This is a genomic window from Pantoea sp. PvP021, assembly GCF_054056055.1.
On the sequence record NZ_JBSRXX010000010.1, the window covers coordinates 115,344 to 173,014 of the forward strand.

Here is a 57,671-nt window from a genome sequence, read left to right on the forward strand (position 1 = left end):
GAACTGATACAGCTCAAAGATCTTGGGATCGGCCTGCAGCGTTACCGTGTCCTTCTTGATGCTGTATTTCGCAGACTGCACCAGGTGCGTCGTGTAGTTCTCTCCGCCCTTGCTGGTAAAAGTCAGGGTGTTAGAGGCAATACGCGTCAGCGAAGCATCCAGACGGCTCCTGAGCTTCGAGGAGAGACGCACTGAGGGTATGCCGCATAGTTTGGCAAATTCAACGAAAGAGAGCGTTACCGTGTCTCCCAGACACTCATGCGTAGCGAATGCACGAATGATCCCGACCCAGGTTTTGAAATCATTATCCATATCCAGGCGGGCACCCAGAATCTTAATGTTGTCATAGCCTTCTGACCTGACCAGGGATAACTGTTTAAGATCCTGGGTCACATCCATGGCGTTCATCTGGTTTTTCTGACTGCGCGCTGTGGATTTTAACGTCGGAACAAATAAACCGAGTCGCATCAATGCTACCGGCTGGACGGTGTTGTTACTGTTGGGGGTAAGAGTAACAACTTCACCTGTACGTTTATCTGTTTCGCTAAACGCATCAGCTATGTTCAGGATATCTGGTTCTTTTCTTGGCATTAGGAAGATCCGTGATGTGAACAGGCGAGAGCCGCTGTTACTCGATACAGTGGATACTATCACTCACTACAGCGGTTAATCTACTTACCATAGTGGTTATTTCTCTCGATATAGTGGTTGTTTTACTCGTTATAGTGGTTATCAACCCGGCTTTAACGTAGTCATACCGTGGCCTGAGGCGGTGCTGGGATCTTTAAGGAACTTAATAAGGATCTTAAATTGATCTGTTATTGGATCTATTCAGTGGATAACCTGAGAAAACTAACTGAAAAAGAGTCGAGCCACCGCCCTCCCCCTTTACTGGATCTCCCTCTTTCATCGCAAGCACTCTGGAAAAAGCCGTCATCTACACATAATCAGGGTTATGCACACCGATTCAGACCACTTACTCGCTATAGTGGTTGTTGAGTACTCGCCAGCGCGGTTGCTTTTCTCGCTATAGTGGTTGTTATACTCGTTATAGTGGTTATTCTTCTCGCTACAGTGGTTACTGACCCCCTTCCAGGCCTTGTGTCACAAGGCTTCAGACGCTGCAGGGATCTGTTAAGGATCTCAATTTGATCTATTGAGGATCGACCAATTGGATCTGGCCTGTGGATAACGGGAATAAAACACACAAAACAAAGAATTAGCTGAGAGTCCCAGTCAGAAGTGATTTTCACCTTCAGTTCTGAATGTGCGGTTTATCAGAAGCACGACTGAGAAGGTCTTTTACTGCTAAAACGATCTAACGCTGAGCATAGGTAAGACTGGAATGTTGCATACACCTATAACCATTAAATCTTTAGGGTTATAAGTTTAAATCAGGCCTCAGAAAATCGGTCAGTGAAAATACAGAAAACTCACCATGATGTTAATCGCCTATCTATTTGATAAATAATGGATTATTTTTTATTTTCATGATGAAAACACCATAAGATTCTTACTTAACGTAATATCTTTGTTTTGTCAGTACTCAGAATCTGTCAGACATACTAAAAAGGCACTTAAAATAACTTTCCCGGAAGAAGTTAATAAGGCACCAGTGAAGGAACAACAGGAAGAACAGGAAGAACAGGAAGAACGACAGTAAGAAAAATGCGTTCGGCATAATAACTTAAACTAATAAATAGGCTTAGCGTGAATGAAGTAATTTCAGGAATGTAAGAATGATATGAAGATGAAAAGATTGTATCGGGAGCTGAATCAAGCACAGTAGAGCGTTAATTCTGACTGTCCGGCATAGCTACATTATGGTGACTTGCCACAATTAATATTGTTCTAAGCCTTGCCGCATTAAGCCTGTTCTCTACTCCTATTCCTACTCCTACTCATGCTCTTAAATCGGCAGTCTTAACTCTTCGATGATTTTGATTCGTGACATCACATAATGATGAAGGGAATTAAATCCCTCTCTTTTCTGGATTAAGCCTTGCAATAAAAAAACCCTATGCGGAAAACGCCTGACATTATGTTGACAGGCAGCAACACAGATTATGAACGATACATAATGACAAGGCATAAAAGGTATAGATTTGGAAGCAGTGATCTTAAGTTAGCAATGATAACGGTAACGATTACTTGCGCACTTTACCGTTATGCCTACTCCTTCAGGTTCAAAAGCACTGTAATAGCTTCTGAGTAAAACTCTACGTCAGCAGTAAATGTTGAGTGAAAGTGCATTAATCCTGGAAATTTTTCACCAGGCTATTTCACGCTTAATTAAATGATTTATAATAACTTTTATTGAATTTTCATGCTGAAAACACCATTAAAAAAACACGAAAACAATTTAACGAGCAAGCTGCAGACTGGCAGATGATTTATCAGAATCGGAATGCACCGCTCCGAATCATTAGTCCTTAAAATATTCGTTTAATGTCGCCATTTTAAGTTATCTGTCTCAACCAGCCTGTAAGACAAAAAAGCAGAGCGATTCACTTTCCAGTGATTCACAAAAGTAATGCTGCTTGCATCTTACCATCGCGGAGAAAAAATCCAGGTTTTTGGCATTTTTCTAAAAAATTGGCAGATATGTGCTTTTTGTGTAGTATGCAAAAAACATTAACGCAGAGGGGCTTATGAAGCGTGATTATGGTGGAGTGCTGGAAATGGCCACACGTGCCAATTCCATGTTACATGGACTGAGTAACCATATTGAGCAGCAGCGTCAGGAATTTAACCAGACCGGTTTTTACCAGACCTTCTCCCGGAATGCTGTCGCCAACATGCCATTGCTGAGTAAGCATGCTGTTGTCGCCGCAATTGGTGATATGGAAGCAGCAGGTTATCAGTTTGGGAAAAAACAGACCGGCAGCACCTCACAATATGCCCTGAATATCCAGAATGTGGTCGACATCTATCAGCATCGTAAAGTACCGAAATATCGTGATCGGCACGATGGCCCCTTTGTCGTATTCGTTGTCAGCCTTAAAGGTGGTGTCTCAAAAACAGTGAGCACAGTCACGCTGGCCCACGGTATGCGTGCACATCCTTCTATGTTACATAATGACCTGCGTATTCTGGTTATCGACCTGGATCCACAGGCATCAAGCACGATGTTCCTGAGCCATACCAACAGTGTCGGTTCAGTTCTGGAGACGGCAGCGCAGGCGATGCTGAACGATCTGGATGCTGACCAGCTTCGTAAGCAATTCATTAAACCTACTGTCATGCCCGGCGTTGATGTGATCCCAGCCTCTATCGACGATGGTTTTGTTGCAAGCGACTGGGAAGAGCTGGTTGCTGAGCATCTGCCAGGCGTTGCGCCTTCGGAAGTACTACGCCGCAACGTGATTGATCGTCTGGCGGGCGACTACGATTTTATCTTCCTTGATACCGGACCTCACCTTGATTCATTCATGCTGAATGCAATTGCGGCCAGTGATGTATTGCTGACGCCGACGCCTCCTGCACAGGTCGATTTCCACTCCACCATGAAGTATCTGACGCGTCTGCCTGAAATGCTGGAGCGTATTGAGTCCGAAGGCATTGAGCCACGGCTTAAAGCCAATATCGGCTTTATGTCCAAAATGACTTCTAAACACGATCACCTGACTTCGCAAAGCTATGCCAGGGAAGTGTTTACTAAATCGATGCTCGACTGCAGCCTGCCGCGACTGGATGGATTTGAACGCTGCGGCGAATCCTTTGATACGGTGATCAGTGCCAATCCCTCCTCTTATCCGGGCAGTGCGGACGCTCTGCGCAAAGCTAAATATGAAGCCGAGCAGTTCTCAAGGGCTGTGTTTGACCGCATTGAATATATCAGGAGTACCCTGTGAGCAAACCTATACAGCGCATCGGGCGCAAGTTTGGTGATTCTGCTATCGCAAACATGATCGACAGCAGCAGCCAGTCGCGCACATTTACGCTGAAGTCGGGCGCGAAGGCCACCTTTGTGCGCCAGCTAATCCTGCATGATGATATTGAGACCAGAACTAGCGTTGACCCAAAAATCAACGGACGTGACCAGAGCACGCTGACGCCGGAATCGCTTCAGGAGATCACCCGTACTATTACGCTGCAGCAATTTTTTCCGGCTATTGGTCGTGTCAACGGTGACCGGATTGAAATCATGGATGGTTCGCGCCGCCGCGCCGCATGCATTCTTTCCGGTGCCAGTCTGGAAGTACTGGTCACCGCTGATGAACTGAGCCTTAGTGATGCGCGTCAGCTGGCTGCGGACATTCAGACAGCAAAAGAGCATAACCTGCGTGAATTAGGCCTGCGCTTTATGCTGATGAACGAAAATGGCATGAGTAAAACAGAGATTGCTAAAGCCGAAGGCATCTCAAACGCAAAGGTCTCACGAGCGTTCCAGGCCGCAGCCGTACCCGCTGAATTTATTGAACTCTTTCCGGTCGTATCAGAGCTGACACTTCAGGATTACCAGCTACTGCTCGATGTCTGGGAAGAGGCGAAAGCGGAAGCGGTTGATGTCACCGCGCTGGTCAGCGATATTAAGCAAACGCTGAAAGCTGATGATTCCCTGCTAAGCGCCAATGCGGATGAGAAGAAGAGCGCGATTCTTAACGGCTTTAAAAGCGCCCGTCGTCAGTTAAAAAAACCTGCACCCGTCAGCAAGACGGTGACGGAAAAGCTGGCTACCTTTACCACAGCTAATACCTATGCGCGTCGTAAAACTAATGATGAGAAGCGCACTGTGCAGTATGAATTCAGCCGTTTGCCAAAAGAGATTGCTGAACAGATTGACGCGTCAATCAGACAGATACTCTCCACATTAAAATAATCCTCTTTACGTTTTTGATACCAGAACCGGCCCCTGTGCCGGTTTTTTAATTCTTTCCTCCACCTGCCTCCCGATTGTGCAATGCGTACCTTATCGCTTCGCCTGATCACGACTTCTGTTAATTACGCATCATTTCCGCAGGGTAATGCTTGAACTCAGCACGGTTTATCGCTATAGCTAAAACGGTTTAGCTATCAGGTTTAATCAGAGGAGTTTTTTATGTCTGTACGCGTATGGTGCCTCGGGGATGCCGTGGTGGATTTGCTTCCCGAAATGCCGGGTCGCCTGATGCAGTGTCCGGGTGGGGCGCCCGCCAATGTCGCCGTTGGAATTGCCCGTCTGCAGGGAAACAGCGCTTTTATCGGACGGGTAGGAGATGATCCCTTTGGTGAGTTTATGCGGCAGACGCTCATTGAAGAGAAGGTTGATACCCGCTACATGATCGCTGATACGCAGCACCGCACTTCAACCGTGGTGGTCGGATTGGATGACCATGGCGAACGTTCCTTTACCTTTATGGTGAGGCCGAGTGCTGACCTGTTTCTTGAGGTGCAAGACCTGCCCGTATTCCGGCACGGGGAGTGGCTGCACTGCTGTTCGATTGCCTTATCAGCTGAACCTTCACGCACGGCGACCCTGACTGCCATGGAGCAGATCCGGGCAGCAGGCGGGCATGTCAGTTTCGATTTAAATCTGCGTCATGACCTCTGGCCCGATCCGGAACTGCTGCATGCGGTGGTGAACGAGGCGCTGAGCCATGCGGACGTGGTTAAACTGTCCGACGAGGAACTCAATTTTCTCTGTCCGGATCAGGAACCGGCTATCACCATGCCGCAGCTGGCAGTGCGATTCAGCATAAAATTATTGCTGGTCACGCGGGGCAGGGAAGGTGTGATCGCCTGCTATCAGGGCCAGCTATACCACTATGCTACTTCGCCAGTGGCCAGCATCGACACCACGGGCGCAGGTGATGCCTTCGTGGCCGGATTACTCTGGGGGCTGGCTAAGTCGGGTCTTCCTGCCGATGAATCGCAGCTGGCCATCTGCCTTACCAGTGCACAACGCTGCGGTGCACTGGCAACCACGGCTAAAGGGGCCATGACAGCACTTCCGCGGCTCCACCAGCTGGACGACCTGCCAGGCTGATTATCTTATTGCCCCTGTTTTGGGAGCTATCTCACAATCACTAAACCGGTTTAGCTATTTTCATTGCGCAGGGAAATTACCCGTGGCTATGATTTGCGCCTAAACCGGTTTAGCAAAAAATCCGGTGATGATAGCCTCTCTTCAGGGACATAAAAAAATGAAAAAAAGCACGTTAGCAGTGAGTCTCTCAACGATATTACTTTCCACATCAGTCTGGGCCGACTCCAGTATGAGCAGCATTGAAGCACGCCTTGCGGCCATGGAGCAGCGACTGCAGGCAGCCGAGCAGCGAGCGAATGCAGCGGAAACCCGCGCACAGGTCGCGGAGAAACAGGCACAGATGGCTGAGAAGCAGGCACAGCAGCTGGCTGCCGTGCAACAACAGACCCAAAACTCCACCGCTGAGGTCGCGCAGCGCACCGCGAAACTGGAACAAAAATCAGCCGATGAAGGTGGCTTCGAGTTCCACGGTTATGCCCGTTCAGGATTGCTGATGAACAGCTCGGCCGCCAAAACTCAGGGTGGCCCGACCGTTACCCCTGCCGGGGAAACCGGCGGTCACGTTGGTCGCCTTGGTAATGAACCGGATACCTACGTTGAGCTCAACCTTGAACATAAACAGACGCTGGACAACGGCGCGACCACCCGTTTCAAAGCGATGCTGGCCGATGGACAGCGCACCTACAACGACTGGACAGCCGCCAGCAGCGATCTCAACCTGCGTCAGGCGTTTGTCGAGCTCGGGCAGCTTCCCACCTTCAGCGGCGCATTCGATAACGCCACGGTCTGGGCCGGTAAGCGTTTTGATCGCGATAACTTTGATATTCACTGGATCGACTCCGATGTGGTGTTCCTTGCCGGTACCGGTGCCGGTATTTACGACATGAAATGGAGCGATCAGGCGCGCAGTAACATTTCCCTTTATGGTCGTACCTTTGGCGACATTGAAAACAATGAAAACACTGCGCAGAACTACATCCTGTCGCTGAATAACTTTGTCGGGCCGGTACAGCTGATGGTCAGCGGTATGCGGGCAAAGGATAACGACGATCGCCGTGACATCGACGGCCTCAGAGTCAAAAGCGATGCGGCAGAAACCGGCGTACATGCGCTGCTTGGCCTGCATAACGACAGCTTTTATGGGCTGAGAGAAGGCACGTCGAAAACTGCACTGCTCTATGGTCATGGACTGGGCGCAGAGGTGAAGTCGATTGGTTCTGATGGCGCACTGTTGCCGGAAGCGGACACCTGGCGTCTGGCGAGTTACGGTATTACCCCGCTGGGCGGTGGCTGGCACATTGCACCTGCTTTACTGGCTCAGCGTAGTGAGGATCGTTACGTCAAAGGTGACAGCTATGACTGGGCGACAGTCAACCTGCGGCTGATTCAGGAAATCACCCAGAACTTTGAGATGCAGTATGAAGGCTCTTATCAGTACATGGATCTGCGTCCTGAAGGCTACAACAACCGTAATGCGGTCAGCGGCAGCTTTACCAAACTCACCGTTGCGCCAACCCTGAAAGCCGGTGATGTCGGTGACTTCCTCAAACGTCCGGAAATTCGTCTCTTTGCAACCTGGATGAACTGGGATCACCGGCTGGATAACTATGCCAGTGACGACGCTTTCGGCAGTAAAGGATTCGATGCCGGTGGCGAATGGAACTTCGGCGTACAGATGGAAACCTGGTTCTGACCGGGCGGCCCCGGATGCCGGGGCCAGAGATCAGGATGGATAAAAACATAACAAGATTGAGGTGTGTATGGACTATGTAAAAATATCGCGGGCATTGCTGCCCCTGCTGGGTGGTAAAGAGAACATCGCCAGCGCTGCTCACTGTGCCACCCGGCTGCGGCTGGTGCTGGCGGATGATGAAAAAGCGGATACGACCGCGATTGGCCGGATTGAAGGCGTTAAAGGCTGCTTCCGCAATGCGGGCCAGCTTCAGGTTATCTTCGGCACCGGCGTGGTGAACAAGGTCTACGCTGCCTTTATCGCCGAGGCGGGCATCAGTGAATCGAGCAAATCTGAGGCCGCTGATATAGCCGCACGTAAGCTCAACCCTTTCCAGCGCATCGCTCGCCTGTTGTCGAACATCTTTGTGCCGATCATTCCGGCGATTGTGGCATCAGGTCTGCTGATGGGCCTGCTGGGGATGGTCAAAACTTACGGCTGGGTCAATCCGGAAAATGCGCTCTATATCATGCTGGATATGTGCAGCTCGGCGGCCTTTATTATCCTGCCGATCCTGATTGGCTTTACGGCTGCCCGCGAGTTTGGTGGTAACCCGTTTCTTGGTGCGACACTGGGCGGCATTCTCACTCATCCGGCGCTGACCAACGCCTGGGGCGTCGCCGCCGGTTTCCACACCATGAACTTCTTCGGCATTGAAGTGGCGATGATTGGCTATCAGGGCACGGTGTTCCCGGTGCTGCTGGCGGTCTGGTTTATGAGCATGCTGGAAAAGCAGCTGCGTCGGGTTATCCCGGATGCGCTGGATCTGATCCTGACCCCGTTCCTGACGGTGATTATCTCCGGCTTTATTGCGCTGCTGATTATCGGTCCGGCGGGTCGTATGCTGGGTGATGGCATCTCCTTTATTCTCAGTACGCTGATTGCGCACGCCGGCTGGCTGGCAGGACTGGTGTTTGGTGGACTCTATTCGGTGATTGTGATTACTGGCGTCCATCACAGCTTTCACGCTATCGAAGCCGGACTGCTGGGCAATCCTTCCATCGGCGTGAACTTCCTGTTGCCTATCTGGGCGATGGCGAACGTGGCTCAGGGCGGTGCCTGTCTGGCCGTATGGTTTAAAACCCGCGATGCGAAGATCAAAGCGATTTCGCTGCCTTCAGCGTTTTCCGCGCTACTGGGGATTACCGAGGCGGCTATCTTTGGTATTAACCTGCGCTTTATGAAACCCTTTATAGCGGGTCTGGTGGGCGGCGCGCTGGGTGGTGCCTGGGTGGTGTCGGTCCATGTTTATATGACTGCGGTCGGGCTGACCGGTCTGCCGGGCATGGCGATTGTCCAGGCGGGCTCTCTGCTCAACTATGTCATCGGCATCGCAATCGCGTTTACCACTGCGTTTGTGATCTCTTACCTGCTTAAATACAAAACGGATTCTGAATAATGGCCTCATCAACACGTCTTGCCGCCATTCTGCAGGCGGTGATGCAGGGTATGCCAAAGGCGCTCAGCGACAGCCACTACCCTGGCTGGCATCTGGCACCGGTAACCGGGCTGCTTAACGATCCCAACGGCTTTATCCATTTCGACGGTGAATATCATCTCTTCTATCAGTGGAACGCCCTGGAGTGCGCGCATCAGCAAAAATGCTGGGGACACTGGCGCTCAGCCGATCTGCTGCACTGGCAGCATCAGCCCATCGCCCTGATGCCGGACGAGGAGTATGACCGCAGCGGTTGTTACTCGGGCAGTGCGGTAGACGATAACGGTGTACTGACGCTGATCTACACCGGCAATGTGAAGTTTGATGATGGTTCACGCACCGCGTGGCAGTGTCTGGCGCAGCAGAACAGCGCGGGCGGTTTCGACAAACTCGGTCCGGTTATCGCCGTACCGGAGGGTTACACCGGCCACGTTCGCGATCCCAAAGTGTGGCGTCATGAAGATCACTGGTACATGGTGCTGGCCGCGCAGAATACCCAGCTGCAGGGCAGGGTGCTGCTGTTGCGTTCTGATAATCTGCGCGAATGGCAGAATCTCGGCGAGATTGCAGGCAGCGAACTGGGCGGGCTGGACGCCGCTGGCTACATGTGGGAGTGCCCGGATATGTTCACCCTCGGCGACAGCACGTATCTGATCTGCTGTCCGCAGGGTTTTGTGCCTGAAGAGAAACGCTACCTGAACAGTCACGCCTGCGCCTGGCTCAGTGGCTCGCTGGATTATCAGCAGCCTGCCTACCTGCATGGCCCGCTGAACGAAATGGATGCCGGGTTTGAATTCTATGCACCACAAACCACGCTGACCGCTGACGGCCGGCGTCTGCTGGTGGGCTGGATGGGAACGCCAGACGGTGAAGAGATGGCCCAGCCAACCGTGGCGCATCACTGGATCCATCAGATGACCTGTCTGCGCGAGCTGAGCTCCCGCAATGGCCGGCTCTGTCAGCAGCCGATTGCAGAACTGCAGGCGCTGCGGGAGAGGGAGCTGCACTATCAGGGCCGCGCCGATGACGCGCCGCCGATCGCCGCGCAGCGGCTGGAGCTTGAGCTGGAGAGCCTGGGCGATATAGAACTCAATTTCGCCGATACGCTGATCCTGACGTGGCAGCAGAATGAACTGCGGCTTGCCCGTCGCAGCCTGGTATCGGGTCAATGGACCTATCGTTACTGGACAGGGGCTGCACGCCGGTTGCAGATCCTGTGTGACCACTCCAGCGTTGAGATCTTCATCAACGACGGGGAAGGGGTGATGAGCAGCCGTTATTTTCCGGACCATCCGGCGATGCTAACCCTGCGCGGTCGCGCAGAACTGCAGGCCCGCTACTGGTCGTTACGTCGCTGCATGGTAGAATAAGCCCTTGTTTCACTAACCGATGCCTTGCCGTGAGAAAAACCAAACGCGTTACCATCAGTGACATCGCCGGGCTGGCTGGGGTTTCTAAAGCCACTGCCAGCCTGGTGCTCAACGGTCGTGGCGAAGAGTTACGGGTGGCGAAGGAGACGCGTGAGCGGGTTCTGACACTGGCCCGTGAACACCATTATCAGCCCAGCATACACGCCCGTATGCTACATGACGCCCGCAGTCATACGCTGGGGCTGGTGGTGCCGGAGATCACCAACCACGGCTTTGCGGCCTTTTCCCATGCGCTGGAAAATCTCTGTCGCGCCGCCGGTCTGCAACTGTTGATCTCCTGCACCGATGAAAATGCCGGTCAGGAGATGGCCGTGGTCAATAACCTGGTGGCGCGTCAGGTCGACGGGTTGATTGTCGCCTCCAGTATGCTGAGCGACAGCGACTATGTCAGCCTCAGCGAACAGCTGCCGGTGCTGCTGTTTGACCGCCACATGAACAATACCAGGCTGCCCTGGGTCATCACCGACTCTGTGACGCCCACCGCTGAGCTGGTCGAAAAGCTGGCGCGCACCTGTCCGGAGGAGATCTACTTTCTTGGCGGACAGTCTGACCTCTCCCCGACCCAGGATCGTCTGGCGGGATTCAAAGAGGGACTGATGCGGGCGGGTGTGACGCTGCGGCCGGAGTGGATAATTCAGGGTAACTACCATCCCGGCAGTGGCTATGAGATGTTTGCCGCGCTCTGTCGCAGGCTGGGACGCCCCCCTAAAGCGATGTTCACCGCCGCCTGCGGTCTGCTGGAGGGAGTACTGCGCTACATGAGCGAGCATAACCTGCTGACCAGCGACATCCGCATTGCCAGTTTCGACGATCACTATCTCTATGATTCACTCTCCATTCCGATCGACACGGTTGAGCAGAATGTCCCGGCACTGGCGCAGGCCTGCTTTTCTATGCTGACCACGATGATCGCTGGTGAGGATCCCGCTGACAGTCAGCTTATCCTGCCCGCCACGCTGCGGCTGCGCGGTTAACCGCCGGGCGTTGCAGTGCTTTACCATTCGACCGGCAGGGCGCTGACGCCGCGCAGATTAGCTCTGTGGTTGCGGCGAACGCCAGCGGCCACGGGCCGCATCTCTGGCAATCGGGTCAGTAATACTTCCAGCGCCACCTCCATTTCTGCCAGTGCCAGCCGGTAGCCCATACAGTGATGTATACCGCCACCGAATGCCAGACAGCGCCCCTCATGCCGCCGGATATTCAGCCGTTCCGGAGAGGTAAATACCAGCGGGTCGTGATTGGCTGCACCAAGGCTAAGGAAGAAGCGGGTTCCGGGCGGGATGAGCTCTCCTGCCAGCTCAATCTCTTCCAGAGTCGTGCGGTAAAGCATCTGGACCGAACTGTCGTAGCGCAGACATTCCTCTATGGCATCGGGTATCAGCGCATGATTCTGTTTCAGGCTCGCAAGTTCCTGCGGATGAGCATGCAGGGCCAGAATGGTGTTGCACAGCATGTTTGACGTTGTCTCATGACCGGCAAGAAACAGCAGTATCACATTGGCGATGATCTCATCGTGATCCAGCTGGTCGCCGTCACTGTCGCTGCGCAGAAAAAGTGACACCAGATCGCTGGCGGTGCTGTCACGACGGGAGACGATCACGGCACTGAAGTAATTTTCCAGCACGGCAAAAGCTTCAGCGGCTTTCAGCAAATCTGGCTGACTGATTTGAGGATCGAAAACCCTGACCAGCGCAGAGGTAAGGCGACCCAGTTCTGGTGCATCAGATTCTGAGACATCCAGCATCCGGCAGATAATGCGCACCGGTAGCGGAAAAGCGAATGCCTGAGCCAGATCGCAGGCACGACGCCCTTCCAGTTCATCAACCAGTTCATTGGCTATCGTCAGCGCCATCTCCCGAAGAGATTTAATCTCCCGGCCGCTGAACGCCTTCATAACCAGTCCTCTTAACCGGTTATGATCGGGTGGGTTCAGCACCAGAAACATTCTGCTGATACCCTGAAACAGCGGCAGTCCGGCTGCATCATCACCAAATCTTACTCTGACACTTTCCATATAATTTTTACCGACCCGCCGGTCGTTCAGCAGGGCGTCCACTACCGCGTGACTGCCGCTGATGATGATCTTATCTCCGGCAGGGATAAGCGGTCCTTGCTGATGCAGTTTTCGATAAAGGGGAAAGGGATTGTCAGAGTAGTCGGGGTCCATGAGTTCATGAAGCTGCATAGCGTTCTCCGCTGATAGAGGATTAGTGCTGGCGCTGAATGCGGGAGAGGGAAGCGAACAGGCTGTTTTTATCACTTTCACTGAGGTGAGGTGCCGTGAGGTGTGACATCAGAAATTCTTTGTCCTCCTGCGAGAAGGCGCCAGTCATCAGCCGCTGGCTGATCGCCGTCAGGAGCTGGGTATCCAGCTGTTGTATCTGCTGTCTGGTCTCGGCCAGATCCCTGACAGGAACAGCGCTGTCTGGTGATGAGAGCCAGTCAGCCCGATAGCGATACTGGATCGCCTTGCTGGCGTTCATCAAAGCGTGAACAAACGGCTCCACGGAGTGGGGTTCAAGCCCGGCCTGTTGTGCGTTTTGCAGCATGTTATCCAGCACCACCTGTTCCCGTGGCAGATCCTCAATAGGTAAATGATGCAGTGCTTTATAACCCGCCACCGCTTTCATCACCTGCATCCGTTCGTTGAGCGAGGTAGAAAGCGCCCCAAGAGAGACGGATGAGACTGTACCTGCAAAAACGTTACTGCACATAAACAGTGAAGAGAAAAAAATTGCCACAAAGTGAGTCATTTGCTTGCTCCATAAATGAAAACTGGCACTAATTTATGCATGAAAAAATAACTATGTGTGATTATTTTGTTTTCAAAATGTGAATCACAAGGCGGGTCAGTGAAATGAGAACAGGTCATTAATTTTAAAGTTATTTTTTATCTTTATGGTCATTAAAAATTCACATTAATTTGCAATGCTGGCGGGTTGATTGGATATGACGTTTGAATGGATTCCCCCCTGATGCAGGTGGCGTTGCGCCATTTACGTCATCTCTGTGATGCCAGAATGAGTTTACGAGGCATGCCGGGTAGTGCGCACAGGAAAGCGCCATGCCGATCAGGGTTCAGGTATAATATGTTCCGCGAGTGTGGCCGTTTTTTAGCAGCAAAACGAGGTAGGTATGTCTGTATCCGAAGCTACTACCGGTGGTAAAAGTGTCGCGGCGTTAGTTGAGAGCCTGGAAAAACAGGCGGCAAAACGTTCAGACGCGAACTGGCATGAAGGTCTGAAAAGCAGCACCAAAATCGCACTGGAAAAAATTAATGGTGCGTTTGCTGCAAAATGGATCAGCGCAGACGAGAGCCTGAGCCTTAAGCAGCGCGTTTACAGTGTGCAGGATAAGTTGATTGAGCTGGCTTTATGGTGATTTAAATTGCCTGTCGGCCGGCTCGTAAATCGGCAGGGGTAAAAAACTGATATTTCAGCACGCAGCGTCGCCCGGCATTTTGCGCGCTGCGCAGTGAAGGGGTGTTACCGGGCAGAATGGTACCGGTCAGCAGTGCCTTCTCACCATAATGATGATGAAGCTGCTGCAGCAAACGCTGCTGAGCGCGCGCGGCGAGTCCACGGCCCTGATAAGCGGGCATAATCACCTCATCCATAATCTGAAACCCCTCAATAAAGGTCAGTCGCCGGGGGACACAAATCATCAGCCCTGCCACTATGCCCTGCCAGATAATCAGAAACACATGTCCCGCGGCGATATCCTCCCGTAATTCCTGCCTGCTGGTTGCCAGTAACTGATCGCGCAGATGCGGCAGCGTGTGCCAGCTGGCACGATAGGCGCGGTTAATCGCCGTGATACAGGCGGGATAATCTTTCCGGCAGGCTGTCACCAGTGAAATATCTTCGTCGACAGGAACAGAGAGTGAAGCCAGGTCGCTGAGGAAAAGCAGTTGATCTGTTATACCGATGTCAGGATAAGTCGCAGGCAACAGGATGCGCAGCTTCAGAGGTTTCAGCGGCTGCCATGCCTGCATAATGGCGCTAGCGACCCTGTAATCGATGATGCCGTCACGCGCAACAACCTCAATAAAGGGCTGTGCAGGATCGCCACCCAGATAGCGCGGCCCGGTGAGATAACGCTGGCCGTTTATCGTCAGTTCTCGCTGCAAAAAGGCGTGCTGGGGCAGACCGGTTTCACGCCATGGAAAGGCGGCAGAAAAATGGTGATCGTGGCATCGTGTCTGCTGCTGCGCCAGCCAGCTGGCAAGCCAGTCGCTGAGACGTTCAGATGAGACAGGAACAGTACGGTAGAGCGACACCATATAATCCAGCATAAGATTCCTTATTGCCCGCCGTCAGTGATCTCCTGCCTCGCTCCGCGATACATCTGTACCGTTACCGGATTGCAGATGAGGCTGATGAGAGTGTAAACGATGTGCTCTGTTTATGACCATCTCAACCTCTCAGCCAGCACCATTACATCCCCTCTGCATGACGGCTCTGGACCTGCCAGACGGTGCAATGCTGACAATGTGAGCAGGTATACGTCATCTTCTGCGATCGCTTATCGTCGCCACCCTCTGAGCTGCATTAAACATGGGTTACGATCTATTCGGGTCTGGCTGGATTTCGTATACATGGTCAAATTAATTGATGAAATAAGGCAGGGTTGCCCAAAAATTTAAATGGGAAATAGATGCGAAATTTTTACGTAAATAATACGGAATCAGATAATCGGCAGCCGATAAATGGATTATGATAAAGAGGCTTTTCAATAATTATAAAATGTTCGATCTTTTTAACACCCGGGGGTTACATGGTTCATATTGATTTATGCACCCAGGAGGGCGTGATGAAAGCTTATGCTTTTCAGACGCCGATGCAGGCAATGACCCTGCTGGAAAAAATTAAAAATGATGAATTTCAGTGGTTTAATCTGGAGTGGGAAGGGCGCCGCTATACCTGTCCGCATCATTTTATTAAAAGGCTCAGCAGCCGCTCTTATATTAAATCGTTCTGGCGTTAAATTCGCTTAAAAGATAAGGCTGATGCACAATTACTTATTATTGATGCAGGTTTTATTTAACTGTTCTACGCATATTTTTAACGTAATGATAAACGGGGCAGAGCCTGCCCCGTTATTTTCAGCGACCATATGGCGTTGTTATCACGGTCAGCGGTAATAATAGTGCGTCATCTGCACAGATACCGGCCTGCTCAGTATCATTATTACCGCTTAATCATTTTCTGCTGTTGCTTATCAGGGCTATCGAAACGCTAAACAATCCTTTATGCAGGGCTGGACGGTTGTGTGCTGCGCCCGGCAATGCGCCGTGATCCTGTGTAAATCATCTTCTGTTCGGCCCTTGACGTGAAACGTCTACTGTTACACTCAGATGACACTTAATCCGGATCCCGACTGCAATGCCCCATGAAAAAATGCGCCTTCGCTCGCTGCTGACTTTGCTTTCCATCGGGGGCGTCATTCTGACCTCCGGTCTGCTGCTGAGTGCGCTGCTGCTCTTTCAGAAGGCCAACATCGAAGACAGTCTGCTTGAGGGGAACATTGCCTATGCCCGCAAGCTGGCTGATACCACCGATCGTTACCTGGCGACAGCACAACGTGAACTGGCCTGGAGTGCGTCGCAGATCAATGAGCTTAGCGATATTAAACGACTGGAAGGAGAGAGCGATCGCCTGCGAATGCAGTCGGGCTTTTTCAACTCGGTGGTGGTGGTAAATCATGATGCCATTATTGCAGCAACCTCACCTGATAGTCTGAATCTCATTGGCGTGAAGCTGCACTCACTTGCCAGCCTGCAGGCCATAGCGACCCAAAAGCCTTTTATCTCTGCTCCTTTTACCTCTGCGGCCGGTAACTATGTGGTGTTTTTATCACAACCTCTGTTCAGCGAAGATGGCCGCTATCTGGGCTACATTGGCGGGACTATTTATCTCAAGAAACAGAGCATGCTGAGCGAAATCCTGAGCCAGCATTTCTATTCCAATGGTTCAACGGTCAGCGTGGTCAGCAATGAAGGGCTGATTATTTTCAGTCATGACGCAGCGCGCGTCGGAACAAAGATGCTGCTGAGTCTGGCACTGCAGAAACGGCTCGCCACGACAGAAAGCGGGCATTTCACGCTGGAGAGTGAGGGACAGCACTATCTGACTGGCTATGGCACACTGCATAAAACCGGCTGGAACGTTTTTATTACCGGCACCTCTGAAACGGTCAGGCATATTCTGATGCGCACGGCAGAAAGCGCCGTCTGGTTCGTTCTGGGCATTATTGCCGTAACAGCGGCCATTATTGCCTTTATGGCCGGTCGAATCGCCTCTCCACTGGAAAAGCTGGCGGACAGAGTGCGCGATGGCGGCAGCGAAGCCCAGGCGGAATCTCTCGCCACGGTCAAAACCTGGTATTACGAGGCTGATCGGCTCAAAGAAGCCGTGCAGGCGCATCGGCACGCCGTTGCGGGTCATCTTGCCGCGCTAAACGATGAAGCGATGACCGATCCGCTGACCGGGCTCTGCAACCGACGCGGATTTTCGGCGCTGGCGGCGCAGTCAGACAGTGAGCATGAACAGTGTGCCATCGCCATTGATATTGACCATTTTAAGAAGATAAACGACTGGTACGGGCATGACGCGGGCGATGCGGTTCTGGTGAGCCTGGCAGCGTTGCTGCGTCAGGCTTGTCGTACCGGCGATATCGTCAGCCGGTTTGGCGGCGAGGAGTTTATTCTGCTGCTGCCGCATACCACGCTGGCTGATGCCGTCCGCACCGCGGAGCGCATCCGTGAGACCGTCAGCGCCACCACCTTTCCGTTTGCCGGAACGATGACCATCTCAGCCGGGGTGGCTTTGCGGAGCGATCAGGATAGCGATCGCGACTCTCTGCTGCGGCGTGCCGATGAAGCGCTTTACGAAGCAAAAGCCGCCGGGCGTAATACCGTCATCATTGCCGGAGCTGAGGAGTTCAGCGCGTCTGATTCGGCCGGGTAAGATTCCGGGGTGTGTGGGACAGGCTCAGCACTTACTGCGTAATCGCCAGCCGAGCCACTCATCCAGTGCCGCTTCCGGCAGCGGCCTGGAGTAGAAAAAGCCCTGTGCCTGGTCGCAGCCAAACTCGGTCAGCGCCGTAACGGTTTCCGCATTCTCCACGCCCTCAGCCAGCACCATATAATCGAGATCTTTAAGCATCGCAATAATACTGCGGGCGATGACGCGCGATGCGGTGTCAGATGAAATTTCGCTGATCAGTGAACGGTCCAGCTTGATCACATCCAGCGGAATGCGCCGCAGATAACTGATGTTGCTGTAGCCGGTACCAAAGTCATCCAGTGAAATACCGAATCCACGAAGTTTCAGCATCTCAAGCCCCCGCATTGCGGTCGCGCTCTCCAGAATCCGTTCCGTCTCCAGACACTCAATGCCCAGCAGCGAAACCGGGAGCTTCGCCCTGATCATCTGCTCTTCCAGCTCGTCGGCAAAACCGTCACGTGAAAAATCGCTGCTGCTGACGTTAATGGTGATGGGCAACTGAATATAGCTGTTGCGCAGCCGGGAGAGCCGGGCGATTGCGTGCTCTGTCACCCAGGTGGTCAGTTCACTGAGCAGCTCGGTTTGCACGGCAAAGGGTAAAAACTGTGCAGGAGACAGTTCGCCGCGCTGCGGATGCTGCCAGCGGATCAGGGCCTCCAGGCCAATTGGCTTGCCGCTGTGCAGACAGATTTTAGGCTGATACGCCAGCCATAACCCCTTATCCTGGCGTATCGCGATGGCCAGGTCATGCATCAGGGTGAAGTCCTGCGTATGGCGCGTATCAGTGGCCTCGCTGAAAGGCATCGAGGCGACGTCGCGTGTGATGGCCTCGTGCAGCGCGCTGACCGCACGCCGCAGGATCTCCTGGGCAGGCATCTCCCCGGTATTGAAACTCGCCTCACCGGTGTGGGTCATCAGTGCAACCGACAGCCCATCGCCGAGATCCGCGCTGATCCCGGCCAGCTTGTTTGCCACCCAGTTGGCAGTGAGTCTGCTCTCCTGACGTGTCAGCAGGGCAAAGCGCCCGGTGGCTACGGTGTAGAGCATCTCTCCTGGCGCAGGCCTCAGGCGCAGCGGCAGCAGTGTCGCCACATCTTTCAACAGGCTTTCAACTGGTCCCATGCCCATTGAGCGCGCAAGCTCGTAGGCGCGCGGCATATCGATACAGTCAATCAGCACCAGCCGCCGTGGCGTGGTGTCACCGGAGGCGGCAAGAAACTGCAGGTCGCGAATCAGACGCTGGCGGTTGGGCAGACCGGTTACCGGGTCGGCAAAGCCAGCCGAGTACCAGGCCTCAAGAAATGACATCACCAGTGCCGCCAGCATCTTCAGCATGGCGACCTGATCCGCATTAAAGGGATGAGGCGCGGTGTCAGTCACGCACAGCGTACCCAGTATCAGACCTGTGCTGCTTTTAAGCGGTACGCCGGCATAAAAGCGAATAAAAGGCGCGCCAACAATCAGCGGATGCTCAGCAAAGCGGGTATCCAGCAACGTATCGGGTACTACCACGGTGCTGTCACTGTCCACTGCATGCCGGCAGAGCGAGTCCTGCCGGGAGGATTGAGTGAGTGTGAAATTTTGCGCAGCCTTAACATGCTGCATCTCATCATCCAGTACGGAGATAAAGCTGCCGGGTATACCGAGTGCCTGGCTGGCCAGACGGACGAACTGTCGCAACACATCGTCACGACTTTCGTCGTTACTGCGCAGCGCGTGCAGGGTTCGCGTACGGCAATCGTCGCCGTCGCTGAGACTCATAAGCATGGATTCCTCCGCACCGGCTGATTACGGCGCGAAATTAAACAGAAAAATTGAAGGGTATGATGTCATGACTACAGGCAAATTCTGCAAAAAGAAAGAGTCATGACCATTTATTTTTTATCACACTGCACGGCATTGCTGGTCAGAATAGCAAATCACTTTTCTTTAACGAAATATTTTAGTAATCACGATTCTATTATTTTGTCGTTAAAAACTTTTAATTTCTTAAATATCCTGCCAGTATACAGAGTATAAACATAGTGCACTATATAATAATGCACTAAAGTAGATGACATAACTTATTTTTTATTTAATTTTAACTACACCAATGACAACATCGGGGAAACCTCATGAATTCACTCAGGCATTTCACTATCCGCCGCGTTGTGCTGTGGATGATGATCGTCTCACTGGGCATCGTCGTGCTGGCCGGTGGCTACAGCAGCCAGGTCGTGCGCGATATCTTTCGTCAAACCGATCGTTCAGCCGTTCTGACGCAGCAGCTGAGCTTTCTGGCGCACAGCGCTATCGTCATGCAGAGCGGTACGCCAGCCGATCAAAACGCGCTCGTCGCCTCAACCCCGGCCGATGCTGACTGGGATAACGTCCGCGCGGCACTTACGACAACCCCCTCAGAATACGCAACGGTTGCCCGTGCGCAGCTGGACAAGGTGACGCAGCAGCTGGCCCGGAATCAGGCACCCCTGAAGGCTGACCGGCATCGGCTTGAGGGCGTCTTGCTGGCAGCACTGCTGGCGGCAGTGGCGTTGCTGCTGTTTTGCGACCGCTATCTGGTCGTCCATCTGGTGCGTCCGGTAGGTAAAATTCGCGGTCATTTAAAAATTATTGCCGATGGCGATCTGACGCGCGAACCGGAAGATCTGGGGCGCAACTGTGTCGGGCAACTGGTGCCGCTGGTCAAAGAGATGCAGCACAGTCTGTTGCAGACGGTCAGCGCTATCCGAGACAACGCAGCCATTCTTCATCGTGAAGCGGGGGACATCGCAGCGGGTAACGCCGATCTCTCCGACCGGACATCCACTCAGGCTGCTGCGCTGGAGCAGACCGCAGCCAGCATGGAGGAGATTACCGTCACCGTGCGTCACAATGCAGAGAATGCCCGTGAGGCACGTGAACTGGCTGCCAGCACCACGGATACGACTCAGCAGGGCGTGGAACTGGTTCAGTTGGTATCGGCAGCCATCACCAGCATCGCTCAGGGATCAGAAAAAATCCGGCAGTTCACCACCACTATTAATGGTATTGCGTTTCAGACCAACATTCTGGCGTTAAACGCCGCTGTAGAAGCCGCCCGTGCGGGTGAACAGGGCCGCGGCTTCGCGGTAGTCGCCAGTGAGGTACGCTCACTGGCACAGCGAAGTGCTGCTGCCTCTAAAGAGATCGAAGAGCTGATTGCCGATACCGTGGCACGCGTTGACGATGGCCGGCGGGCGGCTGAGAGCGCAGGAACCACCATGGAGGCCGTGCTGCGCGGCGTCGGCGGCGTGAATGAACTGATCGGACAGATTGCGCTGGCTTCGGATGAACAGAGCAAAGGGATTGCCCAGGTCACGGTCGCCGTTGCAGAACTTGACCGCGTAACGCAGCAGAATGCGACGCTGGTTCAGCAGGTTTCGGCGACGGCAGGCAGTCTCAGTGGACAGACTGAAAAGCTGGGCAGCGTGATTACGCGCTTTACCCTGCCGCATCGCCCTCTTGCCGTAGAGCCTAAACGCGTCACGCCTGCTGAAAAAGGCGGCTGGGCAACGTTTGCGCGGGCATAGCCTGAACGTATTTTTTCTGAACTGTAGATAATGTCTGTCCGGCACGGAATAACGATTAATATTCACTCTTTTTAAAAGAGGGATGAAACGGTCATTTTTTGTGACTGTGATTGACGTTGATCATCATTCGATCAACGTCACCATTCAGAATGGCAATTACTATTCTCAGCGGTGCAAAAATTATCCGGGCAGCGATTTAAATATAATTCAGGTTATTTTCTCTGTTTTTACTGGTGCGTTACGCTTTCCTGATAAGTGTAAAACGCCGGGCTGTTAAAACTTAACTCAAATTTATGTTTTGGCCGCAGGCGTGTACTTCCGCCCGGCCATCTCGCCGGGGCACCGTATGCGGAGCGTTTATATGGGAAATCAGATTTTACAGCGGCCTGTCGCCGTCCAGCACAACGTGCGTGAGCTGCGCCTTGCGGCCGGTCTCTCTCAGGAGATTGCAGCCGAGCGTTTCGATCTTAGCCAGCGTGTCTGGCAGACGAAAGAAGCATCGAAAAATCCTGCGCTGCTCAGTCAGGGAGAGTATGAACTGCTGATGCTGCTCGCCGGAGAGCATCCGCACTATCAACTGGTACCAAAGCTGAAAAAGTAAGGCGTTCATCCTCTGTTTTCTCTTAAGTAAAGTCATGTCGGGCCGATATAGAGAGCTAAGCGAGGCGCATTACCGCCTGTCTGATCTGCTCTGGCCAGATAATCCTGGGCGGTCCGCCGCACTCTCTCTGGCAGGCATAACGTGTTAACTGATGCCTCGCTGTCTGCGGTGTCAGCTTTATCGGACTCAGCGCGGCAACCTGTTGCTGCCGGGTTTACTGACGGGCCTTTCTTCCGGCAACGGATCGGCAGCGAACTCTGCGCGTTCTGTCTGATTGAACGTGTCCTCTTTATACTGTGTCAGGCCAGCCACAGCAGATAACATCAGAGGAGAGTTACGCTGAAACGTCCAGTTTATCATGATGCCGAGGCGGCTCGCCTCGACGCACTTAAGCAGTATCATCTGATGGATTCACCGCCGACCGATGCGCTGGATCGCCTCACTACGCTTGCCGCGCGGCTGTTTCGGGTGCCGGTCGCTTTTGTCTCGCTTATCGACGAAAAGCGGCAGTTCTTCGCCTCCCGGTACGGTTTAAATATTTCAGGTACGGCACGCAACGTCGCCTTCTGCCACCATACGCTGGCGCAGGGCGATATCCTCTGCGTGCCCGATACGCTGAAAGATCCGCGCTTCCGCGACAGTCCGCTGGTTCACGGCTACCCCTTTATCCGCTTTTACGCGGGAATCCCGCTCTCGACCCCTGATGGGCATCATATTGGCACGGTCTGCCTGACCGACAGCCATCCTCGTGAGCCGTTAACTGCAGAGGATCGAAAGCATCTGAACGATATTGCTGCACTGGTGATGGATCGCATGGAGATGCATCGTCTGGAGTTATTGCGCTACACCAGCCAGCAGCGACTCGAGGCGATCTCATCCACTTCGCCTGACGCCATTGTCTGCACCGACCTTCGGCGTGGCATAACCTTCTGGAACCCGGCCGCCACCGCGCTGTTCGGCTACAGCGCAGAGGAGATGCGCGGCCAGTATATCAGTGAGCTGATCCCTGCTCGCTGTCAGACTGACTACCGTAATGAACTGGTCCGGATTACCTCTGACGAAGCAGCTATCTCGCACCCACGCTCTTTGCAGATATGGGGTGTCACGCGTGAAGGTCGTGAATTTCCGGCAGAGGTCTCTTTTTCGGGCTGGCGTGAAGAGGGCGAACGGCTGGTGGGCATGATCATCCGCGATGTCACGGCCCGCTATGAGAGTGAGGCGCGGCTCTGTGAGCTGGCCTCACTGGATATGCTGACACGTCTCGCCAGCCGCAGCGCGTTTATGGATCAGGTCGGCCAGCTGACCAGGGCGGGCGTCCCCTATACGTTACTGATGACCGATCTCGATGGTTTTAAAGAGGTTAACGATACGCTGGGGCATGCTGCAGGCGATGCGTTGTTGTGCCACGTTGCCGAACAGATTCGTGCGGTCTGCGCCAGTGCCGTGACGGCTGCGCGCCTGGGTGGTGATGAATTTGTGATCCTGTTAGCAGGCGGCAGCGCAGAGGCGGCGATCACGGCGGAGAAACTGATTGCGGCCGTTCAGACGCCGTTCCGCTATCACGACTCACCGGTGGTGGTCGGTGCCAGCACCGGCATCGCCTCCTATCCGGAGCACGGCAGGGATCCCTCTTCGGTGATGTCCGCCGCTGATCTGGCGCTCTATCGCGCCAAAGCGTCGGGTAAAGGCTGCAGCATGCTGTTTATGCCCGCGTTTCGTGAAGCGGAGCAGCAGCGGCGCCGTTTTGAGCGCGAACTGGAAACGGCGGTGCGGCAGCAGCAGTTCACTCTTTACTATCAGCCCCGCTACGACGTTGAAAGCGGAAAGCTTATTGGCTGCGAGACGCTGGTGCGCTGGCAGCATCCGACGCGCGGGCTGCTGTTGCCGGCTGAATTTATCGGCATGCTGGTTAAAAGTCCGCTTTCAGTCACGCTGGGTGAATGGATCATCCGCAGTGCTCTGGCACAGGTCCGGCAGTGGCAGGTTCGCTCTCCTCAGCTTCGCGTCAGCATTAACCTGTTTCCGCGCCAGCTGGCAGGGAACAGCCTGGAGACGGTGATACGTGAGAGTGCCGGAGGCGATGCCGGTTTTGTTGAGCTGGAAGTGGATGAGCCACTGCTGGCCGTGCTGATGCAGGATATGCCGGTCCAGGTTGACGCCGTACGCCGAACGGGAGCCTCGTTCGTTATCGATCATTACGGGCGTACGCTGGGGGCGATTAACCTGCTGCGCTATAGCGTTGTGACGGGTTTTAAAATCGATAAGTCGATGACGCACGAGCTGGGTTCCAGCATGCGGGTGCGTATGATGTTCCGGGCCATTACCGCGCTCGGCAAAAGCCTGGGGATTCGGGTGGCCGCCGAAGGGGTGGAAGATAAAGAGCAGATCGCTTTTGTTACGGCCGCCGGATGCGACATTATGCAGGGCAATGGCCTGTGCCAGCCACTGACGCCGGCGGACTTTGAGGCGATGCTGTGCGGAGAGGAGCACTGTGCGCCCGCTATCGCTATCGCTATCGCCAGCGGTTATGACGTTACGCCACGCTAATCGGTCTGATTGTGGCGAACGGAGCGGAGGATGCCCGACGCTGATGGTCTGCGCCTCAGGGTGAGTGTGCGGGCTGATATTCCTGTTTCAGCAAGCCGAAGATCCAGTCATCCTGCCACTGGCCGTTGAGGAAAAAGTTCTGCCGCAACGTCCCCTCCTGCACAAAGCCCGCTGAAATCAGGGTCCGGCGTGAGGCCGCATTGCCTGCCGTCACCGTCGCGATCAGTTTGCGGTAATTCTGCTGTTCAAAGCAGAAGGTGATAATGGCATGCAGAGACTCGCTGCCGTAGCCTTTGCCCTGCGCATCTGCGGCCAGAATAAAGCCAAACTCCGCAATACCCTCTCCACGATCGATAAACCCGCAAAAGCCAGCCGGAGCACCGGATGTTTTTTCTCCGATAACCAGACAGAGCCAGTGCCTGCAGCCCTTGTACCAGGCGGGCAGGCGGACATCAAATGAGTGGGTTCTGATCTCTTCAGCGCTGCGCGGATCGCTGATGTACTGCATCACCGATCTATCCTGACTGACTGCCAGATAGAAGGGCCAGTCTTCCTGCCGAAGTGACCGATAAGTCAGGCGTGGCGAGGTGACTTTCAGCGGTATTTCAGCCGGTACTTTAGCTGGCTCTTCAGTTGTCATCATGCAACTCCCTGTGGATCGGATCTCTGTGGCGATGGCGCAAAATAACACAGAGTGGCTGACTGGCGGGACGCGCTTTTGCCGCTCTGCGAGGTATCCCGCAATCCCGACGCTATTTCACCAGCTCCTGCTCTCGTGCATTGTCCAGCTCCCGCTTGCCACATTTGCTCTTATCGCTGCGCTGTCAGGCCTTCTGCCCACTTCATTGCTACGCTTTTAGCCAGATGGCTGAAAATTGATCCTGATGAGAGTAATCCCCATGGAATTGAAAACGTTTGAAACTGGAGCCTGGGCTGCGCTGCAGGAATCTGCAACCGATCCACAGGGTGGATTTCGTTATCTGATGCTCTGTACGGTCGATGCTCTGCTACAACCTCAGGCGCGCACCGTGGTTCTGCGCAAGTGTGCCGACGACCGCAGGATGCTGACATTTCATACGGATGTTCGCAGCCCGAAGTGGCAGGAGATGGCGGCGAATCCGCAGGTCACCGTGGTGGGATATTGCCATCAGCGTCGCCTGCAGTTACGGCTGGCAGGGCGGGTTGCGTGTTATGCGGCGGGAAGTGATGTTGCCCGGGCAGCCTGGCGTGCGTTACCGCAGCACACGCGGCAGACTTACATCGGCGGACCTCCGGGGGAAGCACGGACAACGGCTAACGAGACGTCTGATGCGACGGCAGCGGAAACCGGGGAATCCCGTTTTGGCGTGGTGATTTTGCAGGCCAGTGTGCTGGACGCCTATCAGCTTCATCGAAACGAAAATCAGCGCGCCCTGTTTCGCTATTCGGCTAACGGCGAGTTGCAGGAAAGCGAATGGCTCAACCCCTGACCCGATATGCCTGATTCACTTCGGGTCGGGTTAACGCCTGATTGATCCTCTTTTTGCGTATGCGATAAAAGAGATTTCACTGTCTGCCGCTTCGTTAGCTGATTTTTATCTGCCGCACCGCTTAATCGATTTTAGCACCACGTTATCTTCTTATAATGGCTTTTTTTTGCTTTTTCCTGTCTTTTGGCATTGTTTGTGCCAGGCTTTAACTAACCGAAAAGCAGTGACTTATGCTCAAGGTAAAGAAAAGTACAAATGATCGCTCTGTATCACAGGCAGGTTAAACATGAACAATCAACCTCCTGAAAAACCAGGGTCAGAGGGTAGCGACCAGGTGATAAGCCTGGCGGAGGAAACCGTTGAGGTCTCAAAACAGCGGGTCATCGACGGTCATGTCAGGGTTACCCGACAGGTCACTGAGCATCAGCAGAAGATTGCGCTGATGCTCCGGCACCAGACGGCGGAAATAGAACGCATTCCTAAATCGGAACGGCTGGCTGAGATGCCGGAGATCCGTGAAGAAAATGGCGTTCTGATCATTCCTGTCGTTGAAGAGGAAGTCGAGATCGTTCGTCATCTGGTGCTGAAAGAGGAGTGGCATATCCGCAAAGTTGTCAGTGAAGAAGCGACAGAACAGGTTGTTTCCCTGCGCAAACAGCATGCTCACCTGACCCGAACACCCTATTCAGAGCCGTCCGAATCCATCACCGAGGAACACAACATGGCGCGTGAAACAATCGTAACAATGTTCAGCAATATCTCACTGGCAGAGGGTGCAAAGCGTAACCTGATCAAGGCCGGGTTCCTGGATGATGACATTGATATCATCTCCGGTGATCGTTTGCGTACCGAAGGTCAGGAGGCCCGTCACCCTGGCTTCTGGCAACGCCTGTTCGGCAATACGCTGGAGGAGGATCAGGCCGAAGTGTATGAAGACGCGATGCGAACCGGCGGAGTAGTGCTGTCGCTGCGGGCCGATGAAGATGAGTTACCTCGCGCCCTGGGCATCCTTGATGCACATGAAGAACTTACCGAGCGCAGTGCGGCGCTGCCCGATGATTACGCGCCCGGTTACGCGACCAGTGATGGTCTGACTGCACCTGCCAGTGGAACGCTTCAGGATAATGCCGCCGTCGATCCGCTCTCTACCGATCCTGCCCATCGTGGCGCTGCCCGTACTGCCCTGACCGGTGACGAAAGTGACGAGGATGTACTGCGTCTGGCCGAGGAGCGACTGGAAGTGGGTAAACGTCTGGTCAGTGAAGGTTCAACCCGCGTTCGTCGCTACACTGTCACCGATCAGGTCTCAGAAAATGTCTCGCTGCATGAGCAGCACGCCGCAATCTTCCGTCGTCCGGTGAATGAATCAGGTTCACCCACCCATGTTGACTGGTCTGAAAAAACTGTCGAAGTGGAAGAGACGCATGAGCAGCCCGTGATTAATAAGACCGCGGAGATCATTGAAGAGGTGGTGTTACGCAAAGAGACAAGCGATCGGGTTGAAACTATCAACGATTCGGTACGCCGTCAGGAAGTGGATATTGACCATGTCAGTACAGATCCTCTCGGCGCAGATCGGCTGACCGGGAATCGTACTGTGGCCGATCCGTTGCTTGAAAGCACGCGTCAGGCCCGCGCTGACCACGACACCCGTCCGGTAACGCCAGGCAGCGAGCCAGCGCATAAAGAGGGTTTCGCGGAAAAGGCCGGTGATAAAATCGCGGAAGCGAAAGAGAAAGTCGAAGACAAGTTTAAAAAGCCGTAATGCCGGATCGGTGATTGTCGCCTTCTATGCCTGAAAACCCGTCGCAGACGGGTTTTTTTCATAAATCACACTGAAATTCTGTAGGCAATTTAATGGCATCACTTAGACCTGACACCCGTTGACGGAGAATGGCCACATTGAAAGTTGTATAGAGCTCTCGTCTTAAGTGTGTGTACGTTATTCGTGACCTGCCCCTAGTATTAGATACAACGATCAGTTAGTAATGTCGGTTTGTTTATCTTCTGATTTTCCATTTCTCCAGCCTGCTGCAAATTCAGACGGCGTCTGGTAATTCAGCGATGAATGAGGTCTGGACTCGTTATAGTCCTGCCGCCAGTCATTAATGATTTTCCGGGCATGAACAATATCGCTGAACCAGTGTTCATTCAGGCATTCATCGCGAAAGCGTCCGTTAAAACTCTCAATAAATCCGTTCTGTGTCGGTTTACCGGGCTGAATAAGCCGCAGCTCCACGCAATGCTCAAAGGCCCATTGGTCAAGTGCTCTACAGTTAAACTCCGGCCCCTGGTCAGTTCTTATCGTAGCCGGATATCCGCGAAACAGCGCAATACTGTCCAGAATATGCGTGACCTGCACGCCTGAAATCCCAAAGGCAACAGTGACAGTCAGGCATTCCTTTGTGAAGTCATCGACGCAGTTAAGGCACTTGATCCTGCGACCGGTGGCCAGTTCATCCATGACGAAATCCATTGACCAGGTCAGATTGGGCGCATCCGGGCGAAGCAGCGTAAGCCGCTCAGTCGCCAGACCCTTACGACGTCGTCTGCGCTTCACACTCAGGCCGTTAAGGTGATAAATGCGGTATACCCGCTTGTGGTTGACGTGAAGGCCCTCACGACGCAATAACTGCCAGATCCGCCGGTAACCAAAGCGACGGCGTTCAGGTGCCAGCTCTGTGATGCGTAGAGATAGCTGCGCGTCAGCAGCCGGACGCTGAGCTGAATAACGGCAGGTTGCAAGAGACAGACCTGCCAGCCTGCAGGCACGACGTTGCGACAGACCCGTTGCATCACATATGACTTCCACGGCTTCCCGCTTCTGGTCTGTCGTCAGAACTTTCGACCCAAAGCCACCTGAAGCGCCTCCTTATCCAGCATGGCTTCGGCGAGCAGCTTCTTAAGGCGGACGTTCTCCTCTTCAAGTAACTTAAGCCGCTTTACCTCAGGGACTTCCATGCCGCCAAACTTCTTGCGCCAGGTGTAGAAAGTAGCGTCTGAAATAGCATACTTACGGCAGAGTTCCCGTGCAGAAACCCCGGCTTCGGCCTCGCGGAGGATACTGATGATCTGTTCGTAGGAAAACGCTTCTTCATGGGGATGCCCTCATGTGGCTTATGAAGACATTACTAACATCGGGGTGTACTAATCAACGGGGAGCAGGTCATATCAGTCATAGCACCATCGCCTGGCACGGGCTGACTCGATTACCATCCCGATAGTAAGAGGGATGGCCTCGCGCGGGTTTTTTGGATAGTAGAGGCTGAAAGTCACCAGATCAGAATCCATTCCAAACGCATCGAAGACGTTCTGAAGGCATTCCGCAGCGTCCTCCGGGTCAAGCTTCATGTCCTGATTAAGCGACATCTCTGGCGTGAGTGTTTTTTTCCGGAACGTAAGCAGCGATCGGCCGTTCCACGGCTCAATGAGTGCCATTACGCGTGCCTGTGTGTCATCTACCATAACTTATCCTCCCCGCGAGCGATGGCATTGTACAGTCTGACCGAATTGAAACTGATATCGGCAACGTCTCTTGCCAGAATCACCCAGCCCACGACGGGTATCGCCCGACCAACAAAGGTGCTGAGCTTATGCGTAAAAAGAATACGCGCGGTCCGGGGCGGGTATCCCCCTACGATGGTGGGGAGCTGTATGCCGAAAGGAAACTTGGCGTTAGGGAATACTCTGCGTGCTGCCCGTGAGGCATAGGAGGTACCTTTGAGAGCATCGCGCGGTTTGGTGCGGGTAGTCAGGACATTACGTCCAGACAGGATGGCCACGATCGCTCCGAAGTCATCAATGCCCAGCTGTTCAGCGACTTCTTCACAGAAAATCATGAAAAAGAGCTCACCAGCGGTGAGGTTCGGTCTACCTGCGTAGAAATAGGTGTTATTGAGTTCTTCAGTCGTATCCACTGCCAGCTCCCACAAGTTCACTTCATTCATCATCCTGATGCTTCTTAAACAATACCTCGCGCGTTCATGCTTGACAACCTGATGGTCTGGGACAGGATAATAAAAAACGGTAATTTCACCTCATCTCCCTGAAGGCATTCGCGGCATCATTTCAGAAATGGGCATGGTTTCGCTATCCTTATGAATTAAATGATTTTTTTATGCCGTCAGCACGCTGAATAACGGGAGCGGGACGGCACCAGGCACTCTGGAGTGCATACCTGGCCATAGAGAGATAAAGGTTATAGAAAGGTTCGTGGGGTATTAAACATTTCCCATTCTTTATATCCATACCTTACATAGACCTGCATTTATCGATACCACCGGAATCTACATTAGAGTCACATAAGCAATTCGCTAGTGACAGCTTTGGCTTGTTTAAGTTTTCTCCAGGGTTTTCTTAAGAGATAAGAAGGCTTCCTGTACATGCTGGTTACCAGTCTGTGCTGCCACGAAGCGATGAACCCCCCTCGCGTTGTGCAGACCGCGATCCCTGACTACCCTTGCTGTTGTTTCTATCCCCAAACGGGCCGGATAGCCTGAACGCCGGATTAGCATCTGCAATTTTTAGTCATTAACGGCAGGCGATTGTGAATCTGCCGTGCATTATCAATCAGGGAAATCATGACAGAACAACGCAACGCCGATCATTACCTCGCTGATGAGCACATTGATCCTTATATCTCGGTACAGGGTGCAAGAACACATAATCTCAAAGATGTTTCGCTGCGATTTCCCCGCAACGCCATGGTGGTGTTCACCGGGGTTTCAGGCTCCGGTAAATCGTCCCTCGCCTTTGATACTCTCTATGCGGAAGCCCAGCGCCGGTTTATCGAATCGGTGTCGCCACATGCCCGTCGTCTGATCGATCAGGCTGCTGCACCGGATGTGGATAATATTGACGGACTTCCACCCACGGTGGCGCTTCAGCAGAGCCGGGCTGGCGCGCAGGAGCGTTCAACGGTGGGCAGCCTCACCCGAATTTCTGTCACGCTGCGCCTGCTGTTTTCCCGTGCGGGCGTAAGGCCTGAAGGCGTTCCCTTTATGACCGCCGATTATTTCTCGCCTAACAATCCTGAAGGTGCCTGTCCGCATTGCCAGGGACTGGGAAGAGTGCACACCGTTAAAACCGAGTCGATGGTGCCGGATAGCTCACTGAGCATCCGCCAGGGAGCTATCGCTTCCTGGCCCAGAGGCTGGCATAACAAAAATCTGCGCAGCATCCTTGAGACGCTCGGCTACGATGTTGATGCGCCCTGGAATACGCTTTCAGCCCGTGATCAGCAGTGGATACTGCTGACTGACGAACAGCCATCGGTGCCAATTTTTGTCGGTCTGAATGCTGAGCAGCGCGAAAACGCGCTGGCGGCGGGCGAAGAGCCGGCTTATACCGGCACGTACACCAGTGCAGCAAAAATCGTGCTGCAGAGTTATTCGGGTGGCAGCGAGACGACGAAGAAACGGCTGGCGCGCTTTGTGACGGTCACTCCCTGTTCTGAATGCCACGGTAAAAGGCTAAACCGGGATGCGCTGTCCGTGACCTTTGCCGGTCATGACATTGCCAGCCTGAGTGAGCTGTCGGTCTCTGAGCTCGCTGAACTGCTGAAGCCTTATGCACGTGGCGCATCGCCGGACCTGCCGGCAGAGGCGGCACTGCGTGAGGCGGTCATCCGGATGGCGTCGGATATCTGTATGCGGCTTGAGCAGCTGGAAACGCTGGGTCTGGGTCATCTGGCGCCGGGACGCCGTACCACCGTACTCTCATCCGGCGAGCTGCAGCGCGTGCGTCTGGCCACTCAGCTGATATCGCGGCTGTTTGGCGTGCTTTATGTGCTGGATGAGCCGTCAGCCGGGCTGCATCCCGATGATGTCAAATCGCTGCTAGCATCCCTGAAGAACCTGGTGCGTGCCGGTAATTCGCTGGTGGTCGTCGAACATAATATTGACCTCATCGCCGAGGCGGACTGGCTCATTGAGGTCGGCCCCGGCCCGGGAACGCATGGCGGCGAGATCGTCTATAACGGCGAACCAGCAGGGCTTGAAGAAGTCAGTGCGTCACCCACCTCGGGCTATCTTTTCTCACGAAACTATACCGGGCTGCGCCAGCGCCGGCCCGCAGAGAGCTGGCTCTGCTTTGAACAGGTCTATTGCAACAATATTGCCGGAGTGGATATCGCCATCCCACTGGGGAGAATGACGGCCGTCACTGGCGTGTCCGGCTCCGGAAAATCGACGCTGCTGAATCGCGTGCTTCCGGAAATGCTCGGACGTTTTGACAAAACGCCTGACATCGAGGAGGGCGAGGAAGAGGATCTGGTGCCGGACGTTAAAGGTCAGGTTGTCAGCGGAAGTGACGCCATCGGCCGATTGGTCAGAATCGATCAGCGTCCTATCGGCCGGACACCACGCTCAAATCTGGCCACTTACACCGGATTTTTCGATATCGTCCGCAGGCTGTTTGCAGACACCGACGCGGCGAAAGCCAAAGGCTTCAGCGCCAGCCGGTTTTCCTTTAATCTGCCAGCCGGACGCTGTCCTGCCTGTGAAGGGCAGGGACAGATTTCGATTGAGCTGCTCTTCATGCCGAGCGCTACCGCAACCTGTTCCGTCTGCGCGGGAAGCCGTTATAACCCCGAAACGCTGGAGGTAAAGTGGAACAACCTGACGATAGCGGATGTGCTTGATCTGACCGTGGACGACGCCACTGAGGTGTTTCATGGGCATGACGGGATCCAGCGTTCGCTTAAGGCACTAACGTCGCTGGGGCTGGGATATCTGACGCTGGGTCAGCCCGCCACTGAACTCTCTGGCGGCGAGTGCCAGCGTATCAAGCTTGCCTGGGAGCTGCAGCGGGTCCAGCGTACGCCCACGCTTTATCTGCTTGATGAACCTTCAACAGGATTGCACCCGTCTGACATGGATAAGCTGCTGGTAGTGCTGGATGAACTGGTAAAGCGTGGTCATACCGTAATTATGGCGGAACACAACATGCGCATAGTGGCAGAGGCGGACTGGGTGATTGATCTGGGTCCCGGCTCGGGTCTTAAAGGAGGAAGGGTTGTCTCCTCCGGCTCACCGGAAGAGGTCAGCGCATCTGCAGAGAGTCTGACTGCGCCCTGGCTTTCCGCACAGCTGAAAAAGAGGGCGGGCGATCCGGATTGCGGTGGATGATTACGCCGCTGAAACTGGTGCATTGTAAGGGCTCAGGCGCAAGCTCCTGAGCCCGTCAGTAATGATAACGGCATGAGGCAATCAATAGAGCATCCCCGCTGACAGCGTACACCAGCCGATGTTCTGCCGTGATTCTGCGTGACCAGAAACCTGCAAGATTATGCTTTAACGGCTCGGGTTTTCCTTTGCCTTCAAAAGGCGTCCTGCTGGCATCTTTGAGCAGCTCGTTTATCTTTTTAACGGTTTTTTTATCGGCATCCTGCCAGTAGAGATAATCTTCCCAGGCTTCTGCGGACCAGGTTAGTTTCACTCAATAATATCCCTGTCAGTCCCGTTACCGCTTTGCAGGCTTTCGATAGAATCCATCAACCTGCGCGCATTTTTAGGTGACCGCAGCAGGTATGCCGTCTCTTCCAGTGAGTTATATTCCTCAAGCGACATCAGCACGCAGGATTCACCGTTCTGGCGAGTGATCAATACCGGCGCTTTATCTTCAACTGTCTGAACCATAGTGGCAGACAGATTCTGTCGGGCTTCGCTGTAACTGATTGCTCTCATAGTACCTCCGTAGTAAGTAATACAAATCATTGTACAATGATAAGCTATGACAAGGAAGCTTAAGTGAGAAGACTGGATATGAAATCGCGAAAGCGACAAAGTAACAGGCGCCTGACAAACCATAACCCTGAGTTTTCATCCGGTCACCATGCTGCTCGAATCAGTGAATACGGGTATTTTCTCATCAGCGCAGCGGCGCATTAACCTGTAACGCATCCAGCTCACGGGCGTCGTGACTGCAAAAAAAGGTGATTTCGCCGCCGCGCTGGCAGGAGAGCTCACGCAGTCGCTGCTGATTGTGTCGTCTGGCCACGTTATCCATGCCCATCATCCACTGGTAAAAGCGCAGTCCCGGCGTGCAGTGTCGCGTCTGCTGCCGCATTTCGCCGCGGTAAAACCAGGCATCGCCGCCGTGCAGCAGCCAGCCATCGGGTTGCTGAATCGCGATACCCGCGTGACCCGGCGTATGGCCCGCCAGCGGCACCAGCAAAATCTCCGGCGGTAAGTCACGCAGGCGATTAACCGCCTCAAAACCAAACCACTTTTCTCCCTGCGGCTGATAGGTCTCCCAGTTGCTGATCCCACCCCATTGTCCGGGCCGGTAACGTTCCCGTGACAGCCAGCTATGACGCTGATGCGCGGTATCAACCTCCTGCTGCAACAGATGGATTCGCGCCTGCGGAAAATCGGTCAGTCCGCCAGCATGATCAAAGTCGAGATGGGTCAGAATAATATGCCGCACATCCTCAGCCCGGAAACCCAGTGACGTAAACTGTGACAGTGCGGTCAGTTCATCGCGGCGCTGAATATTGTTTAATGCGCGGAAAAAGCCGGACAGGCGGCTGCCGGGCGCATGGATATCCTGACGACCAAAGCCGGTATCCACCAGCACCAGCCCGTCGCGATCCGTCTCAATCAACAGACAGTGACAGACCAGATGTGCTTTCAGGCCTTTACTGAATCCATCATAGAACGCGCCGCCCAGCGGACACATACAGCCACAGTTAAGGTGGTGAATTTTCATCGGGCCTCCATAGGGGCAATGGGGATATCTCTGAGAGGCTACGGCCTGTCCGGCGCGTAGCACATCAGCCTGGCTATAGAGTGTAGAGAGGGATGACGCAGTAGGCGGAGCGGTGAAGCGGATAACCGGGAAAAATTGCCGGTTATCCGCCATAAAGCAGAGGATTATCAGGTGTGGAACAGCGGGAAAGCACCGGTCAGCAGACCGCCCGCCATCAGCACCAGACTGACCAGAATCCCCCACTTTATTGCAAAGCGCTGGTGGTCGCCGATGTCGACTTTCGCCAGACCCACCAGCAGGTAGACTGACGGCACCAGCGGACTCAGCAGGTGGAATGGCTGGCCGACAATAGAAGCGCGGGCAATCTCTTCTGCGGTAATGCCGTAGCTGGCCGCCGTCTGGGCGATAACCGGCAGAATGCCGAAGTAAAAGGCATCATTCGACATAAAGAAGGTAAACGGCAGACTGACCAACGCGGTGAACACCGCCAGGAAAGGGCCGAAGCTGGGCGGGATCACAGCCAGCAGGCTCTTCGCCATGGCGTCAACCATGCCGGTGCCGGAGAGGATGCCGGTGAAAATACCGGCGGCAAAAATTAATGCGGTCACCGCCAGCACGTTACCGGCATGGGAGCTGATGCGGGCTTTCTGCTCCTCCAGCGTGGGATAGTTGAGCATCACCGCTATCGCAAACGCCAGCATAAACAGGATCTGAATCGGCATTAAACCAATCACCAGCAGCACCAGCAGCACGGTGGTCAGGATAAAGTTAGGCCAGAACATTTTCGGACGGCGATTGGCTGCGCACTCTTCGGCATCGCCCAGCCCCAGCTCAATGTTGTCGAGATGATGATCTTTCATGGTCATCACGCCAAGACGCTTACGCTCACGCAGGCCAAACAGCACCGCCATTGCCACCAGGCTGGCACAGGCCAGCAGCATGGCTGGCAGCATCGGAATAAAGATATCGAGGGCGTCAATGCGCAGTGCCGCCGCGGCACGGGCTGTCGGGCCACCCCAAGGGGAGAGGTTCATGATGCCGCTGGCAAGGTTCACCAGGCAGGTCATCATCAGCACGTTCATGCCCAGCCGGTGATAGAGCGGCAGGAATGCGGCAATGGCAATCATGTAAGTGGTAGAGCTGTCACCATCCAGAGAAACCAGCAGCGTTAGTACCGCCGTTCCGACCAGCACTTTCAGGGGGTCACCGCGCACCATCCGAAGAATAAAGCGCACCAGTGGGTCAAACAATCCGGCATCGATCATCAGACCGAAATAGAGAATGGAGAAGGTCAGCATCACGCCGGTAGGGGCCAGCTTTTTGACGCCGTCCAGCATCATGGCACCCAGACCTGCGTAAAAACCGCCAATCAGCGCAAATATGGTTGGTATCAGGATCAGCGCAATCAAGGCTGACATGCGTTTGGTCATGATCAGATACATGAAGCAAACAACCATGGAAAAACCCAGTATCGTCAGCAAATTAACAGCCCTCGCAATGGCGGAAAAGTAATGAAAAAGTTACATACCGGCAGGAAAATTCAGGTAATTACTTAGCGTGGTAATGATTAACCTGTTGTTTTAATTAACCCTGCATTCAAAGATGATAATAAATAGTTGTCAGTATTTAGCATTTCTTTAACAAAGAAGGGTGATCATGATCATCTTTAAACGGTTCTTAAACGAGATTGTGTGACTGAGATCAAAGGGTGTCGAAGTGTAACCGGGGTTTCGGGCCAGCTGGGGGCTGAATCAGGCGGGTAGTAGAGTGGTGGAGAAACAGGGTAACCGGCTGAGCCTTGATGCTCAGCCGGTTAACGTTATTAGCTGCCTAACAGCTGAATAATCATTTCAGGGGTTTTATTCGCCATTTTGCTGACGGCAGTCTGACCCTGCTGAATAATCTGGCTGCGTGCCAGCTGGCTTGCTTCTTCAGCATAGTCCGCATCCTGTATGCGGCTGCGAGCCGCTGAGGTATCCACACCCTGCTGCGATAACACATTACGGTTGGACTCGTAACGGTTGATCTTTGCGCCATAGATCGACTGATAACCGCTGATCTTCTCGAGCGCGCTATCCAGTGCCTTCATGGTGGTTGAGATATCGCCCTCTGTAAGCAGCGTTGTGTTGTTCAGCCCCAGCGTTTTGGTATCCGATGGCGTTGCCGGAATAGTATCCGACTGGATCGGCTGACCGTAATCGGCGCTGGTGACCACCTCCATAGGTTCGCTCTTCTTCGGCGGCGTCGCAGGCACACCTTTGGGTTCCGGCAGATTTCCCCAGGTCAGATTACCGGTGAAGGAGCCATTGCCCACCACCACCACAATCAAATCCTCGCTGACGGTATCCAGCGTGATGCGCTCAAGCCGGTTACTGGTGATGGTGCCGTTGTTGAAATCGCCGCTGGCGACATCCTCATAGCGATCGCCGTCACCGCTGTAAGTGATGTTCATGCCGTTGTAGGTGCTGCTGTTACTGCCCGCCAGCGTCCAGCTCGGGCCGCCCTCCAGCAACTGGGAGCTGTCATAAGCCGCACCGCTGGCAAATCCGTTACTGCTGGTCAGCAGGCGACTATCCGCGGTAGCCGAATTAGTGATGCTTTTGCTGGCCCAGGTGTAATCAGGCGCACTGCCGTCCAGTGGTGTACCGACCAGGTGTTTACCGTCGCGGGTAAAGAGCTGGAGATCGTCATCCATACCCAGTGAGTCGATGGTGATGCTTATCGCCGTCGAGCCTGCCGGGATATAGGCCAGCGGGATCACGCCAGAGGTAAAGGAGTAATTCTTGCCCGGCACCGGAAACTTCGTGTTGATAGGGTCAACGTTACCCAGTTTCGCAGGGGGAAGATCGGGATTATTCGTCGCCAGCGGATAGCGGCCAAAAATCTCGGTGTGGTCTGCCACTTCATTGATGCCTGCCATAATCTGCTGATACTGGCCGTTGATGCTCTGTCGATCGGCGTCCGACAGCGTGCCGTTAGCGGCCTGGACCGACAGGGTGCGCGCCTGGATCAGCAGATCGACGATGCTGCCAAGGCCGCCACTGGCGGTCTGGGAATAGCTGATGGCGTCATTGAGGCCACGCGCTACCACCGCATCGGCATTAATATTGGCCGTCATGCGGTTGGCAATCGCCTGACCTGCCGCATCATCTTTGGCACTGTTAATTCTCATCCCTGATGATAACCGTTCAACCGTTCGTCCCAGAACAGAGTCAGTGCTGTACCGCGTTTTGTTCGTAATCGCGGCGGTTTCGTTATGGTTGATCGTTAACATGGTCGCTTCGAACAGGGAGAGGAGTCTCTGTTTTATCGGCAGGGTGATAAGCAGCTTTAATCTCTGTGGCGACAAAAAGGCAGGAAATACGGGGGCAGACGGGCAAGAGGCTGATGGTTAACCGCTTTTCAGATAAAAAAAATTAACGGTTCAACCCGGTCAGGAAAAACGCCTGCCACGCGATGACGCAGCAGGCGAACGAAGATCAGTTAAACACCATGCCGCCATCAATCAACAGCGACTGACCGGTCATGTAATCGGAGTCAGGACTGGCCAGGTAGGCGACGCAGGCAGCCACATCTTCCGGTTCAGAAAGACGTCCCAGCGTAATGCGTTTCGCAAATTCCTCGGTGCCGTAGCCGGCGGGTTTGCCGGCTGCTTCAGAGATCTGCCGGTCAATCTCTTCCCACATCGGTGTTCTGACAATGCCAGGGCAGAAGGCATTAACCGTGATGCCGGCAGGTGCCAGATCGCGCGCAGCGGTCTGCGTCAGCCCGCGCACGGCAAACTTACTGGAGCTGTAAACCGCCAGCTCCGGATTACCGACATGACCCGCTTGAGAACAGGCGTTGATGATTTTGCCGCCGTGACCTTCTGCAGCAAACGCTTTAATCGCGGCCTGCATGCCCCAGATCACCCCTTTGACATTGACGTTGTAGACCTTGTCGACCACCGCTTCGGTGATCTCAGCAATCGGCGTGGAGGGCGCAATACCGGCATTATTGACGATGACGTCAAAGCCGCCCAGCGTGCGGCGCGCCTCTTCTACCGCTTCCATCACCTGATCACGCTGCGAGACATCGACTTTCAGCGCAATCGCTTTGCCACCCTGCTGGTTGATCTTCTCCGCGACCTGGCGTGCGGTCTCCTGATTAAAATCGGCTACTGCAACCGCCAGTCCATCTTTCGCCAGACGCAGGGCGATCGCTTCACCAATGCCCTGGCCTGCGCCGGTCACAAATGCCACTCTGTTTTTCATCATGATTTCCTTTTTGAGAAATTAAAGAAGCTGGCTCAGATGCAGCTGACCCATCAGCAGCGGGTTGTCGGTGTAATCGACCGGCACCGCGACCACGGCGGGCCCCTGAACATCCATCGCTTTACGCAGCGTCGGCTCCAGCTCTGCCGCACTGGTCACCGCAAAGCCCGCTGCCCCAAACGCTTCGGCATAGGCTTTGAAATCGACCGGCCCAAAATTGACGCCCGAGACGCGGTGATATTTTTTCTCTTCCTGCATCGCCACCATGTTGTAGGCGTTATCGACCCAGACGATGTGCAGAATGTTGGCTTTTAAGCGGACGGCAGTTTCCAGCTCCATGCTGGATTGCAGGAAACCACCATCGCCGGAAACTGAAACCACTTTGCGCTGCGGCTCGACCAGCCAGGCACCAATCGCCCACGGCAGGGCCACACCCATCGTCTGCTGACCGTTGGAGATCATGATCTGACGGGCGCGGAAGCTGTAGAGGTAGCGGGCGATCCAGATGTGGAAGCTGCCCATATCGACGGTAAGGCTGACGTCACTGTTAATAATGTCCTGCATGGCGCGGACAATGCGCAGCGGATGCAGAGCAAACTGATTGAGGCTGGCACCCTGCATCGCCAGCAATTTGCGCTGCTGCTGACGATCCTCAAGGATGGTGGCGGCTTCCGGGGTCAGCTGGAGTGGGGCAGTGATACGCGCGGCGAGTTTACGCACCGTGGCGGCGATATCACCCACCAGTTCTGCATCCGGCAGATAGCGGTTGTCGGTCTCAGCGGGTATTACGTCGATATGAATCAGGGTGGCGTTACCGCTGTTCCACATCGCCGGTTCATATTCCACCGGGCTGTAGCCGATGGTGACGATCAGGTCAGCCTGTTGCAGCAGCCTGTCGCCCGCCTGGTTGTTAAACAGCCCGACGCGCCCGGCGAAGCGTGAGAAGTGATCCTGTCTGACCGCTCCTGCTGCCTGATAGGTGCTGGTAACCGGAATGTGACTGCGTGTCAGCAGCTCATGAATCGCTTCGCTGTTCTCTGTCTGGCTCGCCATTAATCCCAACAGGATGACCGGATTTTTAGCCCCGGCGATAGCTTCGCTGACGGCGTCGATCATTGAGTCAGGTGCGGCGCCCAGTACAGGGCGGCCTTTGCTGCTCAACGCTTTGCCGGTAACCGGCTGATCGACAATATCCTGTGGCAGGCTGATAAAGGCACCGCCGCCCCGGCCATGTTCGGCGTGGCGAAACGCATTCGACAGGCATTCAGAAAGTGCAGCGGGGTCGGTGACCTCAACCGCATATTTAGTGATTGGGCGAAACATTGAAACCGTGTCCATGCTCTGATGAACCTGCTTGGCGCTGTCGGAGCGCTTCACCTGACCGCCGATAGCCACCACCGGATCGCCTTCGCTGGTGGCGGTGGCCATGCCGGTGATCAGGTTGGAGCAGCCCGGCCCGGAGGTGACCAGCGCCACGCCCGCATTGCCGGTAAGGCGGCCCACTGCGGCGGCCATAAATGCAGCGTTAGCTTCGTGGCGAACCGGGATGGTCTGGATGGAGGAATCCAGCAGTGAGTCGAAGACTTTATCAATTTTTGCGCCAGGAATGCCAAAGACGTGGCGGACGCCCTGTGCCTCAAGTTGCGCCACCACCAGGTCAGCGCCACAGGTCCAGAGTGTGGTATCGGTTGGAGTTTTCATCGTCATTCCTCTGATTAGCTTTCTACCGCACGAATCGCGGCGTCAAGATTGGCGGGGTTCAGGTCGGCATTGAGAAAATCGCTGTCCTGTGGCAAATCCACGACCAGCTTGCTGATGGCACCAAAGGTCAGGGTGCCCTGTTCCAGCGCATAGTCGAGAATGTGGCCGCCGCCTTCGCGGTCGTCGGTAATAAAATGCTCGTGATAGCCCGCAACGTTAATGCCCTGCATATATTGCGGTGTACGGAATCCGATCAGTTCGCCCGCGCGCTGGCTGAAGGCAAAGGTCGGCTGATCGCCCAGCACTTCCGGCATTGAGCGATAGGGACGACACTGGCATGGCACGGTGCGGGTCTCGACGCGACTGAAACGACCGCTGATGCGCAGCGCGCAGAACTGGTTATCGGAGGTGATTTCGTTGTCGATCACCTGATGGATCGCCTCACGCGACATCGGCCGGTCAAATTCATACAGATGCTGCGGTTTAAAAAAGGTCATCACGGCGAACGGAGTTTTCTGCGCCGGATCGGCCGGGTGCGCGCTGCCGTCGGCGTGCAGCTGATAGACCTTGCTATCAAACGCGATCATTTCGCCATCCAGCCGGTTAAAGGTACCCAGGCCGAAATCCCCTTTACGCAGCAGGTCGGCAATACGGACATTGCCGTCGTAAACGCCGCTCAGCAGCGCACTCATTAAAGAGGTCTGATAGATAACGCTTTCTGGTGCATCCTGTGAAAGCGTCAGGACAGTATGTTTTAGTTGATCCTCACAGGAACAATCAGTTACACAATTGCTCATTTGATGCCTCATCGATTAACCGTTAAGCCGTGTTAACCTAATGGTGAACCGATTCAGTCGGTGGGTCCAATAGCGAAACCTGTTAACTTTGAGACGTTTTTGATATGGAACTTCGCCATCTGCGTTATTTTGTTGCCGTAGCCGAGACGCTTCACTTCACTCGTGCCGCCGAGATACTGGGCATATCGCAGCCGCCGCTGAGTCAGCAGATACTGCGGCTGGAGCAGGAAATTGGCACACCGTTGCTGAAGCGCCTGACGCGCGGAGTGGAACTCACCGAAGCGGGCGAAGCGTTTCTGGCGGATGCCCGGCAGATTGTGCAACTGGCCGATCAGGCGCTGGAGAACGCACGCGGTATTGCGCGCGGGATCAGTGGTCAGCTGTCGCTGGGCTTTGCCAGCTCGGTGGCGTTTAATCCACGCATCTTCACCCTGATCCGCCAGTTTAAAGAACGTTATCCGGCGATGGAGCTGCTGACCCGCGAAGAGAATATGTCTTTGCTGATGCAGGATTTACAGGAAGGATTGCTGGATGCCGCTTTTATCCGGCTGCCGTGTGAAAGCAGCAAGGCGTTTAATCTGCGTGTCATCTCCACCGAAAAGATGCTGATTGCGCTGCCGCGCTGCCATCCCCTCAGCGGCACACCCACCGTGGCACTATCCGCGCTGGCGGAAGAAACCCTGGTGATCTTCCCGCGCGACGTCTCGCCCAGCCTGTATGAGTTGATTGTCACTGCCTGTCTGCGGGCGGGCTTTTCGCGCCACACTTTTCAGCAGGCTCCACAGATCACTACGTCGCTGGGCATGGTGGCGGCGGGCTGCGGGATTGCGCTGGTGCCGGAGTCGATGCGCTGCGTCGATAACCCCGGGGTCAGCTTCTGCGATATCGAAAACAACACGCTATTTACCGACGTTGCCTTTGCCTGGCGTCGGCTTCACCCGTCAAAAGCAGTACTGCACCTGCTGGCGCTGCTGGCAGAACAGCCTGCGGCACCAGGCGAAGCGGGTTGATAAGCGCCAGCTATTGAACTGAAAACAATAACCAACTGGCGGCCAGGGACCGGGATGCCAATAATCGGTGCATGACTACATACCGCGTAAGAGTCGGGTTTCACAACCCGTCAGCCCTGACATTCAGGCAACTGGATGAAATTCTGGAGCCGCAGCGATTCTGGAGAACAGATTCGGCGGGCGGCCAGTTCCGCTATTTCATGGAGTATGAGTACCAGTCTGACGTGCGCGATCTCTGCTCGGTCTGCTCGCTGGCCTACAGTCAGGCCTGCAAAGTCAGAAAGTGCCCGCTGATTCTGGTCGAGGTGATGAACTGATCCTTTCCGGCGATCCCGCCGTTCTCAGCACGGGATCGCCGGGTGTTGTTTTAACGTGAGCCGCGCTGCATCAACAGACTTAACGCGGCGGGCAGCACCGTGAGCGTTACCAGCGTACCGCTGATCAGACCGCCAATAATCGCCAGTGCCATGGGCCCCCAGAAAACCTGATGGGCGATGGGGATCATGCCGAGTATTGCCGCACAGGCGGTCAGCAGAATGGGACGTGCACGGTGATGGGCAGCCTGCCGGATTGCCTCACCCGCGGACAGTCCGGCCCGGCTATTCGCATCGACTTCACTGATCATGATCACCGCGTTGCGGATGATGATCCCCGCCAGGGCAATAATCCCCAGCAGTGCCACGAACCCCAGCGGTGTGCCAGCCGACAGCATCGCGGATACGATGCCGGGCAGGCCAAACGGTGCCATGCTCAGCGCCAGCAGCATGCCGGAGAAGCGTTGCAGCTGAATCATCAGCAAGACCAGCATGACGCAGATCGTCACCGGCAGCAGAGCAAACACTGAACCGTTGCCTTTATCCGATTCGGCTGCCACGCCACCTTCTTCAATACCGTATCCGGCCGGCAGCGAGGCGCGCAGGTCGGCGACGGCTGGTGCGAGCTGCTGCGAGACCTGTTCAGCCCGCTGACCGGGCGCAATATCGGTCTGTACGGTGATGTAAGCCAGCCGCTGACGTCGCCATATTACCGGGTCATCCACTCCCCAGTTCAGCGTTGCTACCTGTCGCAATGGGATTTTCTGTCCGCTGGCATTGGTGATCATCAATCCTGCCAGTGTGTCAGTGTCCTGCCGCTCCGGGTCATTGCTGCGCAGCACGACGTCGATCAGACGGTTACGATCGCGCAGGGTGGTCACCACGCTGCCGGACATCAGAGTATTCAGTGCGGTGGCTATCGTTTCGGAAGAGAGTCCGGCTGCGCGGGCTGCGGTCTGGTTCACCGCCAGCGTCATGACCCGTTCTGGCTCTCCGGCGGTAAGATTGACCTCGCGAGTCAGCGGTGAGCGGGCGATCAGCGCCGCCAGCCGATCGGCCGCCTGCCGCACCCTGGCATTATCCGGGCCGGTGATGCGATATTTCAGCGGCCAGCCGATCGGTGGCCCCAGCTCCAGCGGCGATACCCGGGTAGTGATATCACTGAAATCCACCGCCAGCTTCTGCTCCAGCCTGCTGCGCAGCCGATCGCGTGCCGCCAGATCTTTCGCCACCACCACCAGCTGCGCGATGTTTTCATTATCCAGCAGCACATCCATCGGCAGATAAAAGCGTATTGCGCCCGAGCCAACGTAGCTGGTGTAGTTCGCCACATCCCGATCGTTGCGCAGCATCTGTTCCAGCTGTGCGGTACGGCGGGTGGTTTCAGCCTGGGCTGCACTGGCGGGAAGCGTCAGGCTGACCAGCAGCTCGGGCCGATCCGACGCAGGGAAAAATTCACCCTGCATAAAAGTGGTGGCGTAAAGGCTGACCAGCAGCACCGCCATCGCTGTGCCAATCGTCACCAGCCGGTGACGCAGAATCACCTCCAGTAGCCGGTGATAGCTGCGCGTCAGCACGCCCCGCGGCTTATCGGCCTTGATGTGCCTGGCCGACAGCAGCCAGCAGCCGGTGAGCGGAGAGAAGATGACCGCGACGACCCACGAGCAGAGCAGCGCCAGGGTAATCACCACAAACAATGAGTAGCAATACTCTCCGGCACTGGAGGCGGCGAACCCGACCGGAATGAACCCGGCGATCATTACCAGCGTACCGGTCAGCATCGGAAATGCGGTGGTTTTAAAAGCATAGGTGGCGGCCTGCCACTTGCTGTCGCCCGCTTCCAGTCGCGCCACCATTGCCTCGACAGTGATCATGGCATCATCCACCAGCAGCCCCAGCGCGATGATTAGCGCGCCAAGCGAGATGCGCTGGAGTCCGATGCCTGCCATTAACATGCCGGTAAAGGTCATTGCCAGTACCAGCGGGATCGCCGCCGCAACGACCAGACCGGCACGCAGTCCCAGCGAGACAAAGGAGACGGCTAACACGATGACGATCGCTTCGCCCAGTATCCGGACAAAGCCGCTGACCGCGTTTTTCACCACGGAAGACTGATCGGCCACGCGGGTCATGGTAATACCGTGCGGTAACTGACTGGCCAGCATCTGCATGCGCTGACTGAGCTGCTGACCGAAATCGAGCATGTTGCCGCTGCCGGCCATGGAGATCGCCAGCCCGATAGCCGGAACGCCGTTAATTCTAAACGTCGGCGCCGGAGGTTCGGCAGGTTGCAGGCTGATGGTGGCCAGATCGGTCAGCGGAATAAAACGCTCACCGATATGCAGGGTAATCGCCCGCAGATTTTCAACCGAAGTCAGGGTGCCGCTGACCCGCAGCGCAATATTCTCGCGGTCGGTACGCAGGCTGCCCGCCGGGACGACATCGTTCTGAGCTTTAATGGCGTCGCTGACCTGCTGTAAATCGAGCCCCATGCCGTTCAGCTTGCGCGGCGAAAAGGCGATAACCACCTGCTGCTCCTGTACACCTAACAGGCTGGTTTTACCGATGTCGGGCAGACTGGCCAGATTGCGACGCAGGTTATCGACCCGGTCGCGTAGCTCTCTGGCGGTAAAACCCTCCGCCGTGAAGCCATAAATGGTGCCGAAGGTGTCATCAAATTCGTCGTTAACGGCCGGACCCTGCACGCCCTGCGGCAGTGAAGGGGCAACATCCTGCATCTTTTTACGCAGCTGGTACCAGATGCCGGCCACCTGAGAGGGCGGCGTGTCATCGCGCAGGTTGACATAGATGACGGTTTGTCCGGCGCGGGTTTCGCTCTCAACCGCATCCAGCGACGGGATCTCCTGCACTTTCTGTTCCAGTACGTCAGTGAGCAGTTGCACCGTGGTGTTCACATCAGCGCCTGGCCATTGGGCTGATATTACGGCGGTTTTGATAGTAAACGCCGGGTCTTCATTGCGTGACAGATGTTCATAGCTCAGCACACCCGCCGCCATGACCAGCAGCATGAAAAAGATCACCAGTTGCTGATGCGCCAGCGCCCAGCCGGAGAGGTTAAAGCCAGACGTTTTTTTCATGGAGCCTCCTGCGAAAGCGCCACTTTTTCGCCAGGTTGCAGGGTGCTGACGCCGGCGGTGACGACGCGCTCTCCCGGCTTGATCCCGGCAGTGACGAAGATTTGCTGCGCGTTAAAGCGGGCCAGCACTACCGGACGAAGCTGCAGGCGTGACGCCGCATCAACGACCAGCAGCGCGGGTTTGTCTGCGGAGCGGGTCAGGGCGCTGGCGGGCAGGGCGATGACCGGCGGCTGCGCATCGGGAAGGGTGACAATGACTGTGGCACCGGGTGCCATCGCCTCAGGCGGCTGATTCAGTGAGATGCGCAGCCGCCATGTGCGGGTCTGTGGATCGGCCTGCGGGCTGATGTCACGCACTGTGCCACTGGCCTGCACGCCGGGATCGGCGAGCAGCGTCACTTTCAGCGGTGTCCGATCATCAGGATGCAGCAGCGCAGGCGTTGTCAGGTCAAACACCGCATCGCGTGCATCCCCTGCTGCCAGCGTCATCACATTTTGTCCGGCGCTGACCACCTGACCTGGCTGAACCGTGATGGCGGTGATCCGGCCTGCTGCAGGCGCAGTCAGCTGAGTCCAGCTGAGGTTATCCTGGGCATTTTTCAGAGCCGCTTCGCTGCTGAGACGGCGGAACTGTGCGCTCTGCCAGTCCGCCTGGGCGCTGTCCAGCTGGCTGCGGGCGATGGCCCCTCCGGGCATCAGCAGCCGCATCCGATGCAGGTTAAGCGCGGCGACCCGTTCGGCGGCGCGTGCGCTGTCGAGATCGGCCCGTGCGCTGCTTAGCTGATTGCGTGACTGATCATTTTCCAGCGCTGCCAGCGATTGCCCGGCGCTGACGCGATCGCCCAGCTCAACCGCACGGCTCACCACCCGGCCATCCAGTCTGAAGGCTAGCGCGACCTCTTCATGAGCGCGGATTTCGCCAGTCAGCACCAGCGATGCATCACTGCTGAGCGGTGGAGCAATCACCGATTTAACCGGGCGGAGCGGGGCGGCAGGCGGAGCAGAACTATTGTCCCGGCAACCGGTCATGATGAATACCCCGAGCAGCACGAAGATGATCGGCGCAAAGATGTGAATACCGAAGAGATGACGCCACACCTGGCGGGCAGCATCCGATAAGAAGTCTGTCATAACCGGGTTCCTTTAATGAGTTGTGCTCATTGAACCCGGCATGTGTCCAGAAACGTTCCATGAACCATCAAGAAATGGTCAAGCCAGAACAATTTATCTCGTCGGCAGCGTTATCCCGATCAGCAGACCGCCGTCGGCGGGCAGTGTGGCGTGAAGCGACCCGCCGTGCGCCTCGACAATCGCTTTGGCAATCGACAGTCCCAGACCGCTGCCGCCGGAGTGGCGGGCGCGTGAGGAGTCAGCGCGGGTAAAGCGGTCAAACAATTGCGGCAGGAAGTCCGGCTCCACACCCTGACCATAATCGCGGAAGGTCATTATGATCGCCTGATCGTTCTGGCTGGCCGTGATCAGCAACGCGCCACCGTCGGCAGCGTAGCGCATTGCATTCTCACAGATGATGGTCACTACCTGGCCCAGCCGGAAGGTATCGGCATACAGCCGCAGATCGTTGGGTGATGTCACGCTGATGGCAATCCCCGCCTGTTCTGCCTGCGGCAGAAGCCAGCCGGAGCGCTCGCGCAGTAACTCGCTGAGATTAAACCACTCGCGGTTCAGGGTAAGCTGCCCGGCATCCGCCAGCGACAAGAGATGCAGTTCGTCTGTCAGGCGACTGAGCTGCGTCAGTTGCTTCATGATCATTGCCAGCTGTTGCGGTTCGGCAGGAAAGACGCCATCCAGAATCCCCTGCAGGCGGCCCATCGCCGCCGTCAGTGGCGAGCGAAGCTCATGCGCCATCGCCACATGCGAGGTGCGCAGCTCACGCTCGTAACGCGCCAGCTGCTGCGTCATCTGATTAAAATCTTCAGTAAAACGTACCAGCTCCTGTGGGGCTTCTTTTACGATTACCGCCGATCGGCCAAATTCGCCTTTTGAAACCGCTCGCGCCGCAGTAGCCAGCTGGCTGAACTGCGCCGACAGCGGACGGGCGAAACGCAGCGCCATCAGCACCATAAACGGAATCGTTACCACGACCAGCACGATCACGGTAAGCCAGTCCGACGAGGCCAGCGACGGATCGGAGAAGTTGATGCCCCACCACTGGTCCATAATCTGATGAAAGCGCACAGGATCGCTGGCAGGGTGGTGGCGCAACCGGGTGAACTCATCCAGCAGCGCGGGCGGCATCCGGTAATAGACCCAGTACGCTTGCACTGCGAAGCGCAGCCACATACAGATGGCAATGAGCACCACGCTGCCAATCGCCAGAAACAGCACCCGGATGCAGATCCAGCGCCACAATGAAGTATGCGTATCGTTCTTCATGGCTGTCTGAACCGGTAACCGACGCTGCGCACTGCCGGTAAGACATCAGAGATGCCCGCGGCTTCCAGTTTGCGACGCAGGTTATAGACGTGGGTATCGACCACCCGCTCAAGCGCATCGCTTTCCGGCAGACAGTGCTCCAGCAGAAACAGGCGGGTAAACGGACGCGTCGGAGCGCGCATCAGGGTGACCAACAGGGAAAATTCGGTCGGTGTCAGATCGAGGCGGCGCGGTGAAGCACTGTCGCTATCGACCACTGCGGTGAGCGCCACCGGGTCCACCACTAAACCCGCCCAGCGCAGGGTTTCTGCAGCGGGTACCTGACTCTGCTGGCTACGGCGCAGTACTGCCTGAACGCGCGCCACCACTTCGCCCGGATGATAGGGTTTGACCACGTAGTCATCCGCGCCATAGCGCAGTGCGCCGATGCGGTCCGGCGCATCACCCATCGCGGTTACCATGATCACCGGGGTATCGTCACGACGTCGCAGCGCTGCCAGCACTTCAGTGCCGTTCATGCCGGGCAGCATGATATCCAGCAGGATCAGATCGGGCTGCCAGCGTCTGGCGGCATCCAGCCCGCCTGGCCCATCACCGGCAATCATGACCTCATAATTTTCACGTTTCAGGTAGGCCTCAAGTACGCCCGCCGCATCAGCATCATCTTCAATAATCAGTACACGTTTTGACTGCATTTTCGGATCACCTTGACTGTTTCTTCATAAATCCCTGGTCGTTAATTGACACTCGCCTCGCATACTCCGGCCATTGACGCGGCTCTGAACCCCTCAGCTCCGCACCTGATGTGATAATGAGGAAACGTGATGATAACCGGAAAAATAACGCTGCACATGGTCTGTTTTTCGCTGGGATTCAGTGCCGCGACTGCCATGGCTGATGAGACTACGCCGCCGCCAAGCGTCACGCTGGGCATTGCAGGTATCAATGCACCACGCTATAGCGGCGCCGATAAGCAGCACTGGCAGCTGATGCCGGTGATCCAGGCACGCGACGGGGCCTTCTTTTTAGACTCACAGAAAGGCATTGGCTATGACCTGCAGGCAGATAATGGACTGTATCTGGAACATACGCTGGGCTACGGGCTGGGCCGTTCTGACCAGAATTCATCCTGGCGAGATGGGGATGACCGGCTCAGAGGCATGGGGAACATCGACGCAACGATGAACACCGCGCTGGCGCTGGGATGGTCGGTAACGCCGTGGCTGGTGCTGGAGGGCAAAGCGACGCTGCCATTAAGTGATAGTCAGGGTGTGCAGTACCGGACTTCCGTAACCCTGATCCCCTGGCAGACCAGTGACGATACCGTGGCACTGCAGGTGGCGGGACTGTTTGGCGACGGGCGTTATATGAATACCTGGTATGGCGTTAACAGCAAGCAAAGTGCGCGCAGCGGATTTGAACGCTATGACGCCGCGGGTGGATTTTATGGCACCGACACCAGCCTGACCTGGAGCCATCAGTTCACGCCTGCCTGGGCTGCCAGTGTGATCGGTGACTACAGCTGGCTGGATAAGCATGCTTCAGATAGCCCCATCGTTGCACGGCACAACGGCGCATCGGCCACCCTGGCATTGAGCTACACCTTCTGAATGGCACCATGAAGAAAAGTGAGATGCGCAGCCACCGCCTTTTGCTTGCGGCACTGATTCTGTTGTATGTCGTGGTCTATACCCTGACAGGCGTGGCGCTTAGCCTGTTGGATGCGCCGGGACGGGGATAGGGAGCGAGCGGTATAAACAGCGTGATCGGGCTGGTTATGCCGTGACTTAAATAGAAAATTAACTTTTCGTAAAGCGGTTCAGACATTAATGGTCAGCGTTAGAAGTTTCGGGTACATCCGGAGGTTTTAATTATCGCTATATAAATTGATTAAGGTGGTTAATTTAGATTGCGTCATAATGCATCTTGCTAATAAATTTTTTAAAAGAGCATGGGTGTAGTTAATCTATATGGATTGGGCAAGATTTAAATATTATAAATTAAAATGTGATCTATTAAGATAGCCTCTTCGCTGTGGTAGCAGCGCATGGAATTTACAGGGGCTGAACTGATGAAAAATAAAAATAGTGCTACACCTCATGATGCTACTTTTAGACAGTTTCTTACGCATCCGGATGTTGCCAGAGATTTTATGCAGATCTACCTTCCGGAGAAATTGCTTAAAATCTGCGATCTCACCACACTGAAGCTTGAGTCCGGATCATTTGTTGAAGACGATTTGCGTCAATACTTCAGTGACGTTTTGTACAGTCTCAGAACCTCAACCGGTGACGGATATATTCATGTTCTGATTGAACACCAATCCACCCCTGACAGGCATATGGCATTCCGCCTGATACGTTATGCGGTAGCCGCTATGCAGCGCCACCTTGAAGCTGGCCATAAAAAGCTGCCTTTAGTCATACCTGTACTGTTCTATACCGGTAAGCGCACTCCCTATCCGTGGTCGACCCGCTGGTTCGACGAATTCGATGATCCGGTAGTGGCGGAAAGCCTTTATAGAGGCGCCTTCCCGCTGGTGGACATTACGGTCATCCCGGATGATGAGATCATGACTCATCGCAGTATGGCCGCCCTGACGCTTTTGCAGAAACATATTCATCAACGCGACATTGCAAGCCTGACTGACCATCTGGTCACGCTACTCATGGCCGATTATCTTTCTTCACCCCAGGTGATGACGCTGATACACTATTTACTGCAGGCTGGTGAGTCAGCTGACTACGAAGCTTTCGTTCGCGAACTGGCACAGCGGGTGCCACAACACGGAGACGCACTGATGACCATCGCACAGCAGCTTGAACAAAAAGGGATCGAAAAAGGTCGCGCAGAAGGTATCGAGCTTGGTGAACGGCGTGGTATTGAGAAAGGTCGTACTGAAGGACAGCGTGAAGCTACCCTGAAAATTGCGCGCACTATGCTACAAAACGGCCTTGATCGTAAAACTGTCATAGAAATGACCGGCCTGACGTCAGACGATCTGGCGCAAATACGACACTAATATAAACAAGAGTAAACCCGGTCATGACCGGGTTATCGTTTTGAATACCGCACCAGATAAATCATCATAATTATCAGAAAGGTGTAACCTGCATACGTCCTGAACTACAAGCCATTATTTGTCTGGCTGACGCTGCAGGAAATTCCAGGTTGCGCCCAACATGCCGGAGTCGTTGCCGTAGGTCGCGGTATCAATGCGGATATCAAGATCATATTTTGCCAGTTGCTCTGCCAGTTCCTCGAGGAACGGTTCCCGCTCGGTAATTCCACCACCGATAAATATCATCTGCGGATCGAACACGCTGAAGAGGTTATATAAGCAGGCTGCAAGATCCTGGTAGAATTTATTCACCACCTGCTGCGCGGCTTCTTCTTTGCGCTCGTATGCGTCAAAGACATCTTTACCCGTGACGTCGTCGGAAGATTTTTCGATGAGCTGGCTGTAATTCTCCCGAAGCGCCGTCATGGTACAACTCTGGCTCATGGTATGGCGTTCAATATTGCTGCTGGTGGGGCGCGAAGTCAGCAGACAGCCAAACTCGCCCGCGCGGTTACGACCGCCCCGGATCAGCGCGCCGTTGCAGAAGGCCGCTCCGCCTAATCCTGTGCCGATAGTTAACATCAGAAAATCACTGAGTTTTTTTGCTTTGCCCAGCCACTGTTCAGCCAGTAAGGCGCAGTGGGCGTCATTTTCGACCGTGGCAGGCAGTGAGGTTTTTTCCGTCAGCCACTGGCTCAGATGAAACTGGTCGAAGTCCCGAATGGTGCCACCCATGGCGATATATCCAGCTTCTGCATCAATATAACCGGGCGTGCTGACGGCGATGCCAGCACAGCCGGGATTTTTCTCCAGCCAGGCCAGGATCGCATCAAGTATTTTGTCGCGTGAATTATGGGAAATATCAGCACTCTCACTGGTCAGAATATTTCCCTGCTCATCGATCACGCCCATTTTTAAAGAGGTACCACCAATATCGAAAGCTGCAATCTTCATTAACGTTCTCTGAGGTTGTTTTCATCCGATTAATTGTAGTGCTGAAAGAAAAAGGGCAGGAGGTCTGGCGGAGGCAATTTTGTCAGGAAAGGTACAGATTTATAAAGCGAGTGTTGTACAGAGGGTGTTTTGATAAACCCCGGCACACAGGGAACAGCTGTGCATGATTTTTAAGGACGTCCGATGTATTACCCGCGCTGAGAGGGTGTCTGGCAGCGCGGGCTTAATCGTCACTCTGAAGTCATTGCCACTTACGCAACAGGAGACTGGCGTTGACGCCGCCAAAACCAAAACCGTTCGACATGGCATAAGTCAGCGCCGTGGGACGTGCATTGAGCGCCACCAGGTCAAGATTGCCTGCGGCTTCATCGGGATGATGGAGGTTCAGCGTCGGCGGAATAAGCTGCTGCCGCAGCGCCATCAGGGTGAATATCGCCTCAACGCCGCCTGCCGCACCCAGCAGATGGCCGGTGGCGGATTTAGTTGAGGCGATCGCGACCTGCGAATCATCGCCAAACACTGCGCGAATAGCCGCCAGCTCACCGTGATCGCCAACCTGAGTTGAGGTTGCGTGTGCGTTGATATGCTGGACGTCCTCCGGGCTGATGCCCGCCTGGCGCAGGGCGGTTCTCATCGCCCGCGCAGCCCCGCTGCCATCCTCCGGACCCGCGGTTAAGTGGTATGCATCGGCGCTGGTGCCATAGCCGACTATCTCCGCCAGCGGCGTCGCACCGCGTGCTTCGGCATGAGCCAGCGACTCAATCACCAGCAGGCCTGCACCTTCGGCCATCACAAAGCCGTTTCTGTCACGATCAAACGGACGTGAGGCATGGTGCGGCTGATCTTCATAGCCCACACATAGCGCACGTGCAGCCGCGAAACAGCCCAGCGTGACGCGATCCAGCGCCGCTTCTGTGCCGCCACAAATAGCAATGTCCGCTTCACCGCTTCTGATCAGCCTGGCTGCATCACCAATTGCCTGAACTCCCGCCGCACAGGCGGTAACGGGCGCACCCAGCGGGCCGGTGAAGCCGTGTTTGATTGAGACATGACCCGCGGCCATGTTGGCCAGAAACGAAGGTGCTGTAAAGGGTGAGAGCCTGCGCGGGCCGCGTGCATCGGTGGTGCGCACCGCGTCGGCTATGGCACCAAAGCCGCCGACGCCTGAAGCAATAATCGTCGCGGTACGTTCACGCGTCGCCTCATCTTCAGGATGCCAGGCCGCCTGATTCAGCGCTTCTTCTGCTGCCAGCAGCGCGAATTCTATAAAGCGCGACATCTTTTTACGCTCTTTCGGCGCAATGAACGCCTCGGGGTCGTAACCTGCCAGCGGATCTTCATCGATGCCCGGCACGCTGCCACCTACTGAAATACCGGTGCCAGCAGTAAGCGTATCGGGAAGGGTACGTATACCTGATTCTCCTGCCGTTAATCGCCGCCAGACGGTTTCAACGCCACAACCCAGTGGCGAAACGATGCCCGCGCCGGTAATGACAATGCGTTGTGATGAGGCTAAGTGACTCATTGGATTACTCCCGTAGAGAGTCCGGACAGTGATTGAAATGCTGCCGCAGACAATGGATACACGCCTTGAGCGCGGAAGGTGAGACCCTGCGTAGAATGGTGCGATGGACGAACGCAGGGATGGAATAGAGCAGAGAGAGATAAGCTTAGCAGCATCAGAATCCTGAGCGATAACCAGACAGAGTGCTATCGTTGCTCTTGTGACTAAATAAGTCAATAGTCACATCATGCGCAATGTTCAGGGCGCAAGGCTACGTAACACCAGCGCTGCCAGTTGTGCAGAGGCTTCTTCAGCGTCATCAAGGCTGTACTGCAGCAGTACCGGACTGGCGTAGGGTTTGATCACCCGATAGATTGCCTCCGCCGCTTCGTCAGCCGGGGTTTTACGCTCAAACTCACCTGCTTCACGCCCCCGGCGCAGGATCTGCTGAATCAGGCTGAGCAGTCGTTCTTCATGCGCCATCGCCGATGGCCAGCGGTCACGCGACGCGACGGCAGCAATATCATAGAGTTTACGTTCGTGAAAAAAGAGTTCAGTGCCGGTGACGGAAAGCGTGCGGAACAGTCGCCGCAGTTGTTCCGATGCTCCAGGCGCATCGGCGATAGCGACTTCGACGTGCTGCATAATCATCGCCAGCCGGGTGGAGCAGATCACTTCGCCAATCGCCTGTTTTGATTCAAAAAATTTGTAGATATACGCTTTGGAAAAGCCGATAGCACGGGCGAGATCGGAGACGGTGGTTTTTTCGTAACCATAATGCGCGAAGTGCTGCATGGCAGCATCGACAATCTGGTCACGCACATTGTGCCCGAGCGGGCCGCGTGTGCCATTTTCCGTTACGGATTGAGTCATTGTCAGAACCTGGCAGATCAAAGGTGGGTGAAAAAATTCAGTGACCACTGTTAGGGGTGGTCACATTTTAGGCCCTGATGCGATCAAAAGCCATATTTTGAACGGGCTGAATGTATGCTGGTGTTGCTGAGTGCCACCAGCCGGTTATTGGCGCAGCGTATCTATAGAGATATTCCACTGATTGAGCTTGTTATAGAGCGCCGTGCGAGAAATGCCCAGCAGCTTAGCGGACTGCCGCAGATTACCCCCCTGCGCGCGAAGGGTCTGCAGGATGCAGGCTCGTTCATTATCCTGCAACAGGCTGCTGGCCGCTGGTCTGTTTTCGGCTGCGCGCGTCACCATCGCTGGCGGCAAATCGGCAAGGTCGATGATGCTGCTCTGGCAAAGATTAACGATCCGCTCGACCAGATTTTCCAGCTCGCGCACGTTGCCGGGCCAGTGCCATGCCTGCAGGGCGTTCATTGCTTCAATGCTCACCTGCGGAGGCGTTTTATTCAGCCGCTGACACAGGGCGTGAATGAAGGTATTCACCAGATCAGGAATGTCGCTCTGGCGTTCACGCAGGGCAGGGATGGTCAGGGAGATAACATTGAGGCGATAGAACAGGTCACGGCGGAAAGCACCCTGTTCCACTGCACTGAGCAGATCGCAATGGGTTGCCGCCACGATGCGGACATCCACTTTCAGCGGATGCGCCGCTCCGATGCGCAGCACCTCACTCTCCTGCAGCACGCGTAGCAGGCTGGTCTGTGCCTCCAGTGGCATTTCGCCAATCTCATCCAGAAACAGCGTGCCACCGTCGGCCAGCTCAAATTTACCTGCCGAACCGCCGCGCCGTGAGCCGGTGAACGCGCCATCGACGTAGCCGAATAGCTCACTCTGCACCAGGTCACGCGGCAGTGCGCCGCAGTTAACCGCGACAAAGGACTCATGCGCCCGGCTGCTGGCATTGTGGATCGCCTGAGCAAACAGCTCTTTACCGGTTCCGCTTTCACCGGTCAGCAGAACGGTACTGTCACTGCGACTGCTGGCGCGGGCATCCTGAAGAGCCTTCTGCAGCGTGGGTGCCTGACCACGAATCATCTCAAAGGTATAGCTGGCGCTGACGCCGAGCACACGACGGGTAATGGCACGGATGCGCTGATTTTCCCGCAGCGACAGGATGCGACCGCCGTCCGGTGCCGGCATCAGCGAGACCAGGCATGAAACACTGGGTCTGCCATCGGGGCGGAACACCATCTCGCGGTCATTACAGCAGGGCAGTGTGAGCAATGAACCGGACTGGGGCTGCAGCACCTGATCGATCAGGGCGTTGTCGGTATCAATACCGGCAAAGATCTGACGAGCGTAGCGGTTCAGGGTTTTGATGCGCCCGTCGCGGTCGCAGACCACAACGCCCTCATTCAGGGTCTCCAGTATCGACTGCTGCTCGGCCAGCAGACGGCGTAAGGTGAGTTGCTGGCCAATTGCCTCTGCGGCAGCCTGCACGGTGCCCAGCGTATGGGCACTGAAATTGTCAGGCGTGGCGGTCAGCGTCAGTACGCCGGTCATACGACCGCTGGCATCACGGATAGGAGCTGCGGCGCACTGCCGGTTACGTTCACGCAGCGCGATTTTCCAGTTTTCTCCGCTGAGTACATAGACCAGCCGCTGCTCGCGCAGGCAGCGCGCGGTGCAGTTGGTGCCGAGCACCTCCTCACGCAGGATGCTGCCGACCGGAGTCAGGTCGCTGCCGCAAAAACTCAGTACGATGCCTTGCGCATCTGTGAGATTGATATGACCATCGGGATTGTAAGCCAGCAGGTTCTCCATCACGCTATGCGCCACAGTAATCAGCTCACTGTTATGACGCAGAACGGCGGCCAGCTTCGTTGGATCGGAGGCACTGTACTCAAAAGATACCGGATCGATGCCATGTTCGTGCGAGCGGTTCCATGACTGCAAAATACTGCGGCGGATCCAGCGCGGCTGTTCACCCTGGCTAAATGCCTGCCAGCCCCGGGCAAACCGAGCTTCCCACTGTGCCGCATCACCGCCTTCCGGCAGGCTGAATATGGCATCGCTCTCTTCTTTATTAGGCAGCAAATCATGCAAAGATTGCATTTCACTCTCTCGTGGTCGATGGAATGTCCATTTTAATGACATGTTAAGTTGACATGTAAATTTTATTTTCAATTCTGATGTGCCATCTGCGAGCGCGTTCACATAAAAGCCCGCTTTAAAACTGGCATCCACTTTGCAACGCTGACACTAACTCTCACCTGTCAAAAACAATGGGAAAGTTAAGGTGTTATGCGTAAACATAATCTGAAGTTGTTGCTGTTCATCTGTTCCATCGCCTCATTGAGCGGGGTGATCCTCGGTTATGACGCCTCAGTGATTTCCGGCGTTATTGAGCCATTAACGGAACACCTTGCGCTAACGCCGTGGCAAAGTGGATGGGCTGTTTCAAATGTCATTCTCGGCTGTATCGTCGGCGCTGGCTGTGTCGGCGCGATCTCAGATCGGATCGGGCGTAAACCTACACTTGTGATCACCGCGCTGTTGTTTGCCGTGTCTGCGGTGGGTTCTGCGCTGGCAGATTCACTAACCGGTTTTGTGATTTACCGACTGGTGGGTGGCCTGGCGGTCGGGATGGCGTCGGCAATTACGCCGCTCTATATCGCAGAGGTCTCACCTAAGGACTGGCGAGGGCGCATGCTTGGGCTGCAGCAGATGCTGATGGTTGGCGGTCAGGTCACGGTCTATGTGGTGAACTACCTGATTGCACGCGGTATGCCCCATGCCTGGATAGTCAGTGAAGGCTGGCGCTGGATGCTGGCGTCGGGTGTGGTGCCTTGCCTGCTGTTTCTGGCACTGGTGCCCTTTATGCCGGAATCACCACGCTGGCTGGCGTTAAACGGCAAGCGTGAACGCGCGCTGGCAGTGCTGACCCGGCTTTCGACGCCTGAACATGCGCGGCGTTTGCTGGCAGAAATCAGTGCGCCGGACGCGGATTCTGTTACCCGTCAGCAGGGAACCCGTCTGCTCCGCGACGCCAGAATGCGTTACATCCTGCTGATCGGCTGCGCGATTGCGATTCTGCAGCAGGTTTCGGGCATCAACATCCTGCTGTATTACGCACCGTCGCTGCTGCAGAACATCTCACCGGATACACAGACCTCCCTCTATCACAGCATTTTCCTCGGACTGGCGCTGCTGGTCGGAGTAGCGTTTTGTCTGAACGCAGTGGATCGCTGGGGACGGACGCGTCTGCTGCGCTGG

Annotated in this window: 47 protein-coding genes (2 of these 47 cut by a window edge); 22 read left to right on the forward strand and 25 right to left on the reverse strand. The window is 55.0% G+C overall.

The window, feature by feature from the left end:
- Positions 1-591, reverse strand: partial view of a RepB family plasmid replication initiator protein gene (locus tag ACVKSX_RS20565; RefSeq protein ID WP_010256943.1) — the 5' portion only. The gene continues 483 nt to the left of window position 1, outside the view; the window shows 591 of its 1,074 coding nt (coding positions 1-591); it begins with the start codon at positions 589-591; the stop codon falls past the left edge of the window.
- A 2,060-nt stretch (positions 592-2,651) separates the two neighbouring features.
- Between ACVKSX_RS20565 and ACVKSX_RS20570 the strand changes: the two genes are divergently transcribed.
- From ACVKSX_RS20570 to ACVKSX_RS20600, 7 genes are all read left to right on the forward strand, one after another.
- Positions 2,652-3,854: an AAA family ATPase gene (locus ACVKSX_RS20570; RefSeq protein WP_354439338.1), complete on the forward strand. Its 1,203-nt coding sequence runs from the start codon at positions 2,652-2,654 to the stop codon at positions 3,852-3,854.
- Positions 3,851-4,822: a ParB family protein gene (locus tag ACVKSX_RS20575; RefSeq protein ID WP_010671957.1), complete on the forward strand. Its 972-nt coding sequence runs from the start codon at positions 3,851-3,853 to the stop codon at positions 4,820-4,822. Before ACVKSX_RS20570 ends, ACVKSX_RS20575 begins: the two co-directional genes overlap by 4 nt.
- A gap of 219 nt (positions 4,823-5,041) precedes the next feature.
- Positions 5,042-5,968 (forward strand): aminoimidazole riboside kinase, encoded by a 927-nt coding sequence (locus ACVKSX_RS20580; protein WP_132499682.1) that lies wholly within the window; start codon positions 5,042-5,044, stop codon positions 5,966-5,968.
- 157 nt (positions 5,969-6,125) lie between these two features.
- On the forward strand, positions 6,126-7,661 hold the full coding sequence (locus ACVKSX_RS20585) for a carbohydrate porin (RefSeq protein ID WP_033774052.1): 1,536 nt from the start codon (positions 6,126-6,128) through the stop codon (positions 7,659-7,661).
- 67 nt (positions 7,662-7,728) lie between these two features.
- Positions 7,729-9,099, forward strand: coding sequence for a sucrose-specific PTS transporter subunit IIBC (locus tag ACVKSX_RS20590; RefSeq protein ID WP_010256928.1), 1,371 nt, complete (start codon positions 7,729-7,731; stop codon positions 9,097-9,099).
- Positions 9,099-10,508 (forward strand): sucrose-6-phosphate hydrolase, encoded by a 1,410-nt coding sequence (locus ACVKSX_RS20595; protein ID WP_354439334.1) that lies wholly within the window; start codon positions 9,099-9,101, stop codon positions 10,506-10,508. Before ACVKSX_RS20590 ends, ACVKSX_RS20595 begins: the two co-directional genes overlap by 1 nt.
- Before the next feature lie 29 nt (positions 10,509-10,537).
- Entirely contained in the window at positions 10,538-11,542 is a 1,005-nt protein-coding gene (locus ACVKSX_RS20600; RefSeq protein WP_010671961.1) for a substrate-binding domain-containing protein, read from the forward strand.
- Positions 11,543-11,562: 20 nt separating this feature from the next.
- On the opposite strand, the gene ACVKSX_RS20605 is transcribed toward ACVKSX_RS20600, so the two are convergent.
- Positions 11,563-12,753: a cytochrome P450 gene (locus ACVKSX_RS20605; protein WP_346459324.1), complete on the reverse strand. Its 1,191-nt coding sequence runs from the start codon at positions 12,751-12,753 to the stop codon at positions 11,563-11,565.
- A gap of 22 nt (positions 12,754-12,775) precedes the next feature.
- Positions 12,776-13,321 carry a chorismate mutase gene (locus ACVKSX_RS20610; protein WP_061902435.1) on the reverse strand — a complete coding sequence of 182 codons (546 nt, stop codon included), beginning with the start codon at positions 13,319-13,321 and terminating at the stop codon, positions 12,776-12,778.
- A 382-nt stretch (positions 13,322-13,703) separates the two neighbouring features.
- On the opposite strand from ACVKSX_RS20610, the gene ACVKSX_RS20615 reads away from it, so the two are divergent.
- Entirely contained in the window at positions 13,704-13,949 is a 246-nt protein-coding gene (locus ACVKSX_RS20615; RefSeq protein ID WP_010256916.1) for a hypothetical protein, read from the forward strand.
- Position 13,950: 1 nt separating this feature from the next.
- On the opposite strand, the gene ACVKSX_RS20620 is transcribed toward ACVKSX_RS20615, so the two are convergent.
- On the reverse strand, positions 13,951-14,862 hold the full coding sequence (locus tag ACVKSX_RS20620) for a GNAT family N-acetyltransferase (RefSeq protein WP_187511485.1): 912 nt from the start codon (positions 14,860-14,862) through the stop codon (positions 13,951-13,953).
- A 518-nt stretch (positions 14,863-15,380) separates the two neighbouring features.
- Between ACVKSX_RS20620 and ACVKSX_RS20625 the strand changes: the two genes are divergently transcribed.
- Together ACVKSX_RS20625 and ACVKSX_RS20630 are read left to right on the forward strand one after the other, a co-directional pair.
- Positions 15,381-15,554 carry a hypothetical protein gene (locus tag ACVKSX_RS20625; protein ID WP_010256913.1) on the forward strand — a complete coding sequence of 58 codons (174 nt, stop codon included), beginning with the start codon at positions 15,381-15,383 and terminating at the stop codon, positions 15,552-15,554.
- Positions 15,555-15,952: 398 nt separating this feature from the next.
- Positions 15,953-17,536, forward strand: a complete 1,584-nt coding sequence (locus tag ACVKSX_RS20630; protein WP_354439331.1) for a sensor domain-containing diguanylate cyclase — start codon at positions 15,953-15,955, stop codon at positions 17,534-17,536.
- Positions 17,537-17,560: 24 nt separating this feature from the next.
- Here ACVKSX_RS20630 and ACVKSX_RS20635 read toward each other — a convergent pair whose 3' ends face one another.
- Positions 17,561-19,342, reverse strand: coding sequence for a sensor domain-containing diguanylate cyclase (locus tag ACVKSX_RS20635; protein ID WP_029519685.1), 1,782 nt, complete (start codon positions 19,340-19,342; stop codon positions 17,561-17,563).
- A 347-nt stretch (positions 19,343-19,689) separates the two neighbouring features.
- Here ACVKSX_RS20635 and ACVKSX_RS20640 point away from each other — a divergent pair, with 347 nt between their 5' ends.
- The 3 genes from ACVKSX_RS20640 to ACVKSX_RS20650 all read left to right on the forward strand — a co-directional run bounded on the left by ACVKSX_RS20640 (position 19,690) and on the right by ACVKSX_RS20650 (position 24,271).
- Positions 19,690-21,123 (forward strand): methyl-accepting chemotaxis protein, encoded by a 1,434-nt coding sequence (locus tag ACVKSX_RS20640; RefSeq protein WP_354439329.1) that lies wholly within the window; start codon positions 19,690-19,692, stop codon positions 21,121-21,123.
- A gap of 361 nt (positions 21,124-21,484) precedes the next feature.
- Positions 21,485-21,724 (forward strand): hypothetical protein, encoded by a 240-nt coding sequence (locus ACVKSX_RS20645; RefSeq protein ID WP_010256895.1) that lies wholly within the window; start codon positions 21,485-21,487, stop codon positions 21,722-21,724.
- A gap of 405 nt (positions 21,725-22,129) precedes the next feature.
- Positions 22,130-24,271 carry a putative bifunctional diguanylate cyclase/phosphodiesterase gene (locus ACVKSX_RS20650; protein ID WP_111534844.1) on the forward strand — a complete coding sequence of 714 codons (2,142 nt, stop codon included), beginning with the start codon at positions 22,130-22,132 and terminating at the stop codon, positions 24,269-24,271.
- Between the two features lie 55 nt (positions 24,272-24,326).
- Here the strand turns inward: ACVKSX_RS20650 and ACVKSX_RS20655 are convergent, their stop codons facing one another.
- Entirely contained in the window at positions 24,327-24,911 is a 585-nt protein-coding gene (locus ACVKSX_RS20655; protein WP_191919398.1) for a GNAT family N-acetyltransferase, read from the reverse strand.
- A gap of 259 nt (positions 24,912-25,170) precedes the next feature.
- Between ACVKSX_RS20655 and ACVKSX_RS20660 the strand changes: the two genes are divergently transcribed.
- Both ACVKSX_RS20660 and ACVKSX_RS20665 read left to right on the forward strand, forming a co-directional pair.
- The gene (locus ACVKSX_RS20660) at positions 25,171-25,740 is read left to right on the forward strand and encodes a pyridoxamine 5'-phosphate oxidase family protein (RefSeq protein ID WP_191919386.1); all 570 of its coding nucleotides are present in this window, start codon (positions 25,171-25,173) and stop codon (positions 25,738-25,740) included.
- 286 nt (positions 25,741-26,026) lie between these two features.
- Positions 26,027-27,505, forward strand: a complete 1,479-nt coding sequence (locus tag ACVKSX_RS20665; RefSeq protein ID WP_354439326.1) for a YsnF/AvaK domain-containing protein — start codon at positions 26,027-26,029, stop codon at positions 27,503-27,505.
- A gap of 213 nt (positions 27,506-27,718) precedes the next feature.
- Here ACVKSX_RS20665 and ACVKSX_RS20670 read toward each other — a convergent pair.
- The 3 genes from ACVKSX_RS20670 to ACVKSX_RS20680 all read right to left on the reverse strand — a co-directional run bounded on the left by ACVKSX_RS20670 (position 27,719) and on the right by ACVKSX_RS20680 (position 29,657).
- Positions 27,719-28,812 (reverse strand): IS3 family transposase gene (locus ACVKSX_RS20670; protein ID WP_354439397.1). Its coding sequence is split into 2 segments (ribosomal slippage): positions 27,719-28,581 and positions 28,581-28,812, totalling 1,095 coding nucleotides; the frame shifts between segments, so codons are not numbered across the junction.
- A gap of 99 nt (positions 28,813-28,911) precedes the next feature.
- Positions 28,912-29,205 carry a DUF1493 family protein gene (locus ACVKSX_RS20675; protein WP_022624214.1) on the reverse strand — a complete coding sequence of 98 codons (294 nt, stop codon included), beginning with the start codon at positions 29,203-29,205 and terminating at the stop codon, positions 28,912-28,914.
- The gene (locus tag ACVKSX_RS20680) at positions 29,199-29,657 is read right to left on the reverse strand and encodes an STM2901 family protein (protein ID WP_031292265.1); all 459 of its coding nucleotides are present in this window, start codon (positions 29,655-29,657) and stop codon (positions 29,199-29,201) included. Before ACVKSX_RS20680 ends, ACVKSX_RS20675 begins: the two co-directional genes overlap by 7 nt.
- Positions 29,658-30,320: 663 nt before the next feature.
- Here ACVKSX_RS20680 and ACVKSX_RS20685 point away from each other — a divergent pair.
- Positions 30,321-32,867, forward strand: a complete 2,547-nt coding sequence (locus ACVKSX_RS20685; RefSeq protein WP_354439324.1) for an excinuclease ABC subunit UvrA — start codon at positions 30,321-30,323, stop codon at positions 32,865-32,867.
- Between the two features lie 55 nt (positions 32,868-32,922).
- Here the strand turns inward: ACVKSX_RS20685 and ACVKSX_RS20690 are convergent, their stop codons facing one another.
- The 8 genes from ACVKSX_RS20690 to budA form a co-directional block, all read right to left on the reverse strand.
- Positions 32,923-33,177, reverse strand: coding sequence for a Txe/YoeB family addiction module toxin (locus tag ACVKSX_RS20690; RefSeq protein WP_010256862.1), 255 nt, complete (start codon positions 33,175-33,177; stop codon positions 32,923-32,925).
- Positions 33,174-33,425, reverse strand: a complete 252-nt coding sequence (gene yefM, locus ACVKSX_RS20695) for a YoeB-YefM toxin-antitoxin system antitoxin YefM (protein ID WP_010256861.1) — start codon at positions 33,423-33,425, stop codon at positions 33,174-33,176. The genes ACVKSX_RS20690 and yefM overlap by 4 nt, the downstream gene beginning before the upstream one ends.
- Positions 33,426-33,609: 184 nt before the next feature.
- Positions 33,610-34,449: an MBL fold metallo-hydrolase gene (locus ACVKSX_RS20700; RefSeq protein WP_045139830.1), complete on the reverse strand. Its 840-nt coding sequence runs from the start codon at positions 34,447-34,449 to the stop codon at positions 33,610-33,612.
- Positions 34,450-34,616: 167 nt separating this feature from the next.
- On the reverse strand, positions 34,617-35,930 hold the full coding sequence (locus ACVKSX_RS20705; RefSeq protein WP_031292261.1) for a CitMHS family transporter: 1,314 nt from the start codon (positions 35,928-35,930) through the stop codon (positions 34,617-34,619).
- A gap of 341 nt (positions 35,931-36,271) precedes the next feature.
- A complete protein-coding gene (locus tag ACVKSX_RS20710) occupies positions 36,272-37,723 on the reverse strand; it encodes a flagellin N-terminal helical domain-containing protein (protein WP_072000552.1) in 1,452 nt (483 codons plus the stop codon).
- A gap of 205 nt (positions 37,724-37,928) precedes the next feature.
- Complete coding sequence (locus ACVKSX_RS20715) at positions 37,929-38,702, reverse strand: (S)-acetoin forming diacetyl reductase (protein WP_010256854.1); 774 nt, start codon at positions 38,700-38,702, stop codon at positions 37,929-37,931.
- A 21-nt stretch (positions 38,703-38,723) separates the two neighbouring features.
- On the reverse strand, positions 38,724-40,403 hold the full coding sequence (gene alsS / locus ACVKSX_RS20720; protein ID WP_010256852.1) for an acetolactate synthase AlsS: 1,680 nt from the start codon (positions 40,401-40,403) through the stop codon (positions 38,724-38,726).
- A 14-nt stretch (positions 40,404-40,417) separates the two neighbouring features.
- The gene (gene budA / locus ACVKSX_RS20725) at positions 40,418-41,200 is read right to left on the reverse strand and encodes an acetolactate decarboxylase (protein WP_033781025.1); all 783 of its coding nucleotides are present in this window, start codon (positions 41,198-41,200) and stop codon (positions 40,418-40,420) included.
- 104 nt (positions 41,201-41,304) lie between these two features.
- Between budA and ACVKSX_RS20730 the strand changes: the two genes are divergently transcribed.
- Together ACVKSX_RS20730 and ACVKSX_RS20735 are read left to right on the forward strand one after the other, a co-directional pair.
- Positions 41,305-42,210: a LysR family transcriptional regulator gene (locus ACVKSX_RS20730; RefSeq protein WP_159227281.1), complete on the forward strand. Its 906-nt coding sequence runs from the start codon at positions 41,305-41,307 to the stop codon at positions 42,208-42,210.
- A gap of 71 nt (positions 42,211-42,281) precedes the next feature.
- Positions 42,282-42,527 carry a hypothetical protein gene (locus tag ACVKSX_RS20735; RefSeq protein ID WP_010256845.1) on the forward strand — a complete coding sequence of 82 codons (246 nt, stop codon included), beginning with the start codon at positions 42,282-42,284 and terminating at the stop codon, positions 42,525-42,527.
- A gap of 50 nt (positions 42,528-42,577) precedes the next feature.
- Here the strand turns inward: ACVKSX_RS20735 and ACVKSX_RS20740 are convergent, their stop codons facing one another.
- The 4 genes from ACVKSX_RS20740 to ACVKSX_RS20755 all read right to left on the reverse strand — a co-directional run bounded on the left by ACVKSX_RS20740 (position 42,578) and on the right by ACVKSX_RS20755 (position 48,710).
- Entirely contained in the window at positions 42,578-45,622 is a 3,045-nt protein-coding gene (locus ACVKSX_RS20740) for an efflux RND transporter permease subunit (protein WP_354439320.1), read from the reverse strand.
- Positions 45,619-46,752, reverse strand: a complete 1,134-nt coding sequence (locus ACVKSX_RS20745; RefSeq protein ID WP_354439318.1) for an efflux RND transporter periplasmic adaptor subunit — start codon at positions 46,750-46,752, stop codon at positions 45,619-45,621. Before ACVKSX_RS20745 ends, ACVKSX_RS20740 begins: the two co-directional genes overlap by 4 nt.
- A gap of 93 nt (positions 46,753-46,845) precedes the next feature.
- The gene (locus tag ACVKSX_RS20750; protein WP_033770228.1) at positions 46,846-48,015 is read right to left on the reverse strand and encodes a sensor histidine kinase; all 1,170 of its coding nucleotides are present in this window, start codon (positions 48,013-48,015) and stop codon (positions 46,846-46,848) included.
- Entirely contained in the window at positions 48,012-48,710 is a 699-nt protein-coding gene (locus tag ACVKSX_RS20755; RefSeq protein ID WP_010256840.1) for a response regulator, read from the reverse strand. Before ACVKSX_RS20755 ends, ACVKSX_RS20750 begins: the two co-directional genes overlap by 4 nt.
- Before the next feature lie 129 nt (positions 48,711-48,839).
- Between ACVKSX_RS20755 and ACVKSX_RS20760 the strand changes: the two genes are divergently transcribed.
- The 3 genes from ACVKSX_RS20760 (at position 48,840) to ACVKSX_RS20770 (ending at position 51,037) form a co-directional block, all read left to right on the forward strand.
- A complete protein-coding gene (locus tag ACVKSX_RS20760) occupies positions 48,840-49,625 on the forward strand; it encodes a MipA/OmpV family protein (protein ID WP_022624202.1) in 786 nt (261 codons plus the stop codon).
- 8 nt (positions 49,626-49,633) lie between these two features.
- Positions 49,634-49,756, forward strand: a complete 123-nt coding sequence (locus ACVKSX_RS20765; protein ID WP_254920079.1) for a hypothetical protein — start codon at positions 49,634-49,636, stop codon at positions 49,754-49,756.
- A 330-nt stretch (positions 49,757-50,086) separates the two neighbouring features.
- Positions 50,087-51,037: an Rpn family recombination-promoting nuclease/putative transposase gene (locus ACVKSX_RS20770; RefSeq protein WP_064689856.1), complete on the forward strand. Its 951-nt coding sequence runs from the start codon at positions 50,087-50,089 to the stop codon at positions 51,035-51,037.
- 114 nt (positions 51,038-51,151) lie between these two features.
- Here ACVKSX_RS20770 and ACVKSX_RS20775 read toward each other — a convergent pair whose 3' ends face one another.
- The 4 genes from ACVKSX_RS20775 to ACVKSX_RS20790 all read right to left on the reverse strand — a co-directional run bounded on the left by ACVKSX_RS20775 (position 51,152) and on the right by ACVKSX_RS20790 (position 56,510).
- The gene (locus ACVKSX_RS20775; RefSeq protein WP_346441352.1) at positions 51,152-52,030 is read right to left on the reverse strand and encodes an ROK family protein; all 879 of its coding nucleotides are present in this window, start codon (positions 52,028-52,030) and stop codon (positions 51,152-51,154) included.
- 241 nt (positions 52,031-52,271) lie between these two features.
- Positions 52,272-53,555, reverse strand: a complete 1,284-nt coding sequence (gene fabF, locus ACVKSX_RS20780; protein ID WP_033759862.1) for a beta-ketoacyl-ACP synthase II — start codon at positions 53,553-53,555, stop codon at positions 52,272-52,274.
- Positions 53,556-53,792: 237 nt separating this feature from the next.
- The gene (locus ACVKSX_RS20785; protein WP_354439316.1) at positions 53,793-54,407 is read right to left on the reverse strand and encodes a TetR/AcrR family transcriptional regulator; all 615 of its coding nucleotides are present in this window, start codon (positions 54,405-54,407) and stop codon (positions 53,793-53,795) included.
- A gap of 144 nt (positions 54,408-54,551) precedes the next feature.
- Positions 54,552-56,510 carry a sigma-54-dependent Fis family transcriptional regulator gene (locus ACVKSX_RS20790; protein ID WP_354439315.1) on the reverse strand — a complete coding sequence of 653 codons (1,959 nt, stop codon included), beginning with the start codon at positions 56,508-56,510 and terminating at the stop codon, positions 54,552-54,554.
- A gap of 189 nt (positions 56,511-56,699) precedes the next feature.
- On the opposite strand from ACVKSX_RS20790, the gene ACVKSX_RS20795 reads away from it, so the two are divergent.
- Positions 56,700-57,671, forward strand: the 5' portion of a protein-coding gene (locus ACVKSX_RS20795; protein WP_010256816.1) for a sugar porter family MFS transporter. The gene runs 492 nt beyond the window's last position; 972 of the gene's 1,464 nt are visible here — the first part of the coding sequence; the start codon lies at positions 56,700-56,702; its stop codon lies off the right edge, out of view.

Coding starts and splice junctions, on each gene's coding strand:
- ACVKSX_RS20710 (WP_072000552.1), bottom strand. CDS start 37,723: ATGTTAACGATCAACCATAACGAAACCGCCGCGATTACGAACAAAACG.
- ACVKSX_RS20625 (WP_010256913.1), top strand. CDS start 15,381: ATGAAAGCTTATGCTTTTCAGACGCCGATGCAGGCAATGACCCTGCTG.
- ACVKSX_RS20610 (WP_061902435.1), bottom strand. CDS start 13,321: ATGACTCACTTTGTGGCAATTTTTTTCTCTTCACTGTTTATGTGCAGT.
- ACVKSX_RS20595 (WP_354439334.1), top strand. CDS start 9,099: ATGGCCTCATCAACACGTCTTGCCGCCATTCTGCAGGCGGTGATGCAG.
- ACVKSX_RS20740 (WP_354439320.1), bottom strand. CDS start 45,622: ATGAAAAAAACGTCTGGCTTTAACCTCTCCGGCTGGGCGCTGGCGCAT.
- ACVKSX_RS20665 (WP_354439326.1), top strand. CDS start 26,027: ATGAACAATCAACCTCCTGAAAAACCAGGGTCAGAGGGTAGCGACCAG.
- ACVKSX_RS20755 (WP_010256840.1), bottom strand. CDS start 48,710: ATGCAGTCAAAACGTGTACTGATTATTGAAGATGATGCTGATGCGGCG.
- ACVKSX_RS20685 (WP_354439324.1), top strand. CDS start 30,321: ATGACAGAACAACGCAACGCCGATCATTACCTCGCTGATGAGCACATT.
- ACVKSX_RS20715 (WP_010256854.1), bottom strand. CDS start 38,702: ATGAAAAACAGAGTGGCATTTGTGACCGGCGCAGGCCAGGGCATTGGT.
- ACVKSX_RS20750 (WP_033770228.1), bottom strand. CDS start 48,015: ATGAAGAACGATACGCATACTTCATTGTGGCGCTGGATCTGCATCCGG.
- ACVKSX_RS20790 (WP_354439315.1), bottom strand. CDS start 56,510: ATGCAATCTTTGCATGATTTGCTGCCTAATAAAGAAGAGAGCGATGCC.
- ACVKSX_RS20650 (WP_111534844.1), top strand. CDS start 22,130: ATGGATTCACCGCCGACCGATGCGCTGGATCGCCTCACTACGCTTGCC.
- yefM (WP_010256861.1), bottom strand. CDS start 33,425: ATGAGAGCAATCAGTTACAGCGAAGCCCGACAGAATCTGTCTGCCACT.
- ACVKSX_RS20765 (WP_254920079.1), top strand. CDS start 49,634: ATGAAGAAAAGTGAGATGCGCAGCCACCGCCTTTTGCTTGCGGCACTG.
- ACVKSX_RS20570 (WP_354439338.1), top strand. CDS start 2,652: ATGAAGCGTGATTATGGTGGAGTGCTGGAAATGGCCACACGTGCCAAT.
- ACVKSX_RS20655 (WP_191919398.1), bottom strand. CDS start 24,911: ATGACAACTGAAGAGCCAGCTAAAGTACCGGCTGAAATACCGCTGAAA.
- ACVKSX_RS20730 (WP_159227281.1), top strand. CDS start 41,305: ATGGAACTTCGCCATCTGCGTTATTTTGTTGCCGTAGCCGAGACGCTT.
- ACVKSX_RS20635 (WP_029519685.1), bottom strand. CDS start 19,342: ATGCTTATGAGTCTCAGCGACGGCGACGATTGCCGTACGCGAACCCTG.
- ACVKSX_RS20770 (WP_064689856.1), top strand. CDS start 50,087: ATGAAAAATAAAAATAGTGCTACACCTCATGATGCTACTTTTAGACAG.
- ACVKSX_RS20580 (WP_132499682.1), top strand. CDS start 5,042: ATGTCTGTACGCGTATGGTGCCTCGGGGATGCCGTGGTGGATTTGCTT.
- ACVKSX_RS20585 (WP_033774052.1), top strand. CDS start 6,126: ATGAAAAAAAGCACGTTAGCAGTGAGTCTCTCAACGATATTACTTTCC.
- ACVKSX_RS20675 (WP_022624214.1), bottom strand. CDS start 29,205: ATGGTAGATGACACACAGGCACGCGTAATGGCACTCATTGAGCCGTGG.
- fabF (WP_033759862.1), bottom strand. CDS start 53,555: ATGAGTCACTTAGCCTCATCACAACGCATTGTCATTACCGGCGCGGGC.
- ACVKSX_RS20615 (WP_010256916.1), top strand. CDS start 13,704: ATGTCTGTATCCGAAGCTACTACCGGTGGTAAAAGTGTCGCGGCGTTA.
- ACVKSX_RS20785 (WP_354439316.1), bottom strand. CDS start 54,407: ATGACTCAATCCGTAACGGAAAATGGCACACGCGGCCCGCTCGGGCAC.
- ACVKSX_RS20620 (WP_187511485.1), bottom strand. CDS start 14,862: ATGCTGGATTATATGGTGTCGCTCTACCGTACTGTTCCTGTCTCATCT.
- ACVKSX_RS20735 (WP_010256845.1), top strand. CDS start 42,282: ATGACTACATACCGCGTAAGAGTCGGGTTTCACAACCCGTCAGCCCTG.
- ACVKSX_RS20605 (WP_346459324.1), bottom strand. CDS start 12,753: ATGCAGCTTCATGAACTCATGGACCCCGACTACTCTGACAATCCCTTT.
- alsS (WP_010256852.1), bottom strand. CDS start 40,403: ATGAAAACTCCAACCGATACCACACTCTGGACCTGTGGCGCTGACCTG.
- ACVKSX_RS20590 (WP_010256928.1), top strand. CDS start 7,729: ATGGACTATGTAAAAATATCGCGGGCATTGCTGCCCCTGCTGGGTGGT.
- ACVKSX_RS20700 (WP_045139830.1), bottom strand. CDS start 34,449: ATGAAAATTCACCACCTTAACTGTGGCTGTATGTGTCCGCTGGGCGGC.
- ACVKSX_RS20640 (WP_354439329.1), top strand. CDS start 19,690: ATGAATTCACTCAGGCATTTCACTATCCGCCGCGTTGTGCTGTGGATG.
- ACVKSX_RS20660 (WP_191919386.1), top strand. CDS start 25,171: ATGGAATTGAAAACGTTTGAAACTGGAGCCTGGGCTGCGCTGCAGGAA.
- ACVKSX_RS20775 (WP_346441352.1), bottom strand. CDS start 52,030: ATGAAGATTGCAGCTTTCGATATTGGTGGTACCTCTTTAAAAATGGGC.
- ACVKSX_RS20745 (WP_354439318.1), bottom strand. CDS start 46,752: ATGACAGACTTCTTATCGGATGCTGCCCGCCAGGTGTGGCGTCATCTC.
- ACVKSX_RS20645 (WP_010256895.1), top strand. CDS start 21,485: ATGGGAAATCAGATTTTACAGCGGCCTGTCGCCGTCCAGCACAACGTG.
- budA (WP_033781025.1), bottom strand. CDS start 41,200: ATGAGCAATTGTGTAACTGATTGTTCCTGTGAGGATCAACTAAAACAT.
- ACVKSX_RS20630 (WP_354439331.1), top strand. CDS start 15,953: ATGCCCCATGAAAAAATGCGCCTTCGCTCGCTGCTGACTTTGCTTTCC.
- ACVKSX_RS20760 (WP_022624202.1), top strand. CDS start 48,840: ATGATAACCGGAAAAATAACGCTGCACATGGTCTGTTTTTCGCTGGGA.